Source organism: Pseudomonas fluorescens, from assembly GCF_001623525.1.
Classification (GTDB): Bacteria; Pseudomonadota; Gammaproteobacteria; order Pseudomonadales; family Pseudomonadaceae; genus Aquipseudomonas; species Aquipseudomonas fluorescens_Q.
The window spans coordinates 4,042,501-4,099,304 of record NZ_CP015225.1; the positions used below are offsets into that span (position 1 = coordinate 4,042,501).

Consider the following 56,804-nt stretch of genomic DNA (forward strand, 5'->3'; position numbering starts at 1 on the left):
GTCAAAAAGCCCCGCAAACACAGAGGCCGGCGCCCAAAGGCGCCGGCCTCTTCACTTACCGGTTACAAGCTGGGGAACGCAAACTGCGAAGCCTCATGGCTGGCACGCTGCGGCCAACGCTGGGTAATCGCTTTGCGACGGGTATAGAAACGCACGCCGTCCGGGCCGTAGGCGTGCAGGTCACCGAACAGCGAACGCTTCCAACCGCCAAAGCTGTGATAGGCCACAGGCACAGGCAATGGAACGTTGACGCCCACCATGCCGACTTCGATCTCATCGCAGAACAACCGCGCCGCCTCGCCATCGCGCGTAAAGATGCAGGTGCCGTTGCCATACTCATGATCGTTGATCAACTGCATCGCCTCTTCCAGGCTGTTGACCCGGACGATGCACAGCACCGGCCCAAAGATCTCTTCCTTATAGATGCGCATCTCGGGGGTCACACGATCGAACAGGCAGCCACCGAGGAAGAAGCCCTCCTCATGACCCGTCACACTCAAGCCGCGACCATCGACAATCAGCGAGGCACCCGCCGCCACACCCTCTTCTATATAACCACTGACCTTGTCCCGGTGCTGCCCCGTCACCAACGGCCCCATGTCCAGCCCACAGGATGTACCGGCGCCAATCTTCAGCGCCTTGATCTGCGGCACCAGCTTGGACACCAGCGCATCCGCCACCTGGTCGCCGACACACACCGCCACCGAAATCGCCATGCAGCGTTCACCGCACGAACCGTACGCCGCGCCCATCAGTGCGCTGACGGCATTGTCCAGGTCGGCATCCGGCATCAGCACCGCATGGTTCTTCGCCCCGCCCAGTGCCTGGACGCGTTTGCCACGTCGAGTGCCCTCGGCATAGATGTACTCGGCAATCGGTGTCGAACCGACAAAACTCAATGCCTTCACTTCCGGCGCTTCGATCAGTGCATCCACGGCGGCCTTGTCGCCATGCACAACGCTCAACACACCTTTGGGCAAACCGGCTTCCAACAGCAACTGGGCGATCAGCAATGTCGAACTTGGGTCGCGCTCGGATGGTTTGAGGATGAAGCAGTTACCGCAAACGATCGCCAGCGGATACATCCACAGCGGCACCATCGCCGGAAAGTTGAACGGCGTGATGCCCGCCACCACGCCCAGAGGCTGAAAGTCTGACCAGGCGTCGATGTTCGGTCCTACGTTACGGCTGTATTCGCCCTTCAGGATTTCCGGCGCTGCGCAGGCGAATTCGACGTTCTCGATGCCACGCTTGAGCTCACCGGCCGCGTCTTCCAGTGTCTTGCCGTGTTCTTCACTGATCAACTGGGCGATACGTGACTCGTTTTGCTCCAGCAATTGCTTGAAACGAAACATCACCTGCGCACGCTTGGCCGCAGGTGTATTGCGCCAGGCCGGGAAAGCCGCCTTCGCGGCGTCGATGGCCTGCTGGATGGTCGCGCGATCAGCCAACGGCACTTTATGAATGGCCTGGCCAGTGGACGGGTTGAACACATCGGCGGTGCGAGCGCTGTCGCTCAGCAATTCGCCATTGATCAAATGCGGGATGAGGCTCATGGGGACTCCAGAATTATCCACAGGCGCCCGTGAACGGACGCCTGTTATTGAAAGCTATATGGAAGAACGGATCAGTCGAGCTTGTTCAGCACTTCACCGACCGCGTCGAACAGGCGATCCAGGTCCTGCGGCTTGCTGTTGAACGTCGGCCCGAACTGCAGGGTGTCGCCGCCGAACCGCACATAGAACCCGGCTTTCCACAACGCCATGCCGGCCTCGAATGGACGCACGATGGCATCGCCGTCGCGCCCGGCGATCTGGATCGCGCCGGCCAGGCCATAGTTACGAATGTCGATGACGTTCTTCGCGCCCTTCAAGCCGTGCAACGCATTCTCGAAATGCGGGGCAATTTCGGCCACGCTCTGTACCAGGTTTTCCTTCTGCAGCAGGTCCAGCGCCGCCAGGCCCGCCGCGCAGGCCACCGGGTGAGCCGAGTAGGTGTAGCCGTGGGGAAACTCCACCGCGTACTCAGGCGTCGGCTGGTTCATGAACGTCTGGTAGATCTCGGAGCTGGCAATCACTGCGCCCATGGGGATCGCGCCATTGGTGACTTGCTTGGCGATGCACATCAGGTCCGGGGTCACACCAAAGCTGTCGGCACCGAACATCGAACCGGTGCGGCCGAAACCAGTGATCACTTCGTCGAACACCAGCAGGATGCTGTGCTGGTCGCAGATTTCCCGCAGACGCTTGAGATAACCCTCTGGCGGAACCAGCACGCCAGCCGAGCCGGCCATCGGTTCGACGAACACCGCCGCGATGTTGGAAGCATCGTGCAGCTCGATCAGCTTCAACAGCTCATCGGCCAAGGCGATGCCGCCCTCTTTTGGCATGCCACGGGAATAGGCATTGCTGGCCAGCAAGGTGTGCGGCAAGTGGTCGACGTCCATCATGGCTTGGCCGAACAGTTTGCGGTTGCCGTTGACACCGCCGAGGCTGGTGCCCGCGATGTTCACGCCGTGATAGCCACGAGCACGACCAATCATCTTGGTCTTGGTCGCCTGCCCCTTGAGACGCCAGTAGGCGCGGACCATCTTCACCGCCGTATCGGCGCACTCGGAGCCGGAGTCGGTAAAGAACACATGATTGAGATTGCCCGGGGTCAGGCTGGTGATTTTTTCCGCCAGTTGGAACGACAGCGGATGGCCGTACTGGAACCCCGGCGAGTAATCGAGGGTGCCCAGCTGCTTGGCGACCGCTTCCTGGATTTCCTTGCGGGTGTGCCCGGCGCCGCATGTCCACAGGCCCGACAACGAGTCGTACACCTTGCGCCCCTTGTCATCCACTAGCCAACTGCCTTCGGCAGCGACGATCAGGCGCGGATCGCGCTGGAAATGGCGGTTGGCGGTGTAGGGCATCCAGTGGGCATCCAGCTTGAGCTGGCTGGCCAGGGAACCGGCAGCGTGTTCGGGCATGTTCATCGACAAAACCTCGCAGGTCATAAGCGACAGGGGATCGAAAGCGTTCTTGCAGCTAAGTTGCCACGACGATAAAGTCGGTGAAATCCAACTTTTGTAACCTTCAGTCGGCGGATCACTAAACTATGAGCGCTCGTCGTCCCGATCCACTGGCCCAGGTCAGCGACTTTGATATTCGCCTGCTGCGCATTTTCCGCAGCGTGGTGGAATGTGGTGGTTTCTCCGCAGCGGAGACCGTGCTTGGCATCGGCCGGTCGGCCATCAGCCAGCAGATGAGCGACCTCGAACAACGTCTCGGCCTGCGCCTGTGCCAACGCGGGCGCGCGGGTTTTTCCCTGACCGAGGAAGGTCGTGAGGTGTATCAATCGGCGTTGCAGCTATTGAGCGCACTGGAAAGCTTTCGCACCGAGGTTAACGGCTTGCACCAGCATCTGCGCGGCGAACTGACCATCGGCCTGACCGACAACCTGGTCACCCTGCCCCACATGCGCATCACCCACGCTTTGGCACAGTTGAAGGAACGCGGGCCCGACGTGCAGATCCAGATTCGCATGATCGCCCCCAACGAAGTCGAGCAAGGCGTGCTCGACGGGCGTTTGCATGTCGGCGTAGTTCCCCAGGCCAGTGCCCTGTCCGGGCTGGAATATCAACCGCTGTACAGTGAACGATCGCTGCTGTACTGCGCGGTCGGGCATCCGCTGTTTTATGTCGATGACCAGCAACTTGAGGACGCTCGCCTCAACAGCCAGGACGCCATCGCGCCGACCTTCCGCCTGCCAGCCGAAATACAGGCCCATTACCAGGCGCTCAATTGCACCGCGAGCGCATCGGACCGCGAAGGCATGGCGTTCCTGATCCTCACCGGACGCTACATCGGTTACTTGCCCGATCACTACGCCAGCCTCTGGGTCCAGCAAGGTCGGCTGCGGGCCTTGAAGCCCTCGGCACGTTTCTATGACCTGAGCCTGGCGTCGGTCACCCGCAAGGGGCGTCGGCCTCATCTGGTGCTGGAGAGTTTTCTCGAAAGCCTGGCGGCCACCCGTTAACCCTTTTGCTCTTTGTGGGAGCGAGCTTGCTCGCAATAGCGGTTATTCAGTCAATAAAGATGTGACGGATCCACTGCTATCGCGAGCAAGCTCCCACAGGTGTTTAGTCGGGCTTTTAGTGTGATGGCACTTGTCGGATTGATGCCGGTGCGCTATCAACGCATTTGCTTGCCCACAGACCCTGCTCGGAAACGCTCATGACCTTTGAAGTCCCTGCCCACGGTGGCAAGCCCACCAGTCGCATTCGTCAAAAGAACGAAGAGACGATCCTCAAGGCTGCCGAAGATGAATTCGCCCGTCACGGGTTCAAAGGCACCAGCATGAATGCCATCGCCCTGAAGGCCGGGCTGCCCAAGGCGAACCTGCATTATTACTTCACCAATAAACTCGGCTTGTACGTGGCGGTGCTGAGCAACATCATCGAATTGTGGGACAGTACCTTCAACACCCTCACCGCCGAGGATGATCCGGCCGAAGCCTTGACCCGCTATATCCGCGCCAAGATGGAGTTCTCTCGTCGCCAACCCCAGGCGTCGCGGTTGTTTGCCATGGAAGTGATCAGCGGTGGCGAATGCCTGAGCGAGTATTTCAACCAGGATTATCGCACCTGGTTCAATGGTCGGGCGGCCGTATTCCAAGCCTGGATCGATGCCGGCAAGATGGACCCGATCGACCCGGTTCACCTCATTTTCCTGTTGTGGGGCAGTACCCAGCATTACGCTGACTTCGCCACCCAGATCTGTCGCGTGACCGGTCGCAGCAAGTTGACCAAGCAGGACATGGTCGAGGCTGGCGATAACCTGATCCGCATCATTCTCAAGGGCTGCGGCCTGACACCTGCCCTCTAAGATCGCCATGCCCTTTACCCTTGCCGGCTTTTGCGAATACCGCGAAGAAATTCGCAAAAGCCGCTTCATCACGTTCGCCGCGCCCATCAGCAGCCCCGCCGACGCCCAGGCCTTTATCGACCAGCACAGCGACCTGAATGCCTCGCACAATTGCTGGGCCTGGAAACTCGGCGACCAATACCGCAGCAACGACGATGGCGAGCCGGGAGGCACCGCCGGGCGGCCGATCCTGGCCGCGATCGAAGCACAAGCCTGCGATCAGGTCGCGGTGCTGGTGATCCGCTGGTACGGCGGGATTCAACTGGGCACAGGCGGGCTGGCCCGGGCTTATGGCGGCGGCGCGAACAAATGCCTGCAAAACGCCGAGAAAATCGAATTGATCAGTCGCGTGGCGTTGCGCTGTTCCTGCGGATTCGCCGAACTGGCTCTGGTGAAACTGCGCGTTGCCGAATGCGGCGGGTTGGTCAATGAAGAACGCTTTACGGCCAATGGCGTCGACCTTCAACTGGCCGTGGGTGAAGCGCAGATCGAAACATTGCAGACGCACCTGGCCGACCTGAGCCGTGGCCGGATTCTGCTGGCACGTTGAGATCAAATCTGCGACCTTTCAGGGCGCCCGCAATCGTTCAACTTGCCCACATCCACTGTGGGCCCGACTGTGGATAACCTGAGCAAATCCCTCTGTAACCCTTCTGTCATGCGGGTTTCAGAGAGTTGCTCATTTTTCAGCCAAAGTCCCGTCTAACCGACAAATCCATCCATAAAACAAACGCTTGCGGCGGTTTATCACCTTTAGAAGAAAGCCCCGCAGTGCTTATGCCCGAGTTTCCGGCTTGCACACAATAACTGTGGAGCAACCTGTGGATAACCCGTTCATGGCTCCTGCTACCCCAAGAAGGGCATGGCTCTCAGCCGCTTGCTCAATTTTTAACCACCCATTTCAGGGCAAACCGATGCCTGCGCAAAACTTGCGCGCTCCAAGCCGGTGCAGAATTTTCCTATGGCAGATGCCCAGGCTACCTGCAAAGAGCCTTGGCGGCGCGGGTCGAGGCCATTTCCTGACCTGATGGCCAGGAAATTGCTTTATCCACAGGCATTCCTGTCCATCGGCCCGAGCCTGTCATGTCCAACCCCGACTCCATCGCGCGCCTGCAATTGCGCAACATCAGCAAACGCTACCCCGGTTGCCTGGCCAACGACGCCATCGACCTGAGCATCCAACCCGGGGAGATCCACGCCCTGCTCGGGGAAAACGGTGCGGGTAAAAGCACCCTGATGAAGATTATCTACGGTGTCACCCCTGCCGATTCGGGCGAGGTGATCTGGCAAGGCCAGCGCGTCAACCTGCGCAACCCGGCCCAGGCCCGCAGCCTGGGAATCGGCATGGTGTTCCAGCATTTCTCGCTGTTCGAAACCCTCACCGTTGCGCAAAACATTGCCCTGGCAATGGGCGCGGCAGCCGGTACGCCGGCGCAGCTGGAACCCCGGATCCGCGAGGTTTCCCGGCGCTACGGCATGGCGCTGGAGCCGCAGCGGCTGGTCCACAGCCTGTCGATTGGCGAGCGGCAACGGGTGGAAATCATTCGCTGCCTGATGCAGGACATTCGCCTGTTGATTCTCGACGAACCGACCTCGGTGCTCACGCCCGTTGAAGCCGAAGAGCTGTTCGTGACCCTGCGCCGCCTGGCGAGCGAGGGCTGCAGCATCTTGTTTATCAGCCACAAGCTTGGGGAAGTGCGAGCGTTGTGCCACAGCGCCACGGTGCTGCGCGGCGGACGGGTGTCGGGGCATTGCACCCCGGCGCATTGCACGGACCGGGAGTTGGCGCAACTGATGGTCGGCGAAGCGGCCGGGCTGATCACGGATTATCCCAAGGTCAGCGCCGACAAAGCCTTCCTGCAGATCGACAAGCTGTCCTGGCACAACCCGGACCCGTTCGGCTGCTCGTTGCGGGAGATCGACCTAGAGGTGCGCAGCGGCGAAATCGTCGGCATCGCCGGGGTGGCGGGCAATGGTCAGGACGAATGGCTGGCGTTGCTCAGCGGAGAGACTCCGCTTGCCCGTCAGCAAGGCGAAACGATCCGATTCGACGGGCAACCCGTGGCTCATCTACGCCCCGACGCCCGTCGCCGGCTCGGGCTGGCATTTGTCCCCGCCGAGCGCCTGGGCCATGGCGCCGTGCCGCAATTGAGCCTGGCGGATAACGCCTTGCTCAGCGCTTTCCAACAGGGCCTGGTCAACCACGGACTGATTCGCCGCAGCAAGGTCGAACACCTGGCCGAGGAGATCATCCGTCGCTTTGGCGTGAAGACACGCGACACCAAAACCCCGGCGCGCAGCCTTTCGGGGGGCAACCTGCAGAAATTCATTCTCGGTCGGGAAATCCTGCAACAGCCGAAGCTGCTGGTGGCCGCTCACCCGACCTGGGGCGTGGACGTCGGCGCGGCGGCGACCATCCATCGCGCCCTGATCGCCCTGCGCGATGCGGGCGCGGCGATTCTGGTGATCTCCGAAGACCTCGACGAACTGTTCCAGATCAGCGATCGCCTCGGCGCCTTGTGCGGCGGGCGTCTGTCGGCCTTGAGACCCACCGTCGAAACCCGTCTCAGTGACGTCGGCGGCTGGATGGCCGGCCAGTTCGACGCCCCTCAATCCCCTGCCCCCGCACCGGTTTAAACGGAGTTCTACATGCTGCTCTCTCTCGAACCTCGCGGCCAACAATCGCGCCTGATGCTCTGGTGCTCGCCGCTACTGGCCGCCGTGTTGACCCTGGCCTGTGGCTCGCTGCTGTTTATCGCCCTGGGGCATGACCCGCTGCAAACGCTGTACACCCTGTTGATCGCCCCGATCAGCGATCTGTACGGCGTGTCCGAGTGGCTGGTCAAGACCTTGCCGATCCTGCTGTGCGCCCTCGGCCTGGCAGTGGCCTATCAGGCGCGAATCTGGAACATCGGCGCTGAAGGCCAGCTGTTGCTGGGCGCCTTGGCCGGCAGTGCCTTGGCGGTGAACATCATCGACGTGCAAAGCCGCTGGGCACTGGTGCTGATCCTGCTGACCGGCACCCTGGCCGGTGCGGCCTGGGCCGGGCTCACAGCGTGGCTGCGCACGCGCTTCAATGCCAACGAAATCCTCACCAGCATCATGCTCAATTACATCGCCCTGAACCTGCTGTTGTTTTGCGTTCACGGACCGTTGAAAGACCCAGCGGGTTTCAATTTCCCGGAGTCGGCGATGTTCGGCGAGGCCAGTCGCCTGCCGTTGCTGCTGGAAGATGGTCGGGTCCATGCCGGGCTATATTTCGCCCTGCTGGCGCTGGTGGCGGTGTGGGTGTTGCTGCAGAAAAGCTTCGTCGGCTTTCAAATCAAGGTGCTGGGCCTCGATGCCCGCGCCGCCGGTTTCGCCGGTTTTCGCCAGAAGCCGCTGGTGTGGCTGGCGCTGTTGATCAGCGGGGCGCTGGCCGGGCTGGCCGGCGTCTGCGAAGTGACCGGGCCGATCGGCCAACTGGTGCCGCAGGTGTCGCCGGGCTACGGCTATGCGGCAATTACCGTGGCGTTCCTGGGACGGCTCAATCCCATCGGCATTCTGTTTTCCAGCCTGTTGATGGCGTTGCTGTATATCGGCGGCGAGAGCGCGCAGATGTCGCTGAACCTTCCCCAGGCAATCACCCAACTGTTCCAGGGAATGATGCTGTTTTTCCTGTTGGCCTGCGACGTGCTGATCCTGTACCGGCCACGCCTCAACCTGCGCTGGGCCCGGCGCACCCGAACCACCGCCGTACAGGCAGGAGCGCTGTGATGGATATCGACCTGTTGAGCAATATTTTCTACGCCATGGTGCGCTGCGGTACGCCGTTACTGCTGGTGGCCTTGGGTGAATTGGTCTGCGAAAAAAGCGGCGTCCTCAACCTGGGCCAGGAAGGCATGATGCTGTTCGGTGCGGTGATCGGTTTTATCGTCGCCTTCAACAGCGGCAACCTCTGGCTCGGCGTGCTGCTGGCGATGGCTGCCGGCATGCTGTTGTCGGCGCTGTTCGCGTTGGTGGCGCTGGTATTCAACGCCAATCAGGTCGCCACCGGGTTGGCCCTGACGATTTTCGGCGTGGGCCTGTCGAGCTTTGTCGGGGCGGCCTGGGTCGGCAAGCCGCTGGCGGGGTTCGAGCCGCTGGCGATTCCCTACTTAAGTGACATTCCCTTGATCGGGCGGATGTTGTTTGCCCAGGATCTGCTGGTTTACCTGTCCTTCGCCCTGTTTGCCCTGGTGGCGTGGATGATTGTGAAAAGTCGCGTCGGGTTGATCATCCAGGCCGTCGGGGAAAACCCCGATGCCGCCAGCGCCATGGGCCTGCCGGTGTTAAGGGTGCGGACCCTGGCGGTGCTGTTCGGCGGCGCCATGGCCGGGTTGGCCGGCGCCTATCTGTCGTTGGCCTACACGCCGATGTGGGCCGAGAACATGAGCGCCGGCCGTGGCTGGATCGCCCTGGCGCTGGTGGTGTTCGCCAGTTGGCGGGTGTGGCGCCTGCTGCTGGGCGCCTACCTGTTCGGCCTCGCCAGCATCCTGCACCTGGTGGCCCAGGGCTTGGGGCTGGCGATTCCATCGAGCTTGCTGGCGATGTTGCCGTATGCCGCGACCATTGTGGTGCTGGTGCTGCTGTCCCGGGACGCCGTGCGCACCCGACTGTATGCGCCGGTGTCCTTGGGGCAACCTTGGCAGTCGGGGCATTGAAGTACACCTGTGGCGAGGGAGCTTGCTCCCGCTGGGGCGCGCAGCGTCCCTCTTAGGAAGGCGACTGCTGCGCAGTCGAACGGGAGCAAGCTCCCTCGCCACGGACGGGCAGTGTCTGCACGACGCCCCACACCACCTCGAAAAACAGGAAAACCCACAACACCGCGCTGGCCCCATGAAGCAGCGCATACAGCATCCAGGCGGCAAACAGAAACCGCCCCGTCGCGTCATAACGCCCATACAGCGGCTGCGGATCCCGAATCCGCAGCACCGCCCACACGCAGACAATCGAGCCCAGCAGATTCACCATCAGCACATGCGCCGGCGCAAACGGCGGCAGTTCTCCAGGCAGGTCGAATAGCTGAGCCAAGCTCATCAACACACCATGCAGCGCCGCAAAGCTCCACGGCGTGACCAGCGCGGCCGACACGATCAGGTCGTACCAGGCACTGCCGAGCACCACCCGGCGATATTGCATCGAAGTCCACATACACTTTGCTCCAGATAATTGGGGAGCGAAAAGGCTAAAGCCTGGGGTATGCTCCAAGGTCAAGCCCCTTCCGGAGTCATCCATGCGTATCGGTGAATTAGCCCAAGCCTGCGATGTCAGTCGAGACACCCTGCGCTTCTACGAGCAGCGGGGCCTGATCGCCGCTGCGCGCAGTGCCAATGGCTATCGCGACTACCCCGCCGACGTGGTCCAACTGGTGCTCTATATCAAGACCGCCCAGCGCCTGGGCTTTACCCTGGGCGAGATCGGCGCCAGCGTCGCCGCCCTGTGGAACGCCCCCGACCCGGACTGCGCCGTGACGCAATTGCTGCAAGACAAACTGAACCTGATCGAAACCCGTATGACCGAACTCGACGCGTTGCGTCACGAGCTGAAACAACGGCTCGGGCAACGCTGTCCATTAAATCCATGACCTTTTTCTTTCAAGGATGCCTCTCATGAATTCGGCAAGAAACGCATTGATCATCGGCGCCTCCCGGGGCCTGGGCCTTGGTCTGGTGAAGACCCTGCTCAGCGATGGCTGGAACGTGACCGCTACCGTGCGCAACCCGCAGAACGCAGAGGCTTTGAGGGCGCTGGGCCCGGTGCGGATCGAAAGACTCGACATGGACGACCAGCAAGCGGTCATCGCCCTGAGTCAACAACTCAAGGGCGAAACCTTCGACCTGCTGTTCGTCAACGCCGGCGTCAAGGGTCCGGACAACCAGAGCCCAGGTGGCGCGACGCTGGCCGAAGTCGGCCAGTTGTTCTTCACCAATGCCGTGGCCCCGATCAACCTGGCTCAACGCTTTGTCGGCCAGATCCGCGACGGCAGCGGCGTGCTGGCGTTCATGAGCTCGGTGCTGGGCAGCGTGACCATGCCCGACGCCCCGGAACTGGCGCTGTACAAGGCCAGCAAGGCGGCGCTCAATTCGATGACCAACAGTTTTGTCAGCCAACTGGGCGAGCAGGCATTGACCGTGCTGTCGCTGCACCCGGGCTGGGTCAAGACCGACATGGGCGGTGAAGGCGCGGACATCGATGTCGAGACCAGCACCCGCGGGTTGATCGACCAAGTGAATGCCTTCGTCGGCAAGGGCGGGCATCACTTCGTCAACTACAGGGGCGAAACGATTCCCTGGTAACCCCATCTTTCCTCTGTGGGAGCGAGCTTGCTCGCGATGGCGGCCTTACATCCAAGATTGATGTCGCTGATCTACCGCTATCGCGAGCAAGCTCGCTCCCACAGGGGTCTCGACCTGACACTGGATCTGCGCCCGGCAACCTGAGTAAACTCCGCACCTCGCCCTGTCCAACGGGCGACCCTGGATCAGCAGACAGGGCATCACTGAGCTGGCTAACCTGAACCCACTTTCAGAGGAGCCGGCCACCATGCCTGCGACCCGTACCTGGTTAAAAAATCCCCTCGCCATTTTCACCGCCAACGACCTCGATGCCCGTGGCGGCCTCGTCCTGCAGGACGGTGTGTTCGTCGAACTGCTGAGCGCCGGCCAACAACCCACCCAGCCCTGTGACGACATCTTCGATGCGCGCGAGCATGTGATCCTGCCGGGGTTGATCAACACCCACCATCACTTCTACCAAACCCTGACCCGCGCCTGGGCGCCGGTGGTGAACCAGCCGTTGTTTCCCTGGCTCAAGACCCTCTACCCGGTGTGGGCGCGGCTGACCCCGGAAAAACTTGCCCTGGCCAGCAAAGTGGCCTTGGCCGAGTTGCTGCTGTCAGGCTGCACCACGGCAGCCGACCACCACTACCTGTTCCCCGACGGCCTGGAAAATGCCATCGATGTGCAGGTGCAGAGTGTTCGTGAACTGGGCATGCGCGCGATGCTGACCCGCGGTTCCATGAGCCTGGGCGAGGCCGACGGTGGCTTGCCGCCGCAGCAGACCGTGCAGCAGGGCCAGGTGATTCTCGACGACAGCCAGCGCTTGATCAGCCAGTACCATGAGCGCGGTGACGGCGCCCGGATCCAGATTGCCCTGGCGCCCTGCTCACCGTTTTCGGTCACCCCCGAGATCATGCAGGCCAGCGCCGAGCTGGCGGAGCAACTCGACGTGCGCCTGCACACGCACCTGGCCGAGACCCTCGATGAAGAGGACTTTTGCCTGCAACGCTTCGGCCTGCGCACCGTGGATTACCTGGACAGCGTCGGCTGGCTCGGACCGCGCACCTGGCTGGCCCATGGGATTCATTTCAACCCGGATGAAATCGTCCGCCTCGGCACCGCCGGCACCGGCATCTGTCACTGCCCAAGTTCGAACATGCGCCTGGCCTCGGGCATTTGCCCGACCCTGGACCTGACCGCCGCCGGCGCTCCCGTGGGCCTGGGGGTAGACGGTTCGGCATCCAACGATGCCTCGAACATGATCCTCGAAACCCGCCAGGCGCTGTACATCCAGCGCCTGCGCTATGGCGCGCAAGCGATCACGCCGGAACGCGTACTGGGCTGGGCAACCCGGGGCTCGGCGCAACTGCTCGGGCGCGGCGATATCGGTGAATTGGCGGTGGGCAAACAGGCCGACCTGGCGCTGTTCAAGCTTGATGAGCTGCGCTTTTCCGGCAGCCACGACCCGGTCTCGGCGCTGCTGCTGTGCGGTGCGGATCGGGCGGATCGGGTGATGATCGGCGGGCACTGGCGGGTGATCGATGGAGAGGTCGAAGGGTTGGACTTGAAGGCCCTGATTGCCGATCACAGCCAGGCGGCGCGGGAACTGATCGCCGGAGCCTGATCCAGCCAAAATCCCCGTTGGGAGCTAATACGGTTCATTTAAGAAAAATGATGGACCTGTGGCGAGGGAGCTTGCTCCCGCTCGGCTGCGAAGCAGTCGTAAACCGGTGTGTCCGATGCTCCGCATTTGGCAGGTTTTGGGGCCGCTCCGCGGCCCAGCGGGAGCAAGCTCCCTCGCCACGGGTTTGTCGATTGCCCCAAAGTGAACAGCAAGCCCGCTCCCACAGTTTGGCTTTGTGCAGAGCCTAGAGTCCCAGCAACGACAACATGATGAACGTCGCGAACAACACAAAATGGGTCATGCCTTCAATGGCATTGGTTTCGCCATCGTTGAGGTTGATGGCGCTGACGATCAGGGTGATGAAGATCATCACGGTCTGCACCGGCGTCATGGCCATTTGGAAAGGCTGGCCGGTATAAAGGGCCATGGCCTCCATCACGGGCACGGTGAGAATCACCGTGGACAGCGAAGCGCCCAGCGCGATATTCACCACCGACTGCATGCGATTGGCGAGGGCCGCGCGCAGGGCGGTGAGGATTTCCGGTGCGGCGGAGATGGCGGCCACCAGAATCGCCGTGACCACCGGCGGCGCACCCGAGCCTTCCAACCCCAGGTCGAGGGCCTTGGACATGACTTCGGCCAGGGCGCCGATAATCACCACGCCAACCACCAGCGCACCGATGGAAAGCGCCAGGCTGATGGGTTCCGGTTCGTTTTCCACCGGCTCTTTCTTGCGGCGTTTTTCCGGATAGCTGTAGCTGAAGAAGTAACTGTGAGGCCCGACCTGCATGCGCAGGAACAAAGTGTAGAGCACGATCATCGCGCCAATGGTAAAGGCCGAATACATTTTCCAGCTCTCGCGGGGAATGAACTCCGGCACCACCATCGATACCCCCATGGCGGTGAGAATCATCACGCTGTAGGTGCGCGCCGAATCGTCGTTGTAGGCCTGCTCGCCATGCTTGATCCCGCCCATCAGCGCCGCGAGCCCGAGGATGCCGTTGATGTCGAGCATCACCGCCGAGTAGATCGTGTCCCGCACCAGTGTCGATGACGCTTCGTTGCTCATCATGATCGCCAGGATCACCACCTCCACCAGCACCGCCGACAGCGTCAGGATCATCGTGCCGTAGGGATCACCGACCTTTTCCGCCAGCAGTTCGGCGTGATGGGCCACGCGCATCGAGGCGGCGACGATGAAGCCGATCAGCACCAGGCCGCTGATCAACGCGACCCGTTGCCCGTTGCCCAATAGCCAATGTTCCAGCGGATAGGCGATACACGCGGCGATCAGCGCCAGCAACAGCAGTTTTTCTTGCTTGAGCAAAGTGAGCATCGCAGGCCTGTCAGCGTGGGCGGGTCATGAATTACTGACTATAGGAGGCGGTGAACGTTTCGTTCGGTGTGATGCACCAGGGGGTGGCGAGTGGCGGGCGGCGCGCACCTTTATCGCCCGGACGATCTTACTGTGGCGAGGGAGCTTGCTCCCGCAGGGGCGCGCAGCGGCCCCCGGCTTTTACGGTCGCTGCGCGACCGAGCGGGAGCAAGCGCCCTCGCCACAATTGGACCGTGTCGATTAGTTGTCTTGTTGGTCAGCATTTTGCATTGGTGCCGTACAGCCAACCTCACAACAAAATGGAGTTCGAGTTCATGCACAAACGCCCCTTGAAGAAGTTGCTTTGCGCCGTTGTCGCCGCCGTCGGCCTGGGCGCCGGCCTGAATGCCAGTGCCGCCGACCCGCTGAAGGTCGGCTTCGTCTACATCGGTCCGATCGGCGATCACGGCTGGACCTATCAGCATGAACAAGGGCGCAAGGAGCTGGCGGCGAAATTCGGCGAGCAGATCACCACCAACTACGTGGAAAACGTGCCAGAGGGTGCCGATGCCGAGCGGGTGATCCGCAACATGGCCAAGGACAAATACGACCTGATCTTCACCACCTCCTTCGGCTACATGAACCCGACACTGAAAGTCGCCAAGCAGTTTCCCAAGGTGATCTTCGAACACGCCACCGGCTACAAGCAGGACAAGAACCTGGGCACGTACCTGGCTCGCACCTATGAGGGCCGCTACGTTGGTGGTTTTCTCGCGGCCAAGATGACCAAGACCAAGAAGATCGGCTACGTAGCGTCCTTCCCGATCCCGGAAGTCATCCGCGACATCAACGCCATCCAACTGGCCCTGAACAAGTACAACCCCGGCAGCGAGATCAAAGTGGTGTGGGTCAACTCCTGGTTCGACCCGGGCAAGGAAGCCGACGCCGCCAACGCGCTGATCGACCAGGGCGTGGACGTGGTGTTCCAGCACACCGACAGCCCGGCGCCGATCCAGGCTGCCGAGCGACGCGGCGTCTACGCGGTGGGCTACGCTTCGGACATGGCTCACTTCGGTCCCAAGGCGGTGCTGACCTCCATCGTCAATGACTGGGGCCCGCATTACATCCAGGCAACCCAAAGCGTGCTCGACCACAACTGGAAATCCCAGGACTACTGGGGCGGCCTGAAAGAAGGCACGGTGAAACTGCCGATCAGCGACCTGGTGCCGGCAGCGGTCAAGGGCGAAGCCGAACAGATCATCGCTGACATCGAGAGCGGGACCTTCCATCCGTTCACCGGCCCGATCAAGGACCAGGCCGGCGTCGAGAAAATCCCGGCGGGCGTGAGCGCCACCAACGCGGAACTGGCGTCGATGAATTATTACGTCGAAGGCATGAAGGCTGAGATTCCCAAATAGTCCCCAAAACCAACCCAAAACCTATTGTGGGAGAGAGCTTGCTCGCTCCCACATGGGGCTCCTATTCCAAGCCAGGAAAGCCGCATGAACAGCCTGCCCATCATCGACATCAGCCAGCTCTACGGCGACGAGCCCAGCGCCTGGCAAACCGTCGCCGAGCAGATCGACCACGCCTGCCGCCAATGGGGCTTTTTCTACATCAAGGGTCATCCCATCAGCCCGGCGCGTATCGCCGAGGTGCTGGACAACGCCCAACGCTTCTTCGCCCTGCCCGTCGAAGAAAAACTCAAGATCGACATCACCCAGACCCGCCACCACCGTGGCTACGGCGCCGTCGCCACCGAACAACTGGACCCGACCAAGCCCAGCGATCTGAAGGAAACCTTCGACATGGGCCTGCACTTGCCGGCCGATCATCCCGAAGTCCTCGCGGAAAAACCGCTGCGCGGCCCCAACCGACACCCAAGCCTGAGCGGCTGGGAAAGCTTGATGGAGCAGCATTACCGCGACATGCAGGCCCTTGCCCAAACGCTGCTGCGGGCCATGACCCTGGCCCTGGGTATCGAGCGGGACTTTTTCGACACGCGCTTCAACGACCCGGTCAGCGTGCTGCGCCTGATTCATTACCCACCACGCCAGACCGCCAGCAGCGCCGAGCAACAAGGTGCGGGCGCCCATACCGACTACGGTTGCATCACCCTGCTCTACCAGGATGCCGCCGGCGGCCTGCAAGTGCGCAACGTCAACGGCCAATGGATCGACGCGCCGCCCATCGACGGCACCTTCGTGGTCAACCTCGGCGACATGATGGCGCGCTGGAGCAACGACCGTTACCTGTCGACGCCGCATCGAGTGATCAGCCCGCTGGGGGTGGACCGGTACTCGATGCCGTTCTTTGCCGAGCCGCACCCCGACACGCTGATTCAATGTCTGCCCGGTTGCCAGGATGACGCCCACCCGCCAAAGTACCCAACGACGACCTGCGCCGAATTCCTGCTGTCGCGCTTCGCCGACACCTATGCTTACCGGCGGGAGCCGCAAGCGCTGTAGTGGATCAGCCGGTCAGGTTTTAGCCGACATTGCGACCAGCCCCTGTAGAATGCCCGCCATCGATTCGCTGATGAGAAAAGACCATGTACGACTGGCTGAACGCCCTGCCCAAGGCTGAACTGCACCTGCACCTGGAAGGCTCGCTGGAGCCCGAACTGCTGTTCGCCCTGGCCGAACGCAACAAGATCGCCCTGCCGTGGAGCGACGTCGATACCCTGCGCAAGGCCTATGCCTTCAACAACCTGCAGGAATTCCTCGATCTGTATTACCAGGGCGCCGATGTGCTGCGCACCTCCCAGGATTTCTATGACCTGACCTGGGCCTACCTGTTGCGTTGCAAGGCGCAGAACGTGATCCACACCGAACCGTTCTTCGACCCGCAGACCCACACCGACCGTGGTATCCCGTTCGAAGTGGTGCTCAACGGCATCGCCGCCGCCCTCAAGGACGGTGAGCAGCAACTGGGCATCACCAGCGGCCTGATCCTGAGTTTCCTGCGCCACCTGAGCGAAGAACAAGCCGAGAAGACCCTCGACCAGGCGCTGCCGTTCCGCGAGGCCTTCGTGGCCGTGGGCCTGGACAGCTCGGAAATGGGCCATCCACCGAGCAAGTTCCAGCGCGTATTCGACCGCGCACGCAACGAAGGCTTCCTGACTGTCGCCCACGCCGGCGAAGAAGGTCCGCCCGAGTACATCTGGGAAGCCCTGGACCTGCTGAAGATCCAGCGCATCGACCATGGCGTGCGAGCCATTGAAGACGAGCGACTGATGCAGCGGATCATCGACGAGCAGATTCCGCTGACCGTGTGCCCGCTGTCCAACACCAAGCTGTGCGTGTTCGACGACATGTCGCAGCACAACATCCTCGACATGCTCGAACGCGGTGTGAAGGTGACGGTGAACTCCGATGACCCGGCGTACTTCGGCGGCTACGTCACCGAGAACTTCCACGCGCTGTATACCCATCTGGGCATGACCCAGGACCAGGCCAAGCGCCTGGCGCAGAACAGCCTGGATGCGCGGCTGGTAAAACCTTAGCGTTGTGGAAATGAGCGGCCCCCACCACAGGGAACAAAGAACAACCTGTGGCGAGGGAGCTTGCTCCCGCTCGAGCGCGAAGCGGTCGCAACCGATGGGTTTCGTTCATGTGACGAGAGGACTGCTACGCAGCCCAGCGGGAGCAAGCTCCCTCGCCACGGGAATGCCTATCACCTTATCGCCTCGCTCAACTCCTCCAACGTCTTGCCCCGGGTCTCCATCCCGAACAACCAGACCACCCCCGCCGCCACGGCGAAGCACAACGCGCCCAGGGCGAACACGCCACCCTGGCCGGTGATGGGAAAGACCAGGCCGGTCACCAGCGGGCCGAGCAGCGAACCGATGCGTCCCACCGCCGAAGCAAAGCCTGAGCCCGTGGCCCGGGCCGAGGTGGGGTACAGCTCCGGCGTGTAGGTGTAGAGCACCGCCCACATGCCGAACAGGAAAAACTGCATCAGCAACCCGGTGCCGATCAACAGGCCGACGTTGCCGCCAAACACCGCGCTCTGCCCATACAGAAACGCCATCACCCCACCGCCCAACAGCGTGATGACGCACACCGGTTTGCGCCCCCAGCGCTCCACCAGCCAGGCCGCCATCAAGAAACCGGGAATCCCGCCCAGGGAAATCAGCACCGTGTAATACACCGACTGGGTCACCGCGAACCCCGACTGCTGCAACAACGCGCTGAGCCAGGACGTCAGGCCGTAGAAACCGAGCAAGGCAAAGAACCAGACGCTCCAGATCATCATCGTGCGCTGGCGATACAGCGGTGACCAGATCTGCGCCAGGGCCGAAAAGAAATTGCCTGGCGTGCTCTCAACCCTTGGCAAACGGATCGGCTCCGGCAGGTTCTGATACCCCAGCGAGGTCCGGACCTTGTCTTCGATTCGCTTGAGCACCGCGTCCGCTTCATCGCCCCGACCGGCTTGCTCCAGCCAGCGCGGCGACTCGGGAATGAAGAAACGAATCGCCAGGACAAACACCGCCGGCACCGCCAGCACCAGAAAGATGTCGCGCCAGCCGACCACCGGCAGCAGGAAATACGACAGCACCCCCGCCGCCACGAAACCCAGCGGCCAGAAGCCGTCCATCAAGGCGATGTAGCGGCCCCGACGCTTGGCCGGGATCAGCTCCGAAAGCATCGACTGGGCAATCGGAAATTCCATGCCCATGCCGATGCCCAGCAGGATGCGAAACAGCGTCAAGGTCTCGATGTCCTGGGCCGTGGAGCACAAGTAACTGGCAATGCCCCACAGCACGATGCTCCACTGGAACACCGGCTTGCGCCCGAAACGATCGGCCAGCATGCCCGACAGCGACGCCCCCACCACCATGCCGAAGAAGCTGGAGCTGGCAAGCAAACCGGCCTGGGCGGTACTCAGGCCGAACTCGGCTTTGATCGATCCCAACAGGAACGTCATCATCGCCAGGTCCATGGAGTCAAAGAAAAACGCCAAGGCGATGATGATGAAGATGACCCGGTGGTAACCGCTGATGGGCAACCGTTCCAATCGTTCCGCCGCACTGTAGCCGTGAGTGTCCATGCTGCCTCCCCCAATCCGATAATTCCCCGGACCGAGTGTGCGCGAACCTCGCAGGTGGCTATTGCTGAATACGACCTGCCGACAGCCCTGAGCGACGCATCGAGCGTTCTCTAGATTGCCATCTCCACCGTGTCCTGCCGGGCGAACCGCTGGATTTCCTGCTGGCCGAGCGTCGTCACCTGCAGGGCTCGCGAATCGTTCGGCAAGCTCAGCCAGCCCGACTGCATGAACAGTTGCAGCAGGGCCGCCCCCAGCGCGCCCCCCAGGTGTGGACGACGCTCGCTCCAGTCCGGGCAGGCACAGGCAATGCGGGCGTTGCGATGGGCCAGGGCCTGGATGAACAGGCCACGTTCGGCCAACTGATTGGCGCCTTTGTGGGTGACGATCACCCGCTGCTCGAACTGCTCGATCCACCCGGCATCCAGCAGCTGCTGATACAGGTCAGCCGCCAGGGTGCCCCCCAAGTGATCGTCGCAAAGTCTGGCCCGCATCAACGACGTGGGAGCCGACGGCGCTTTGGTTGGCATGACCCGGCGCTTGAAGATGTCCGGGATCTGGCGCGGCGTACTGACCAGCGTCGCGCTGGCCAGCGCTTCGACGGCAGCGCCGATTTCAGGGGCTGCCAGGCGGAAAAACCGCTTGCGGCCCCGGGCTTCGACTTTCAACAGGCCTCCAGCGGACAGGCGTCCCAGATGCGCGCTGGCCGAGGACGGCGACAACCCGGCGAGCAATGCCAACTCCTCGGCCTGGCGGGCCGTGCCGTCCATCAAGGCCCACATCATTGCGCTGCGCTTGGGGTCAGCCAGCAGCGTGGCGATCTGGCTGATGCAAGGTGCATGTTCCATGTATTCACTCCCTGTTGAATCATTCGTCTACTGCTCTGGCGCAGGCGGCCGATAGTATAAGCGGGGCGGTCGAGCTTTCCTGTCCTCCGGAAACCTTTGGAGGCGATTGTTCCTGAGGGAAAATTCTCTATTTGCCCGCGACTAATGGCCGGCCCCCGTCAAGACTGGAAAACGAGCCGTCAACTCACCGCAGCGGGCCTGGAGCATGTCCCGCAAAAGGTTGATGGGCTTGCTTAATTGCGCCCGGTGGGCACACAGCAGATTGAGGGGCGCGCGTTCGCATTGCAGGTGCGGCAAGAGGATCTTCAAGCGTCCGGCCTGCACGTCTGTGGACACATCCAGCCACGATTTATAGGCAATCCCGGCACCCGCCACCGCCCAGCGTCGCACCACATCGGCGTCGTCACTGAAACGGTCGCCACTGACGGTGAGGCTCACTTCCCGTTTGCCGTCATGAAAACCCCATCGGTCATGGACCCGACTGCCCAGCATGTACAACAGGCAGTTGTGCTGGGCCAGTTGTTCCAACTGATGGGGTGCACCGTGGCGATCCAGATAGTCCGGCGATGCGCACAGCACCCGGCGGTTATCCGCGGCGATGGGCAGGGCGACCAGGCTCGAATCTTCCGGATCGCCATAACGCAAGGCGATGTCCACCGGCTGCTTGAACAGATCGGCTATGCGATCGCCCAGCAACAGCCGCACCGTCAGCCCGGGGTGCTCGCGCTGGAACGCGTCCAGCCAGGGCAGCAGCAGGTTGCGTCCCAGGTCCGACGGTGCGGACAACTGCAACACCCCACTGACCTGGTCCTGGCCACTGGTCAACAACCGCCGGCCCTCGTCAAGGCTGCTCAATGCGGCCCGGGCATATTCGAGAAAGCCCTCGCCTTCGGCCGTCAGGCGCAGGCTACGGGTGGAACGGGCCAACAGCCGCGCGCCGAGGTGCTGCTCGATCCGTTTCAACGCGGCACTGGCCACCGCCGCCGACAGGTCCATGACCCTGGCCGCAGCCGAAAGACTGCCCAGGTCCGCCGCCCGGACAAACAACTGCAAGTCATCGAAGCGAAGCATGACGACTCCATTATCAAAAAAACATTGAAAGAGCCTGTTCTTTTAGCCGGTTTTATCTCGACGATAAATAGCTAAACATGGCCTCCATCGAATTCATCTCACGGAGCCGCTTCATGAAAGCCATCGCCTACTACCACTCGTTGCCTATCACTGACCCACAATCGCTCCAGGACATCGAGCTACCAGAACCGGTCGCCGGTCCCAGGGACCTGCTGGTGGAGGTCAAGGCTATTTCGGTCAACCCGGTGGACACCAAGGTCCGCCAGAACGTCCAGCCCGAAGACGGCGCGGCCAAGGTGCTGGGCTGGGACGTGGCCGGAGTGGTCAAGGCGGTGGGCAACGAGGTCACGCTGTTCAAGGCCGGGGACCAGGTGTTCTATGCCGGCTCCATCGCCCGGGCCGGCGGCAACAGCGAGCTGCACGTGGTGGATGAGCGCATCGTCGGCCACATGCCCAAGACCCTCGGTTTCGCCGAAGCGGCGGCGCTGCCGCTGACGGCCATTACCGCCTGGGAGTTGCTATTCGAGCGCCTGCAAATCCAGGAAGGCCAACGCGACCTGGGCCAGAGCCTGTTGATCGTCGGCGCTGCGGGAGGCGTGGGTTCGATCCTGACGCAACTGGCCAGCCAACTCACCGGGCTGAAGGTGATTGGCACCGCGTCCCGTGCGCAAACCCAGGAATGGGTGCGCAACCTGGGTGCCGACCTGGTGATCGACCACAGCCAGCCATTGAGCGAAGTGTTGAAAGAAGCGGGCCAGCCCCAGGTGACTCACGTCGCCAGCCTGACCCAGACCGACCAGCATCTGGACCAGTTGGTCGAAGCCCTCGCGCCCCAGGGCAAACTGGCGCTGATCGACGATCCCAAGGCGTTGGACGTAACCAAGCTCAAGCGCAAGAGCCTGTCGTTGCATTGGGAATTCATGTACACCCGCTCGCTGTTCGAAACGGCCGACATGCTTGAACAGCACAAACTGCTCAACCGCGTGGCCGCCCTGATCGACGCAGGCACACTGAAGACTACGGTTGGCGAACATTTCGGCACCATCAACGCCGAGAACCTGCGCCGGGCGCATGCCTTGCTGGAAAGCGGCAAGTCCAAGGGCAAGATTGTGCTCGAGGGCTTCTGACGGCAGGTCGAAACACTTCACCTGTGGAGAGGGAGCTTGCTCCCTCTCCACAGGTGTTGCATTAACTTGGGACCGCACCGTCAGTCCGAGAATTGATCCTTGTCACAATTGCGATCGCATTCGGGTCTACACTCGAGGCCTTTGCAACGCAATCTTTTCGTGAGGAGGTCAGCAATGAAGATCCTGATAAAAGAAGTGGCAAAATCCCAGTGGCAAGTGCGCCTTGACCAGCACGTCGTCACCTTCCGTACCGAGGCCGAAGCCCAGGCCTTCGCCAGCACCCTGCAAGCGCGGATCCTCGCGCCCCATCATTTCCCCGAACAACAGCAGCGCGCGGTCGGCTGAGTCAGCCCTCGCGACTGGCCTGGGCCAATGCCCGGGCATTTTGCAGGCGACGAGTCAGCATCGCTGCGCCCACCACCAACAGCCCGCACAGGCTGATGACCAGCGCCATTGGCACGGCGGTGCCGTCATGCAGCGCCGCCACCAACGAGGCTGCCCCGGCGGCGACGGAAAACTGCAGGCATCCCAGCATCGCCGAAGCACTGCCGGCCCGGGCGCCCTGCCCGTTCATGGCGCAGGCCGAGGCATTGGGCAGGATGCAACCCAAGCTGGCGATGCAGATAAACAGCGGAACCAGCAGCGGCCACAACTGCGCAGGTTGCAATGAACTGACGGCCAGCAGGCTCAGCCCGGCGCCCAGGTAGACCCATACCGCGCGGCTCAGCAGGAACGCCGGGCCGCGCTTGGACAGCAACCGGGCGTTGACCTGCGCAACCAGGATGAAGCCCGCCGCGTTGGTGCCGAACAGCCAACCGAAATGTTCGGCCGGTACACCGTAGAGCTTGATAAAGACGAAAGGCGAACCGGCGATGTAGGCAAACATCCCAGCGATAGCGATACCCCCCGTCAGCGCATGGCCGAGGAAGACAGCGTCGGTCAATAACCGGCCATATTGGCGCAACGCCCCCGACAACGGTTGCCGAGGCACATAGTCCGGCAAACTTTCCGGCAGCCACAAGGCCACCGCCGTCGACGCCAATGCACTGAACAGGGTCAGGGCAATGAAAATTGACTGCCAGCCATGCAGGTTCACCAGCAACCCGCCCAGCATCGGCGCGAGAATCGGCGCCAGGCCCATCACCAGCATCAACTGCGAAAACACCTTGGCCGAACCCACCGCATCGCATTTGTCGCTGACCACCGCCCGCGAGATCACCATCCCGGCGCATCCACCCAGGGCCTGGACGAAACGGGCGCCGATCAGCCATTCCAGGCTCGGCGCATAGGCGCAGGCCAGGGAGGCCAGAGTGAACAGGCCGACGCCAGTCAGCAGCGGAATGCGCCGCCCGAACCGGTCCGCCACCGGCCCATAGGCCAGTTGCCCGATGGACAAGCCGAGGAAATAGGCCGCCAGGGTCAACTGGATGTGTTTTTCATCGGTACCGAAGGCCGTGGCCATCGCCGGAAAGGCAGGCAGGTAGAAGTCGATCGCCAAGGGACCGAAAGCGCTCAAGGCGCCAAGAATCAGAATGGTACGGAGGTTCATCGGGCGTCCAGCTCAGGCGTCGTTCGACAGCCCGACAGTCTAGCCGTGCCGGACGCTCTTGAACATTCCGGTAGGTCGCTAACGATTAAAAAACTTCAAGCAGGGCTGGCCTCGTAGCCCTCCTCCTTGATGGCCGCGAGCACGGCATCGGCCGGCAACGAACTCTGGACCTGAACAGTCTTGGCGCCCAGGTCGATTTGCACATCGGCCGCCGGGTCCTTGGACTTGAGCGCCTGGGTGATGGCCTTGACACAGTGACCGCAGGACATGCCCTGGACATTGAAAGTTTGCATGAGATAACTCCTTGGGATTGAGGTTGCCAGCAGTCTCAAGCTTGCCATCATGGCAAGGTCAAGTTCTGACAAAAACTGCCGGGCTGGCAATCGGCATCGCGCTCAGCCAAGCTGCACACATCAAGGATTTAACACCGGAGGTTCAGCCATGCGCTGGTCAGCGTTCAGCCTGTTTTGCATGCTCGGTTTTTCAGCGGTGGCGCCCCAGGCATCGGCCGCCGGCGAAGACTACGGCGTGTTGATCATTTCTCGCGAGCGCCTGGAAGTGGCGACCAGTTGCGAAATCGGCATCTACATCCAGGATCAGCTCTCGGCCAGGCTGTTCCAGGAGCAAAGCACCTCGTTCAACCTGCCGCCGGGCCAGTTCTCCTTGCGCCTGAAGTTGCTGCCAGGCCAGGCACCGGGGTGCAACCCGGGCATGCTCGCGCCAGGGTCGCAAAACATCACCCTCAAGGCCGGTGACATTCTGAAGTTCCGCATCGCCATGAATGAACAAGGCATGTACCTCAAGCAGGCGGGGCTCGGTTACTGACACGCCACTTGAACCTGTGGCTCGCTCCCACAGAGGATTGGCGCTTGACCTTGCCAACATGGCAAGGTTGATCCTGTAGTCATTCACTACAGGGAGCGTGACCGATGTCCGAATCCACCACATTCGATCTACCCATTGCCGGCATGACCTGCGCCAGCTGCGCCGGACGGGTCGAGCGGGCCTTGAGCAAAGTCACCGGTGCCAGTGCCGTCAGCGTCAACCTGGCCACGGAACTGGCGCGTGTCCAGGCCCCCGAAGGTAGCCTGCCGGCCTTGAAGCAGGCCGTCGAACAGGCAGGCTATAGCGTTCCGGTGCACACCCTGGAACTGAATATCGAAGGCATGACCTGCGCTTCCTGTGTCGGCCGGGTCGAACGCGCCTTGGGCAAAGTCGACGGTGTGAACAAGGTCAGCGTCAACCTTGCCAATGAGCGGGCCCACCTCGAACTGCTCGGCCAGGTGGATCCACAAAACCTGATCGATGCGGTCAAGCGCGCCGGCTATGACGCCACTGTCTGGCAGGCCGAACAGCCCGCCGACACGCAGGCCAACCGTCTGAACCGTGAGCGCCTGATATTGGTGCTGGCGATTGCGCTGTCCGTGCCACTGGTACTGCCGATGCTGCTGCAGCCGTTCGGCGTGCATTGGATGCTCCCGGCCTGGGTGCAGTTCGCCCTGGCGACGCCGGTGCAATTCATCTTCGGTGCGCGTTTCTACGTCGCCGCCTTCAAGGCCGTGCGTGCCGGTGCCGGGAACATGGACCTGCTGGTGGCCCTGGGCACCAGCGCCGGCTACGGCTTGAGCCTTTATGAATGGGTGATCGCCCGCCCTGGCGGCATGCCGCACCTGTACTTCGAAGCCTCGGCCGTAGTGATTGCCCTGGTACTGCTCGGCAAATATCTGGAAAGCCGCGCCAAGCGACAAACCGCCAGCGCCATCCGCGCCCTCGAAGCCTTGCGTCCGGAACGGGCGATCCAGGTGATCGATGGCCAGGAGCGGGATGTTGCCATCAGTGCCCTGCGCTTGAATGACCTGGTGCTGGTCAAGCCCGGCGAACGCTTCCCGGTGGACGGCGAAGTACTGGAAGGCCAGAGCCACGCCGACGAAGCGCTGATCAGCGGTGAAAGCCTGCCGGTGCCCAAGCAGCCCGGCGACAAAGTCACCGGCGGCGCCATCAACGGCGAAGGTCGGCTGCTGGTACGCACGCTGGCCCTGGGTACCGAAACCGTCCTGGCGCGCATCATCCGCCTGGTAGAAGACGCCCAGGCGGCCAAGGCCCCGATTCAGAAACTGGTGGATAAAGTCAGCCAGGTCTTCGTGCCGGTGGTGCTGGTGCTGGCCTTGGCCACGCTGATCGGCTGGTGGCTGTACGGTGCGCCGCTGGAAACCGCGCTGATCAACGCCGTCGCCGTGCTAGTGATCGCCTGCCCCTGCGCCCTGGGCCTGGCAACGCCCACGGCGATCATGGCCGGCACCGGCGTGGCCGCGCGCCACGGGATTCTGATCAAGGACGCCGAGGCGCTGGAGCGTGCCCATGAAGTCAACACCGTGGTGTTCGACAAGACCGGCACCCTGACCTCCGGTACACCGCGCATCGCCCACTTGACGGCCCTGGAAGGTGATGAAGACGCGCTGCTGAAAATGGCCGGCGCACTGCAACGCGGCAGTGAGCACCCGCTTGCCAAAGCCGTACTGGATGCCTGCGCCGAGCGCGGCCTGGATGTGCCGGATGTCAGCGACAGCCAGTCCTTGGCTGGACGCGGTATCGCCGGCAGCCTCGACGGACGCCGCCTGGCCCTGGGCAATCGACGCCTGCTGGACGAACTGGGCCTGGACCCCGGCTCGCTGGCCGAGTCGGCACAGTCCTGGGAGACCGAAGGCCGCACGTTGTCCTGGCTGATCGAACAAGGCGCGACGCCTCGGGTGCTGGGCCTGTTCGCCTTCGGTGACACGCTCAAGCCCGGTGCCCTCGCTGCCGTACAGGCCCTCAATGAGCGCCACATCGCCAGTCACTTGCTCACGGGCGATAACCGGGGTAGCGCCCGGGTGGTGGCCGAGGCGCTGGGGATCACCCAGGTCCATGCCGAAGTGCTGCCGGCGGATAAGTCCGCCATCGTCCAGCAGTTGAAAACACACTCGGTAGTGGCGATGGTCGGCGACGGCATCAACGACGCCCCGGCCCTGGCCGCCGCCGATATCGGCATTGCCATGGGCGGCGGCACCGACGTGGCGATGCATGCCGCGGGCATCACCCTCATGCGCGGCGATCCGCGACTGGTGCCGGCGGCGCTGGATATCAGCCGCAAGACCTACGCCAAGATCCGCCAGAACCTGTTCTGGGCGTTCGTCTATAACTTGATCGGCATCCCCCTGGCGGCGTTCGGTTTTCTCAACCCGGTGCTGGCCGGCGCGGCCATGGCGTTGTCGAGCGTCAGCGTGGTCAGCAATGCGTTACTGTTGAAGTTCTGGACACCCAAGCAGTTGGAGGACAAGCGATGAACATCGGCCAAGCGGCCCGCCAGAGTGGCCTGAGCGCGAAGATGATCCGTTACTACGAGTCCATCGGCCTGCTCAAGGCCGCCCATCGCACCGACAGCGGCTACCGGATCTACGGCGCCGATGACCTGCACACCCTGGCGTTCATCAAGCGCTCCCGCGACTTGGGGTTTTCCCTGGAAGAGGTCGGCAAATTGCTGACCCTCTGGCAAGACCGCCAGCGCGCCAGCGCCGACGTCAAGGCCCTGGCCCGGCAACACATCGATGAGCTGAACCAGAAAATCCGCGAACTGGCCGAACTGCGCGACACCCTCCAGGACCTGGTGGAACACTGTCACGGCGACCACCGTCCGGATTGCCCGATCCTCAAGGAACTGGCGTCGGGGTGTTGCCAGGAAAACGCACCCCTCTGACATTCCCAGTGGGAGCGCGGTGGGTCTAGGATTTTGCAGTGCCTACAGAAAACCCGGCCTTGGCCTAATGCTATTCATTCAAGAAAATGAGGGACCTGTGGCGAGGGAGCTTGCTCCCGCTCGGCTGCGAAGCAGTCGTAAACCGGCGGGTGCGGTGTGTCTGATGCTGCGCATTTGGCAGGTTTAGGGGCCGCTTCGCGGCCCAGCGGGAGCAAGCTCCCTCGCCACGGGTTTTGTCGATGGCCTTAAGTGAACAGCATTACGGCCATGGCCGGGTTTCCATTCAGCCGATCATTGCATCCACGGCGGCGGTGGTTCTTCGGTCTTGCCGGGCGGGGCATCATCGGCGGCGCGGACGGCCTGGCGACGTTCCTCGTCCAGGCGCGCGGCCTCGATCTCGCGCATGATCCCGCCGACATCCGCCAGCTCTTCCGGCTCGTCGAACTCGCCGGTTAACACACTGGCCGGATGCAAGGTGCCGGCTTCATACAGCGCCCACATTTCCTTCGCGTACTTGGTGCGCTTGAGCTCCGGAGCGAACCGGCCGAAGTAGGACGCCATGTTGCCCACGTCCCGCTCCAACATGCTGAAAGCATGGTTGTTACCCGCCGCATCCACGGCCTGAGGCAGGTCGATGATCACCGGCCCGGTCGGCGTGAGCAGGACGTTGAACTCCGACAGGTCGCCGTGCACCAGACCGGTACACAGCATCAGCACGATCTGGGAAATCAGATAGGCGTGATATTCACGGGCCTGGTCCGGCTCCAGCACCACGTCGTTCAGACGCGGCGCTGCATCGCCGTACTCGTCGGCCACCAGTTCCATCAGCAGCACGCCTTCCAGGAAGTCGTATGGCTTGGGCACGCGCACCCCCGCGCTTGCCAGGCGGAACAGTGCCGCCACTTCGGCATTCTGCCAGGCGTCCTCGGTTTCCTTGCGCCCGAACTTCGAGCCCTTGGCCATGGCCCGGGCCTGACGGCTGTTGCGGACCTTGCGGCCCTCCTGATATTCGGCCGCCTGACGAAAACTTCGCTTGTTCGCCTCCTTGTAGACCTTCGCGCAACGTAGCTCGTTACCGCAGCGCACCACATAAACAGCTGCTTCTTTACCACTCATGAGTGGGCGCAGCACCTCGTCGACCAGACCGTCCTCGATCAGGGGTTCAATGCGTTTTGGAGTCTTCATCAGCTTTTATTGTGGGTCCTTTATTACCAAACACGCGAATGACAGTCGTTATACGGCAATCCTTCCTCCACGGGGAGGGGTTGCCGACCTATGAACTTGCGATGCACACAATGTGCCTGATTAATCGACCGAGCCGAATCATAGCCGAGACCGGACTTGGCGTTGGCAACTGAATGCGAAGGCATTTGCGACAAGAGCTGACAGCCGTGCCTACCGTCGGTTGTAAGCGATGCGACGACTCAATGCTTGAACAGTTCCCCCGGCGTAAAGCCGAACATCCCCTTGAACGCGGCAATGAACGCGGACGTTGAATCATAGCCACAGGACAACGCAGCGCTGGTGACGCTGTCGCCCTGCTCCAGCGACCCCAGGGACGACAACAGGCGCATGCGCTGGCGCCAGGCGCGAAAGCTCAGGCCGGTCTCGCGCTGAAACAGGCGCATCAGGGTTTTTTCCGACGTACCCAGACGCTCAGCCCAGGCGTGCAAGGTGACGTTCTGCTCAGGCTGTTCGATCAACTCATTACACAGCCCCAGCAGACGGGCATGTCGCGGCAGCGGCAGGGAGAATCCCACTTCCGGCAGGGTCGCCAGTTGGTCCAGCAACACCTGCACCAACCGTTGTTCCTGGGTATCGCCTTGCGGGTAATCGACCGGAAGCTGACAGAACACCTTGATCAACTCACGGGCCAGTGGCGTGACTTCCAGCACCCGACAGCGCTCATCGGCCCAGGGGCAGGCGTGACGATGGACATACAAGCTGCGCATTTCCGCTCGAGTGGAGGTCACCACCTGATGTTCCAGGTCGGCCGGGATCCAGATGCCCCGTTGTGGTGGGGCGAAGAAGCTGCCGGCGGCGGTGTGTACGCCGAGAACGCCGCTGATGGCGTAGGAAAACTGCACCCAGTCATGACGATGGGCTTGCGTCCAGGAACCGGCGCTCAAGCTTTCGACACGGGCGTACAGCGGCCTGGGCAATTGCACCAGGTCGGGGATGTGGCGTTCGAGCTGTCGGTGTCCGTTAGGCGGCATTGATTGGCCTTATGTCGCAAGACGACTGATGGGAACGACGTTAGGCTAAGTCGACTTTTCTTACAACATGCGGTGCCCTATGCATATCTTCAGACACCTCAAACGCATGGTGACCGACTGGTTCCTGTGCGGCATGGTGCTCGCCACGCTGCTGGCGTACTTCTTTCCCACCTTTGGCGCCACGGGCGGTGCCATGCATGCCGAATGGGTGGTCAACATCGGCATCTTCGTGGTGTTCTTCCTGCACGGGGTCAACCTGTCCGGCGAACAGATCCGCCACGGTTTGAAGAACATCCGCCTGCATGTGATGGTGCAGGGTTTCACCTTTGGCGTGTTTCCATTGATCTGGCTGATCAGCCACTGGCTAGTCGGCAGCCATGTGCCTGCGCTGTTGATGCTGGGGTTCTTCTACCTGTGCGCCCTGCCCTCGACGATTTCTTCCTCGGTGGCCCTGACTGGCAGTGCAAAAGGTAACGTGCCGGCGGCGATTCTCAACGCGAGCCTGTCCAGCGTACTGGGGATTTTTCTGACCCCGCTGCTGGTCAGTTTCGTGGTCGGCAGCGGCGCCGGAGGCATCGACCTGGGGTCAACCTTGCTCGACCTGTGCCTGATGTTGCTTCTGCCACTGGTGCTGGGGCAGTTCCTGCGGCGTTGGCTGGCCGGCTTTTTCGGTCGGTACAAACGCTACACCAGCATCATCGACAAGCTGGTGATCCTGCTGCTGGTCTACGCGGCGTTCTGCAACTCGATGGTATCCGGCATCTGGCAACAGCAAGGCCACGGTGTGCTCTTGAGCGCAGTGCTTGGCAGTGCCGTACTGTTGGCGATCATTTTGTGGGCGACCACCCGCACCGCCCGCGCCCTGCACTTCAGCAGCGCCGATGAGGTTGCCGCGGTGTTCTGTGCCAGCAAAAAATCCCTCGCCGCCGGAGTACCCATGGCGGCGTTGATTTTCGGCAACCATCCCGGCCTGGGGCTGATCCTGCTGCCGATCATGATCTATCACCCGCTGCAGTTGATCGTCTGCTCGATCCTCGCCGAACGCTACGCCAGCCATCACCGGGAACTGGCGTCCCGCCAGGACGGCGCCGTCCTCAACGCTCGATAATCGCCGTCACCCCCTGGCCTGCGGCGGCGCAGATGGAGATCAAGCCGCGACCTCGCCCGGCGGCATCAAGCAACTTGGCGAGGTTGGCGACAATGCGCCCGCCCGTGGCGGCAAACGGGTGCCCGGCGGCCAGGGAACTGCCCTTGACGTTCAACCGGCTGCGGTCGATGGACCCGAGTGGCGCATCGAGGCCCAGGCGCGTCTTGCAGTAGTCCGGGTCTTCCCAGGCCTTCAGCGTGCATAACACTTGGGCGGCGAACGCTTCATGGATCTCGTAGTAATCAAAGTCCTGCAAGGTCAAGCCGTTGCGCGCCAGCAACCGCGGCACGGCGTAGACCGGGGCCATCAACAGTCCTTCGGCGCCATTGACGAAATCCACCGCTGCCGTTTCGCCGTCGCGCAGGTACGCCAGGATCGGCAGGCCTCGGGCCTTGGCCCACTCTTCGCTGCCCAGCAGCACCAACGAAGCGCCATCGGTCAGTGGCGTGGAGTTGCCCGCGGTCATTGTGCCCTTGGCGCTTTTTTCGAAGGCCGGCTTGAGGGCAGCGAGTTTTTCCAGGGTCAGGTCCGGGCGCAGGTTGTTGTCCCGGGTCAGGCCAAGAAACGGTGTCATCAAGTCGTTCTGCCAACCTTCGGCATAGGACGCGGCCATTTTCTGATGGCTTTCCAGGGCCAACTGGTCTTGCGCCTCCCGGGGGATCTGCCAGGTCTGGGCCATCAATTCGCAATGCTCCCCCATGTTCAGGCCGGTGCGCGGCTCGTTGATGCGCGGCAGATCGGGGACGAGGTGCTGGGGACGCAGTTGCAGGAAGGTCTTGATCTTGTCGGCGGTGGTCTTAGCGCGATTGGCTTGCAGCAGGATCCTGCGCAGGCCTTCATTGACCGCGATCGGCGCATCCGAGGTGGTGTCGACGCCGCCGGCAATACCGCTGTCGATCTGCCCCAGGGCGATCTTGTTGGCCACCAGCAGCACCGTTTCCAGCCCGGTGCCACAGGCCTGTTGTACGTCATAGGCCGGCGTCATCGGTGACAGCCGCGAGCCGAGCACGCATTCGCGGGTCATGTTCATATCCCGGGAGTGCTTGAGCACCGCACCGGCAGCCACTTCGCCGATGTGCAAGCCATGCAGGTTGTAGCGTTCGATCAGCCCCTCGAGGGCAGCTGTCAACATCGCCTGGTTGCTGGCGGTGGCATAGGCCCCGTTGGAGCGGGCGAACGGAATGCGGTTACCACCGATGATCGCGACGCGGCGTAGTTGTGTCATGAAGAACTCCCCTGTGTAGGTCTAGTGCCCTATGAAGACTCAACCGAACCCTGTGGGAGCAAACTTTGCTCCCACAGGAATTCGGTGCCCTGGAAAAAGCGCTCCCGCTCAAGCTTAGGCTTTATCTCGCCAATCGAACGACTGATTGCCAATCATGGTCCACACTTGGAACCTCATCAGCCGGAGTGTGTTCCATGTCTGACCGTTATATCGACTTCGCCAATTCGCCCATTGGCCGGCGCATGGTCGGGTCCCTCGGCCTGCCATCGCCGGTGCGCCTGGAACGCTGGCAGGCCGGGCGCCTGCGGCCGATCGAAGGCGCATTGCTACTGGGCGGCGGGCCGTTGACCGAACAGATCGGCACGTTTGCCAAGCGCCTGACCGACACCATCTTCATCTACGGCGGCGAGCCGACCCTGGCCACCGAGTGGATCCCCGGCCATGGGCCGAAAATCAAGGCGGTGGTGTACGACGCCAGCCATTTGCTGCAGGTCGACCAGCTCAAGCAGTTGCGGGAATTTTTCCAGCCGCTGATGAAAAACCTCGACCACAGCGCCCATGTCGTCATCCTCGGTCGCGCGCCAGAAAGTCTTGCCGACCCATTCGCCGCCAGTGCCCAGCGGGCGTTGGAGGGTTTCAGCCGTTCCCTGGCCAAAGAGCTGCGCCACGGTGGGACACTGCAACTGCTGTACGTCGGCGACGGCGCCGAAGCCCAGCTGGAAGGCGCACTGCGGTTTTTCCTGTCGCCCAAGAGCGCCTTCATCTCCGGGCAGGTCATTCGCCTCAACGCCTGTGACATCCAGGTCCAGGACTGGACCCGACCACTGACCGGGCTCAAGGCACTGGTCACCGGTGCAGCCCGCGGGATCGGCGCTTCCATCGCCGAAACCCTGGCCCGTGATGGCGCCGACGTGATCCTGCTGGACGTGCCGCAGGCCAAGACCGACCTCGACGCCTTGGCTGCTCGCTTGAGCGGGCGCAGCGTCACACTGGATATCTGCGCCGAAGATGCCGCCGCCCAGTTGATCGAGCACCTGCCCGACGGCGTCGACATCGTGGTGCACAACGCCGGCATCACCCGGGACAAGACCCTCGCCAACATGACCCCGGAATTCTGGGACGCCGTGTTGGCCGTCAACCTCAACGCCCCGCAAGTGCTGACCAAGGCCCTGCTCGACAGCGGCACCCTGCATGATAACGGCCGCGTCGTGCTGCTGGCCTCCATCAGCGGCATTGCCGGCAACCGTGGGCAGACCAACTACGCGGCGAGCAAGGCCGGGCTGATCGGCTTGGCCCAGGCCTGGGCGCCGTTGTTGCAACCACGGGGCATCAGCATCAACGCCGTGGCGCCGGGTTTCATTGAAACGCGCATGACCGCCGAGGTTCCCTTCGCGCTACGCGAAGCCGGGCGGCGCATGAGTTCCCTGGGCCAGGGCGGCTTGCCCCAGGATGTCGCCGAAGCCGTTGCATGGCTGGCGCAACCGGGCACGGGTGCCGTGACCGGCCAGGCCCTGCGGGTATGTGGGCAAAGCCTTCTGGGAGCGTGACCATGACGATCCAATGGCATGAAGTCAGCAGCCCGCCCTCCATGTCCGGGCTTTATTCGAAAGCGGCGACACGGCGCAAGGTCACCGGAACGACCTTGCCCGAGGAGGGCCTGCGCCAGGTGCTTCAGGTCGACCCGCAACGGCTGGCGGCCTATCGCAAAGTCTGCGGTTTCGTCGATAACGGACTGCTGCCGCCGACCTATCCCCACGTCTTGGCGTTTGCCCTGCAAATGCAATTGCTCACCGCGCGGAATTTTCCATTCCCACTGCTGGGGCTGATCCACTTGAGCAACCGCATTCGTGTATTGCGGCCCATGGGCGGGGTTGGCCAAGTGCGTGCCAGCGTCAATGTCGAGAATCTTCAAGCCCACCCCAAGGGCGCGGTATTCGACCTGGTGACCCGCCTCGATGATCAGTTGGGGCCGCTATGGGAGGCCCAGAGCCAGATGCTTTGCAAAGGCGTCCAGCTCGACGGGGCACTTGTGGAGGACTCACCGCAGGCCAGCCGGCCCTTGATTGAAGTCGCGCACTGGACCGCACCGGCAGACATCGGGCGGCAATATGCCAAAGTGTCTGGCGACTACAACCCCATTCACCTGAGCGGCATCAGCGCCCGGTTGTTCGGCTTCCCCACCGCCATCGCCCATGGCCTGTGGAACAAGGCCAGGACCCTCGCGGCGCTGGACGATCACTTGCCCGAGGCCAACATCGAGATCGAAGTGACCTTCAAGAAACCGGTGCGCCTGCCCAGCGAGGTGACGCTGCTGGCGAGTGCGGCGGGGTCCAGTGGGCAACTGCAACTGATGGGGGCTGGGGGTTTGGAGCATATGGTAGGAGAGTGGCGGCCGGTGGCCTGAGCAGGTCAATGGTATTCACCGCCCCCCCAGTGGGAGCGAGCTTGCTCGCGATGGCGGTGGGTCAGCTCGCATCCATCTTGAATGCGCTGCGGTCAGCGCGGCGGGTAGTTGGACAGGATTCGCCCAACCGTCTCGCGCACGGCCGTGTTGCGGTCAGCCGGGTTGGGGGAATTGCTGAGCAGTTGTTCGTCACTGCCACGCCACACCAGCTTGCCGTCCTTACCATCGAGCAGGTCGATCTGCACGGTGGCGACCTTGTAGCTGATGTTGCGGGTTTCGTTGTACATCGGCCCGCCCCAATAGCCATTCCAAGGGCCGCCCCACCCGCCGCCGTAGTTGGTGGTGACCTGCTGCTGGCGGTCCTCGACGATCAAATAGGCCTGGACCAGCACATCGCCATGCCCGCCAGCCGCCGGACGCAAGCCGCGCTGGTCGAGTTGATCGGCAACCGCCTGGCGGATTCGCTGTTCGGTCAGGTCGCTCTTGATGCGAGGGTCATCGGGGCGATATTGCAGCGCCGGGTCTTTCCAGCTCCAACTGCGATACGCCGCGAAATCGCGGCTGGTGTCGAAATCATGGTTGACCTGATTAGAGGCACAAGCGCCCAACAACAGGGTGAAGGCCAGTAGAGCAAGACGGCGAAACATGGTTTTTCTCCGTTGCGTAATCAACTTGGAGGATACGCCGACATGGCTTTTTCCACCGCCGCACGAATGGCATCGGTGCGCTCGCTTTGACTGCCCCGCTGGCCGGTCTCGGCGCTGGCGCTCCATACCGGTTGCCCCGTGCGGGCATCGAACAGATCCACCCGCACCACCACGACCTGCTCCTGATACGTGCGCACCATCGGCACCGGATGGTACATCCCATAACCCGGGCCATAGCGGTCATAACGGTTATAGCCGCCATAGTAACCGGCATCATAGTCATCCCGGACCTGGCGCACGCGGGTTTCCAGACGCAGGTCGGCGCTGACGAACAGGTCGGCGGGCCGGTTGTCATGCAGCGGGCGCAGGCCACGCTGGTCCAGGGCATTGCTCACCGCTTCGGCCACTTGGGCCGAATCCGCCCAGGCGGAACCCGACGGCAAGCGCCCGTCGCGCCAGGCCCAACTGCGATAGCGCCCATAGTCACGGGGCGGCGCGGGGTAAGCGCTGCGGTCGAACACCGTGGCGGCCTCGGCCGGCGCCGGTGGCAGTGGATTGGACGTGGCGACATAGGGGTTGCTGCCCTGGCAGGCCGCCAGTCCCAGGCACAGCATCAACAACCCTGAACGACCTTTCATTTCGCTCTCCGGTCACACTGGACGGCAGATCCAGTGCAGATAACGTCCCAACCCGGCAAACGCCGGATGGCGACGGTGGGCCAGTTCCATTTCCAGCAACTGCGCAAGCTCCACGCGGCCCTGGAACTCCACCGGCATATAGTCATGGAAAACCCGCACGCCACTCTGGTTTTCGACCTGCCACAGGCCTTCAAGTTGCGCCGCCAACTCTCGTGGATCAAGAGGCTGTTGCGGCGTCAGGCTCTGTTTTTCGCCGGCCATGTCATTTTTGCGCAACTTGCGAAAATGCCCCTTGAGCAGGTTGCGATAGACCAACGCGTCGCGGTTGTAGAACGCCAGGGACAGCCAGCCGCCAGGGACCGTGAGTTGATGCAGCACCGGCAGGATCGCGTGAGGTTCGGCCAGCCATTCCAGCACCGCGTGACACAACACCAGGTCGTAAGGTTCGGTGAGCTGGCCGAGCAGGTCCTGCCACGGCGCCTGGATGAACGTGGCGCTCTGGCCCGCCTCGGCAAAGCGCTGGCGGGCGCCTTCGAGCATGGGCTCGGCCGGCTCGGCCAGGGTCACCTGGTGACCGCGTTCGGCCAGCCACAACGACATGTGGCCCAGGCCGGCGCCGATGTCCAGCACGCGCAATGGACGCTGTGGCAAGGCTTCCAGCAGATCGGCCTGAAGCACCGCCAGGCGGATCGCGCCCTTGGCTCCACCGTAGATTTTTTCGGCAAAACGCGTGGCGAGCTGATCGAAATGACGGTCGCTCATTGGCCGAACCGCCGTTCGCTGTCAGCCAGTTTGCTGCGCACCACGGCGTCCATGTCCAGGCCCAGTTCGCTGCAAAGCAGCAACAGGTACAACACGATGTCACCGACCTCCTGCCCGGCGTGGGCCAGTTTGTCCGCCGGCAACTGGCGCGACTGGTCCTCGGTCAGCCATTGGAAAATCTCCACCAGTTCGGCCATTTCCACACTGGCGGCCATGGCGAGGTTTTTCGGGCTGTGGAATTGCCGCCAGTCGTTACGGTCACGAATGGCATGCAGGCGTTCGGTCAGTTCAACAAGGTTCATCGGGTTCTCCTGAATGCGCATAGCTTCAGGGGGATGACCAGGGAAGGCAAGAGTCTCGGTACGAAGCGACAGTTTGCCCCATAATCGAACCAACTCGGCCGCTACAGCTCCTACAATCAGGAGCCAACGGCTCAGCTCAGATCCCCTCCCATCAGGATGCACACATGCAGGCAGAAAGCTTTTTCGAATGGCTCGGCCAGGCGCTCGGTTCGGTGATCCGTTTCATCGTCGACCTGCTCAGCGGTCTCTTCAACACCCTGGCCAATGCCGGCGGCAATTTTGTCGATGGGCTGTCACGCACCCTGGGCATGGACACCTCGATCATCAGCATCATCGCGCTGATCCTCGGGCTGATGCTGCTCTACTCGGCGATCCGCGCGTTCATGCGGGCCTCGATCGTCATGGGCATCATCTGGCTGGTGCTGGGGTTGTGGTTGCTGAGTTGGATCATTCACTAAAGCACCCAGCGATCCCAAGCCGAACACAACCTTGTGGCGAGGGGATTTATCCCCGCTGGGCTGCGCAGCAGCCCCAAAACCAGACACTGCAGTGTGTCAGATTCATTGAATCCAACCTTATAAGGGGCTGCTGCGCAGCCCAGCGGGGATAAATCCCCTCGCCACAATGAATCCAAGTCCCGCAGGGAACGATCCGGCGAGAACCCGCTACAATCGCGCTCCATCAAGGAGCCCGCATGTCCAACCTGACCACCGACTGGCGCGACCGCCTTACCCATCGCCGGGTCTGGGCGCTGGCTGCGCCAATGATTCTCTCGAACATTTCCGTACCGCTGGTGGCCTTGGTGGACAGTACCGTCATCGGCCATTTGCCCCATGCCCATCAGTTGGGCGCGGTAGCGGTCGGGGCGAGTTTGTATACGGTGCTGGCGTGGGCCATGGGTTTCCTGCGCATGGGCACCACCGGGTTCGCCGCCCAGGCTGCCGGGCGCGGTGATGGGGCGGCGTTGCGACAAGTGCTGCTGCAAGGGCTGTTGTTGGCAATGGGGTTGGCGGTACTGCTCGGTGCCGTCGGCGTGCCATTGAGCGACGTGGCGTTGCACTTCATGCAGCCGTCCGCCGAGCTCAACCAGTTGACCCGTGACTTCTTCCACACCCGGCTCTTCGGCTTGCCGGCGGCGCTGGCCAGCTATGCGCTGGTAGGCTGGTTCCTCGGTGCCCAGAATGCCCGAGCCCCGCTGGCGATCCTGTTGGTGACCAACCTGGTCAACATCGCCCTCAACCTGTGGTTCGTGATCGGCCTGGACTGGGGCGTGACCGGTTCGGCCCGGGCGTCGGTCATTGCCGAGTGGACCGGTGCGCTGGTCGGCCTGGCCCTGGCTCGTCACACACTCCGCGCCTGGCCTGGACAGATTGCCTGGGCCGCCCTGGGGTTATGGCAGAGCTGGCGTCCGCTACTGGCGGTGAACCGGGACATTTTCATCCGCAGCCTGGTGCTGCAAGCGGTGTTTTTCCTGATCACCGTGCAAGGCGCACGCCTCGGGGACGCGACCGTGGCGGCCAATGCCCTGCTGCTCAACGGCCTGTTGCTGACAGCCCACGCCCTGGACGGCCTGGCCCATGCCGTCGAAGCGCTGTGCGGCCATGCCATTGGCGCCCGCGACCGCCTGGCGCTGCGTCGCTCGCTGGTGGTGGCGTGCGGCTGGTCGTTGATCGCCAGCCTGGGCTTTGCACTGCTATTCCTGCTCGCCGGCCACCTGTTCATCGACATGCAGACCGACATTCCTGACGTGCGCGCCACCGCTTATCACTACCTGCCCTACCTGGCCGCCTTGCCGCTGATTGCGGTCTGGAGTTACTTGCTCGACGGGCTGTTCATTGGCGCCACCCGTGCCCGGGAAATGCGCAACGGCATGCTGCTGACCCTGCTGCTGGTGTTGCCCATCGCCTGGGCGCTGCAAGGGCTGGGCAACCATGGGCTATGGATAACCTTCCTGCTGTTCATGGCCCTGCGCAGCCTGACCCTCGGCGCTTTCGCCTGGCACTTGCAGCGGCACGATCGCTGGCTCGGCGCATCAGCCCACTAACGCTCAATCCTGGCTGCCCTGCCAGCGCCGGCGCAGATGCTCGAACCGCTCGCGCTGCGAACCACCCTCCAGGCCAGGCACTGGCCGGGCATCGGGGTATTGCAGGCGCAGCCACAACCAGTCATCGAGCACCGCCCGCTCGGTAAACCCCAGCGTCAGGCCCTGCTGCAAATCCCCCCAGAGCCGCTGGTAATTACATCCGGTGGAGCGGCACCATTGCCAGGCGTGACGCTCCAGCAGGCATCGTTGCAACTGGTCCTGCTGCCGGTCGCTGAGCCCGTGCTCTTTCTCCAGCGCCGCCACCGGCAGCCCAGGGTTGGACAGTTGTTGCCAACCCTGGCTGCCGATCGCCCGGTCGGCCCAGGTGCCGCCAAACCAGCGCAACAAACTGATCGGGCCCAGCCAGCAACTGAGTTCTTGAGGGTCGCAACCGTCGAAGAAATAGCTGGCGATGTACGGGTTGTAATAGCTCAACAAAGCTTTGTGGTGCAGACCCAGGGTCACCGTCAGCATGCGCCGCAGATGCGCCAGCAATTGCGTAGCGGGCGATGGGCTGACCAACAACAGCCCCGGCCAGGAACCTGGGTCCAGGTGACAAAGACTGGCCAGCGCAGGCGAATGGCGCAGATCCACCAACAGCGGACCGTGCTCTCGCAGCCCATGCAGCTCGGTGTTTTCAAACAAGGCAAAGCACCGGGCCTTGGCGAACTGCGCGCGCACCAGCCGCGCAGCGCCAGGCGCACTCGGTACGTCGAGCAGCAGCCATTGCGGCGGTGATCCAGACAGGGGCGCGGCGTTCATCGAGCGACACTCGCGCCACGCCGTATGAGCATACGGCAGGTGCACAGTGGCTGGGAGCAGGGGCTGAAAGGCCCGCCTTCGGGCAACAAGCACAACAAGACCAGCGGCTCGGCCTCCCGGATTGCAGACAACAGAAACGGATCGGCAACCGATGGCCCACGCGTTTCGCCTGTGGATGACTCATCCACACTCTCTACTGAGGCAGGCGCATCCAGAAATGCACTGATCATTGGCCGATCCGGATCGCCTTCGATAAAGCTCACCAGCACCTCGGTGCCGTCACTCAAGGCGCCCGCCACGCCCGGGACCAGTTCGGGCGCCAAAGGCAGCCAGCAATGACTGGGGCTCGCGCCTTCGCCCTGGTAGAGCCAGTCAAACTGCACCGCCACGCGCCCCGCTCCCAGCTCCGACGGCTCGTCCACCGCCACGACCCAGCCACGTTGCCGGCTCACCATGCGCGGTTTTACCGGGACCTCCTCCGGCACAAACAGCACGCCCCGGGGAATGGCCCTGAAATGATTGCCGTACACCCCCGCCTGTGCGCGGTGCTCGACCTTCGTCAGCAGCCAGCGCCGGTTCCAGTCGGCAAATGGATGGCCCGTCAGCTTCAGCACCTGACCACCGTGCAGGTTCATCAAGTCGCTGCGCCCCTGGGCGACCTGCTCCCCCGACACATCGGTTTGCACACTGAAGGACCGCACCGCGGCAATCGGGTCGTCGTCCGCGTAGACCGCCTTACCGGCAGGGGGAAAACTGTGTGGATTATCAGCGAACACCAGGCAATGCCCGTCCCGGGTGTGTTCGAAATGAAAGTGGATACCCGCCTGGGCGCATACGCGCTGCAGGAACTGCAGGTCCGACTCTCGATACTGGGTACAGAAATCCTGCAGTGGATAATCGCCACTCAAATCCAGGCACAGGCTGCGGCCAATGATGTCATGGGCCTTGAGCACCTGGCGAATGATCTGCGGCACCGAACGGGCGCTGAAAACCCGCTGGCTGAATCGCTGCGCCAGACAGGCCAGCTTCGGCCCGATACGCACCCGGCAGCCGGCGCCATGACTGTGTTGGACCAACTCATGAAGCTGCCCATGAACACCTCGGCCCGGGGCCCCGAAACTCAACCAGACGCTGCGGTACAACAGGCCCGCCAGGTCCAGGTTCGCGTCGCGCAACGACAGCTGCGCTTCATAGACGAAGGGTTCGCTGATCGCTTCGCTACCCGTGAAGGCCACGACGTCAACAGGCTCGGGCAGACCGGCTATCTCCAGACGAAAGGCTGGCTCGCTGGCTGGATCGGACATCGGCGTTTCTCTACAGGAGGGGCGGTCGGGGATTCTCGCCGAGAGCCATGGCCGAGTAGAGGGGCCAAGTACAAGTTAGGAAAGGGACTACACGAAATAAGGACATCGCCGGTTAAATGCACCGACGTACAGAAATAACGACGGCACAAATAAAAACGCCCTCCGGGACTGTCCGAAAAAACCCGCAGCATGCGGTGTATTTTTCTGACAGCCCTGGAGGGCGGTGTTAATCGGTGGAACAGACGCGCCCCTGTGGCGAGGGAGCTTGCTCCCGCTTGAGTGCGAAGCGCTCACAAAAGGGGGCTGCTACGCAGCCCAGCGGGAGCAAGCTCCCTCGCCACAGGTCCGCCGGCACGGAACCGGCATCAGTCGATCAAGACGACAGATAGGACGAACGCGTCAGCCCCAGGCGCAAGGCATCGAGGAACTGGGTACGTTCGGCGGCGCTGATACGGGCGCTGGCGCACTTGTCGCGGTAGTGAGTCATCAACTCCTCGGGCGACAGGTGCACGTAGCGCAGCATGTCCTCGATGGTGTCGTGGGTTTCGATACCGGCGTGATACACGCTGCCATCGGCGTTCTGGTAGATGTTCACCGAGTCGGTGTCACCGAACAGGTTGTGCATGTCACCAAGGATTTCCTGGTAGGCGCCCACCAGGAAGATGCCCAGCAGATAGTCTTCATCCGGCTTGAGAGCGTGAACCGGCAGGCTGGTCTCGATGCTCTGCTCGTCGACGTACTGCTTGATCTTGCCGTCCGAGTCGCAGGTCAGGTCTTGCAGCACGGCGCGGCGCAGCGGCTCTTCGTCCAGGCGATGCAGCGGCAGGATCGGCAACACCTGGCCGATGGCCCAGGTGTCCGGCAGGCTCTGGAACACCGAGAAGTTGCAGATGTATTTGTCGGCCAACTTGTCGTTGAGCTCATCCAGTACCTGGCGGTGCGAGCGCTGGCGCGCCTTCAACGAGTTGTGCAGGCGACGGCACACCGCGAAATAGCATTGCTCGGCCAAGGCTTTTTCGGCCAGGGTCAGCTTGCCGTCGGCATATTGGGTCGCCACGTCGCTCATGTAGTGGGTGGCGCGCCAGTAAGTCTCGGTGACCATCTCGATATCAGTCGGGCCCAGCAGGTCAACCAACCATTGCACGGTTTCCGGCAGTTCCTGCTTGTTGTCGATCACCGGCACGTCGTCGTTGTGTTTCTCGACGTCGGTCACCTGCACCACCAGCATGGCGTGGTGAGCGGTCAGCGAGCGGCCGCTTTCGGAGAAGATGTTCGGATGCGGCAGGCTCTGGGCATCGCAGAACTCCTTGAGCATGCCGACCACGACACCGGCGTAATCGTCCATGTCGTAGTTGATCGAGCTGGCATTGCGCGAGTGCGTGCCGTCGTAGTCCACGCCCAGGCCACCGCCGACGTCGATGTGATCCACCGGCAGGCCGAGGTTGCGCAGCTCACCGTAGTAACGGATCGCTTCCTTGAAGCCATGCTGGTAGTCCGCCAGGTTGGCGATCTGCGAACCCATGTGGAAGTGCAGCAGGCGAATGCCCTGGTCCAGGCCGGCAGCACGGAAACGCTCGACCACCGACAGCAGTTGCGCGGCCGACAAGCCGAACTTGGACTTCTCGCCACCGGTATCGGCCCACTTGCTCGACGCCAGGGACGACAGGCGCACGCGCAAGCCGACCTGCGGCTTGACCTTGAGCGTCGCGGCCTCTTCGATCACCAGGCCGACTTCAGACTCTTTCTCGATGACGATGAAGACGTTGTGACCGAGCTTCTGGCCCATCAGCGCCAGACGGATGAATTCGCGGTCCTTGTAGCCGTTGCAGACGATGGTCCCGCCCTTCGGCGCCAGGGCCAGGACCGCCAGCAGCTCCGGCTTGGAACCGGCTTCCAGGCCGATGGAGACGTTCTGGGTGGCGATGATGTTCTCGATCACCGCTTCCTGCTGGTTGACCTTGATCGGATAGAGCGCGGTGTACTTGCTCTGGTATTCCAGGCGCGCGATGTTGCTGTCGAAGGCGCCGGTGAGCTGGCGCACACGGTCTTGCAGGATGTCGGGGAAGCGCACCAGCAAGGGCAGCGACAGGCCGCTCTGGCGCAACTGATCGACTTGCTCGAACAGGTCGATGGGCGAGCTGTCGGGACCGTTCGGACGGACTTCGACGCGACCGGCTTCATTGATCGCGAAATACCCGGCCCCCCAATGGCGAATCCCGTAAACACTGCGGCTGTCCGCAACTGTCCATTGGCTGCCATCGTCTTTGCGTGTGCGTCGTACGGACATCGAAGTCCCCTATAAAGAAGTCAAAATGCACCATCCGGTCGGAGGCTGGGGCAGTCTAGAGAGTGAAAATGACGAATTGCCTGTTAGCAAGGTAGACCCTGCTCCCAGCGATGAGTTTAGAAACCCGTTCAGAACAGGCTCTGTGAAAACCATGCGGGCGACCTCGAACGTTGGATTCGGGTCAAGCCGAGGGTGGTTTTCACAGAGGCTGCTAGCCGCCGGATTTCTTTGCCTTGAAGCCGTGCTTGACCAGTTCCGCCAGCAGCAGCTCGACGTGATCGCCCTGGATCTCGATGATGCCGTCTTTCAACGCACCACCGGTGCCACAGCGTTTCTTCAACGTGGTGGCCAGCTCCTTGAGCGCGTCTTCGGCCAACGGCACGCCAGTGATCGTGGTCACCGTCTTGCCGCCGCGACCTTTGCTTTCACGGCGCACGCGCGCTATGCCGTCACCGGCAGGGATGGCGGTCTGTTTGCAGATGCAGGCATCCACCGGTTGACGGCAATCAGGGCAATGACGACCGGCGTCGGTAGAAAATACCAGGCCGCCCAGGGCGGCGAAGGATGCGGCTTTTTTGGCCACCGGCAATCCTCTCGGGAGGACAAAGACTGGTCGAGGGGGAATGTGCCTCGACCGCGAAACCCCACTCAGGCAGGGGCAGCGCTACTGGACCGCAGACACGGTTCAGCTTGAAAAGTCGCGCAGTGTAACGGCAAAAAGCCGACTTGCTAAGGGCCAATCAGCGCCAATTTATAGCTTCTTTGCGACGCTGCCGCCATGGACCCGCAAATAGCGTTCAAGCGCCGCCAGAGAGTCCGGGCAGTAAGGCTTGCGCTGGATTTCATCAAGCACCTGTTCGAGGGGCAGGAAACGCGCTTCGAGGACTTCTTCAGGCTGCAGCACCAGCGGGCCGTCCCACACCGCCGAGAACGCCGAGCACCACAGGCGACTGCCAGGGTCTTCGAAATAAAAATGGTCGTGTGCGGTCAGTTCCACGCCGCTCACGCCCAGCTCTTCCGCCAGTTCACGGGCAGCCGATTCGGCGTAGGTCTCGTCGGCCTGCACCATGCCGCCCGCCGCCACGTCCCAGAAACCAGGGTAGATGGCCTTGCTCAGGGTGCGCCGATGAACACACAGCTCACCGGACGAATTGAACAGCATGATGTAGGTGCCGCGTCCGATCAGGCCACGCTCGCGCAGCTCTGAACGCACCAGGCTGCCGAGCAGGTTGTCCTGCTCATCGACCCAGGCAATCAGCTCGGCATCCGAGGCCACTCGATGGGCGACCTCCCGGGGGCTTTCGCTCATGAATCAACCCTGGTTCAGCAGTTGCCGCAAGTCGATGACCGCTGCGTTGGCCCGGGAAATGTAGTTGGCCATGACCAGCGAGTGGTTCGCCAATACACCGAAGCCGCTGCCGTTGAGGATCATCGGGCTCCAGACCGGTTCCTGGGACGCTTCCAGTTCACGGATGATCTGCCGCACGCTGACCGTGGCGTTCTTTTTCGCCAGGACATCGGCGAAGTCCACTTCGATGGCGCGCAGCAGATGCGACAACGCCCATGCCTGGCCACGAGCCTCATAGAACACGTTATCGATTTGCAGCCACGGGGTCTCGACCACCTCTTCATCCACCTGCGGCACCTGGCCCGGGGCCGGGACTTCGGTTTTCAGCGAGGTGTTGAGCTTGACCCGGCCAACACTGGCCGACAGACGCTGGGACAACGAACCCAGGCGAGTGCCGACATCCCCGAGCCAGTTGTTCAGGTTGTCGGCGCGGGCGTAGAACAGCGCGCTTTTCTGGCTTGGGTCGGACAGACGCGCCTGATAGCGGCTCAGGGAATTGATGCCTTCCTGGTATTCAGATTCGCTGGAGGGCAGTACCCAACTGCGGTTGTCGAAATTGAAGCGCGGTTCGGCCTTGGCCAGGTCGGCGTCCTCGGCGGACTGGGACTGGGAACGGGCGAAGTCCTTGCGCAGGGCACGGCTCAGGTCGCGGACCTGCACCAGCACGCCGTATTCCCAGCTCGGCATGTTGTCCATCCACAGGCCAGGTGGGAAGCGGTCGTTGGAGATGTAGCCACCCGGCTTGCTCAGCAGGGTCCCGGCCACCGTCTTGAGCGTCTCGACCGTGGTGTAGCCCACCACCATCTGCCGGCCATCTTTCTCGGCCGCGGCCTGGGCGTTCTGCTGCACCGGGAACAGCGCGGGCTCCTGGCTCCAATACCAGCCGACGGCAATGGTCACCAGCAGGTAAAGGCCGATCAGCGTCGCCAGTGCGCGGCTGAAAAAAAGCCCACCCAGGTAGCTGCGGGTGTCCGATTTCGGCTCGGCGGCACGTTCAGGCGCGCTGCCCGCGCGGTTTTTCCAGTCCAGCATGGTGATATCCCTTCAATCACTTGAGTTCTCGGTTCGACCACAACCCTACGCCATCGTGCCTGATTTGAAACGCGATAATGCGGCGCCCATCATGCCGGGCGCGACAGGGCAATCGAACAGCACTATAAAGGAAGCGTTGCCATCGGCCTACGAGACTGGTCAGTCACAAACTGAATTTCGCGACTGGACAGAATATTGACGTATGACACTCATGCAGAGGAAAAGAGGTGCTAGCATAGAGCCACCAGTCGATCTCAGCATGCACCCTAACTAGTAGTCAGGATATGACCGAGCCAGAAGACCCCAGCCGTGAGCGCCTCAAGCACCACTTTGCCCAGCGGGTAATTCATCAGGCTCGTCAGATCCTGGAGATTTGGCAGCGCCTGCAACGCAGTGAGTGGTCAAGCACCGACCTGTCGGAGCTCAGCGAAGCCAACCTGCGCCTGCTGCGTTTTGCCGAGCGCTTCGAACAGCCCGAGCACTCCCAGTTGGCCCAAGGCATCAGCCAGTCGCTGCAAGCGGTGGACGCCAATCGTGGGCGCCTGAGCAGCCACCTGATCACCGAAATCAACCGCTTGATGCAGCGCTTGTCGCGTACCGGCCTGCGCCATGGCGACCAACTCGAACAAACCTTCCTGCCGCCGCTGCGCAAACCCATCTACGTGTTGCTGCAAGACCATGACCGCGCCGAGCGCCTGGCCAAGCAGTTGGAGTTCTTCGGCCTCGGCGCCCAGGCGCTGGACAGCGTCGCGGGGTTCCGCGCCTCCATGGTCGAACGCCTGCCGGCGGCGATTGTCATGGATGTGGATTTCAGCGGACCCGGCGCGGGCCTGAAACTGGCCGCCGAAGCCCAGCAAGGCCTGGAGCAACCGCTGCCGCTGTTGTTCTTCAGTTTGTTGGAAACCGACACGCCGACACGCCTGGCCGCGGTGCGCGCTGGTGGCCAAGAGTTTCTCACCGGCACCCTCGAGGCCTCGAGCCTGCTGGAAAAGATCGAAGTGCTGACCTGCGTTGCCCAGTACGATCCGTACAAAGTGCTGATCATCGATGACTCCCGTGCCCAGGCCATGCATACCGAACGCTTGCTCAATAGCGCCGGCATTATCACCCGCACGCTGATCGAGCCGATCCAGGCCATGGCCGAACTCGCGGACTTCCAGCCCGACCTGATCATCCTCGACATGTACATGCCGGCCTGCACCGGCACGGAACTGGCCAAGGTGATACGTCACAACGACCGCTACGTCAGCGTGCCGATCATCTACCTGTCCGCCGAAGACGACCTGGACAAGCAACTCGATGCCATGAGCGAAGGTGGCGACGACTTCCTGACCAAACCGATCAAGCCCCGGCACCTGATCACCACGGTGCGCAACCGTGCCGCCCGGGCGCGCAACCTCAAGGCGCGGATGGTGCGCGACAGCCTCACCGGCCTGTACAACCACACCCATATCCTGCAACTGCTCGAGGATTGCAGCTTTCGCGCTCGTCGCGAAGGCAAGCCCCTGAGCTTTGCCATGCTCGATATCGACCATTTCAAACGGGTCAATGACAGCCACGGCCACCCCATGGGCGACCGGGTGATCAAAAGCCTGGCGCTGTTTCTCAAGCAACGCCTGCGCAAGACCGACTTCATCGGCCGTTACGGCGGCGAAGAGTTCGCCATCGTCATGCCCGACACCGACATCGACGCCGCCTGCAAAGTGCTGGATGAAATTCGCCAGCGCTTTGCCGAAATCCACTACCCGGCCCAGCCCCATGATTTGTGGTGCACCTTCAGCGCCGGCGTGGTGGAGATGAGCGATGACTCCGACAGCCTGATGATGGCCAGCCAGGCGGACGAAGCGCTGTATCGCGCCAAGCATGCCGGGCGCAACCGGATACAGAGCGCCCGCCAATCAAAGCAAAGTGCCACCTTTTCATCGGAATCGACCGACTCGGTCATAAACCTGTAACGCAAACGCAATAACTTCAGGCACTTACGATTCTGCCCCTGGTAGACCTTTAATGCGCCTGAAGCTGCTGACCAATCTCAATACCCTTCTTTTAGTTACCGTGTGCCTCGGCCTTGGGGCCACGCTGTGGTGGTCGCAGATTGCCCTGGAGCGCCCCTATCTGCTGATGGAGCGCTACCTGGGCCTGTCGCGACAATTCCAGGGCGAAGTGGCGCGCAACATCGAGGACTATCTGGCCAGCGGCGATGCCCTGCGCTTGAGCACCGCCACCCAGGCGCTGGAAACCCTGCAAAAAGACCTGGATCAATTTCCCCCGGAACTGGCCAAGACCCTGCGCCCGAGCCTGGCGAACCTCGACAGCTTCAGCAAGACCGATCTGCTGGCCGCCGGCAAACTGGCCGGTGATCCACAGGCCTTGCTGCTACAGGCCGAACGAGAGTTGAGCGCCAGCCTCGATCAACTGGCCCAATACGCCAATGGCGCCCCGGCCTACTTGCCCGCGCTGTTTGCCGCGTCGCAGCACCTGGGCCGCCTATCCCTCACGCGGGACAAACTGGTCAGCAGTGGCCGCAGCGAATTGGCCGCCGACGTCGAGCGGGAACTGGCGAGCATCCGTGTGGAGGCCGAACGCCTCGACAACCTGCCACTGCTGGGCGTCACCGCCAGCAGCGAATCAGGCAGCGATGATTTCGCCGCGCTGATGGGTTTGCAAATCCAGGAAAAAACCGCCGCCGAAGATGCGGGCATCGCCCTCAAGCGCGAGCTAAACAGCCTGCTCGGTCGTTACCCGGCAGAATTGGCCCGCACCCGTGAACTGATCCAGAAACGCACCGAACTGAGCAGCGCCACGCACCTGAAAATCGCCGATGTGCAACAGGCGATCGATACGATGGAGCCTGCGGTTCGCGCCCAGCATGGGCAGATCCAGGGAGAGGTGCGTTTGATCCAGGGCGTGATGATTGGCCTGATCCTGCTGATCGCCCTGCTCATCGACACCTTGCAGCGGCGCCTGGCGCGGACCTTGACGCACCTGGCGCCGGCCCTGTCGACCTGGGCCGAAGGCGACTTCAGCCGTGACATCCGCGTGGGCGCCAGCAACCGCGAACTGCAAGACATCGAAGCGTCGCTCAATCGCCTGCGGGCTTATCTGGTGGATCTGGTGGGCACCATTCGGGTGAACGCCGAACAGGTCGCCGGCAGCAGCCGTGCCCTGGCCGAGTTGAGTGGCGAGCTGCACGGCGGCGCCGAGGATCAGGCCAGCGACACGGCGCTGATCCGCGACTCCCTCAGCGAACTGGAAGCGACGATCCAGCAGGTGGCCGGCGATGCCAGCCAGGCCGCAGACGCCAGCCGCAGCGCCGGGCATGCCGTGGAACAAGGGCAAAAGGTCATTGGCCTGAGCCTCACCGGCCTGCATGCGCTGGTGGGCGAAGTGCAAGGCAACGCGCAGATGATCGAACAACTGGCCGAGGAGTCGGCCACCATCGGTGGCGTGCTGACGGTGATTCGCTCGATTGCCGACCAGACCAACCTGCTGGCCCTCAACGCCGCCATCGAAGCGGCCCGCGCCGGGGAAATGGGCCGGGGTTTCGCGGTGGTGGCCGAGGAAGTCCGCTCCCTGGCCCAACGCACGACCGGTGCCACCGCCGAAATCCAGACACTGATCGCCCGTCTGCAACAGGCCGCACGCCAATCGGTGGACGGCATGCGCGCCCAGGTCGAACACGCCGAAGCCACCGCCAACCAAGCGCAAGCGGCCGACGGCGCACTGGACCAAATCGTCGGCGCCATACAGACCATTGCCGACACCGCCGTGCGCATCGCCGATGTCACCGCCCAACAAAGCGGCGCCGTCAGCGAAATCCGCGACCACAGCGAGCGTATTCACCAATTGGGCGGGGATAACCTGCTGCGCATCGGCCAGGGCCGGGAACAGGGTGACAACCTGCTGGTGCTGGGCGGACGTTTGCACACCGCCGTGCAGGCGTTTCGGGTGTAACGGCTGGAGCGTGGCTTGGCGGCAAAAGCGGCGGGGCAGTTTGCATTGTTGCGTGACACGCAGTCCTCACGTGCAGGCTTTCCGAGCGCAGATGACCGGATCAAGAGACACGGTCACAAATTTCGCGCAAACATCGGTCATCGTGCTGGCTATTGCAGAGAACTGGACAGTCACAAAGGCTTTGCGGCATAGTCGCCAGGTTCTGATACCTGCTCACAGATAACAAGGAACAGCAGATGGCGACCCTATTGGTCCTGCACGGACCCAACCTGAACCTGCTGGGCACCCGTGAACCGGGCGTCTATGGCGCCGTGACACTGGCCCAGATCAACCAGGACCTGGAACAGCGGGCCCGCGCCGCCGGCCATCATTTGCTCTATCTGCAAAGCAACGCCGAATATGAATTGATCGACCGTATCCATGCCGCGCGTGGCGAAGGCGTGGACTTCATTTTGATCAATCCAGCAGCTTTTACACACACAAGCGTCGCATTACGTGACGCGCTGCTGGCGGTGAGCATCCCATTCATCGAAGTGCATTTGTCTAACGTGCACAAACGCGAACCTTTCCGCCATCACTCTTACTTCTCCGATGTAGCGGTGGGAGTGATCTGCGGCCTTGGCGCCAGCGGTTACCGACTGGCCCTGGAGGCCGCTCTAGAGCAGCTTGAAAGACAGGCGACAGCTTGAAAACAAGCGTTAAACGCCCCTGACCGACCCTTGGGAGTTGATGATTCATGGATATCCGTAAAGTTAAGAAATTGATCGAATTGCTGGAAGAGTCCGGCATCGACGAGCTTGAGATCAAGGAAGGCGAAGAGTCCGTACGCATCAGCCGCCACAGCAAGACCCCGGCCCAGCAGTTCTATGCACCGGCACCGATGCATGCTCCAGCCGCCGCGCCTGCTCCAGCAGCAGCGCCGGTTGCCGCAGCCGCGCCCGCCGCACCGGCTGCGCCAGCGCTCAACGGCACTGTTGCCCGTTCGCCAATGGTGGGCACGTTCTATCGCAAGTCTTCGCCATCCTCGCCGTCCTTCGTTGAAGTCGGCCAGACCGTGAAGAAAGGCGACACCCTGTGCATCGTCGAAGCCATGAAGATGATGAACCACATCGAAGCTGAAACCAGCGGTGTGATCGAGTCCATCCTCGTCGAAGACGGCCAGCCGGTTGAGTACGACCAACCGCTGTTCACCATCGTTTGAACCGCGGAGAGCCTTTGATGACTGCGAAGTTGGAAAAAGTTCTGATCGCTAACCGCGGTGAGATCGCCCTGCGGATTCTGCGTGCCTGCAAAGAGATGGGCATCAAGACCGTCGCCGTTTACTCCAAGGCCGACAAAGAACTGATGCACCTGGGCCTGGCAGACGAATCCGTCTGCATCGGTCCGGCGTCGGCTGCGCACTCCTACCTGCACATCCCGGCGATCATCGCCGCTGCCGAAGTGACCGGCGCCACCGCCATTCACCCGGGCTACGGTTTCCTGGCGGAAAACGCCGACTTCGCCGAACAGGTCGAAAACTCCGGTTTTGCCTTCATTGGCCCGAAAGCCGACACCATCCGCCTGATGGGCGACAAGGTCTCGGCCAAACACGCCATGATCGCTGCGGGCGTGCCAACCGTTCCGGGTTCCGACGGCCCGCTGCCTGAAGACGAAGAAACCGCTTTGCGCATCGGTCGCGACGTTGGTTATCCGGTGATCATCAAGGCCGCTGGCGGCGGCGGTGGTCGCGGCATGCGCGTGGTACACAAGGAAGAAGACCTGATTTCCTCGGCGAAACTGACCCGCTCCGAAGCGGGCGCGGCGTTCGGCAACCCGATGGTCTACCTGGAAAAATTCCTGACCAACCCACGCCACGTCGAAGTCCAGGTGCTGTCCGACGGGCAGGGCCATGCGATCCATTTGGGCGACCGCGATTGCTCGCTGCAACGTCGTCACCAGAAAGTCCTCGAAGAAGCGCCGGCACCGGGCATCGACGAGCAGGCTCGCAAGGAAGTCCTGGCGCGTTGCGTCAAGGCCTGCATTGACATCGGCTATCGCGGCGCCGGTACCTTCGAGTTCCTGTACGAGAACGGTCGTTTCTACTTCATCGAAATGAACACCCGTGTTCAGGTGGAGCACCCGGTTTCGGAAATGGTCACGGGTATCGACATCGTCAAGGAGATGCTCAGCATCGCCGCCGGCAACAAGCTGTCGTTTACCCAGGATGACGTGGTCATCCGCGGTCACGCACTGGAATGCCGGATCAACGCCGAAGACCCGAAAACCTTCATGCCAAGCCCAGGCACGGTCAAACATTTCCATGCCCCGGGCGGCAATGGCGTTCGCGTCGATTCGCACCTGTACAGCGGTTATGCCGTTCCGCCGAACTACGATTCGTTGATCGGCAAGCTGATCACCTACGGGGCGACCCGTGACGAAGCCATGGCGCGCATGCGCAATGCGCTGGACGAAATCGTGGTCGACGGGATCAAGACCAACATCCCGCTGCACCGCGACCTCGTACGTGACGAAGGCTTCTGCAAAGGCGGCGTCAACATCCATTACCTGGAACACAAGCTGGGCAACCAGCACTGATATTCCAAGTGATGTAAAAAGACCCCGGTCCATTGGCCGGGGTCTTTTTTTGCCTGTTCTTCAGGATGACAATCCAGTGGATCAGCTCAGCGCCACCGTAGGGAACGCGTGGGCTTCGATCTGCGCCGCAGTCGCTGGCCTACCCTGCGGGGTGAGGACGGTACCGTAAGCATTGGCTACCAGCATTTCGCTTTTCAAGCGCGTCATGAAGCCGCGTGCGCGCACCGACACTGGGTCAGAGCCTTGTTTCGCCCTCGCCAGCACCGGTATGTAGTAGCGTTCGACCTGACTGCGCGATGTCTTGAACACCGAGGTAACACCACTGCGTATATCCAGTGCGACACCAAAAATATTCCCGAAGCAGGAAGAATACGACCAATGGTCCCAGGTGGGCCGCATGCCCTGGCGTCTCATCACAGACCTGACAGGCCCGCCGATATCGGAGCCTGTCAGCCAGTCCCCCCCCACCAGGGTGACGCGAATATCCTTGGCTGGTCCACCCAGGCGCCGCGTCACGTCCCGGAGACTGCGCTCGATAAGCGCACGGATATTGTGATCGAAATGAATGACCGCCCCCACCTTGGTCGTCGGGTTGTACAACGAAGCGATTACGCATGCTTGTGCGTTCATCGAGAACAGATAATTGTCCGCCGCAGCCTCGCTGAACCTCGCCACCACGGCCTCGCCCTGCAACGCCCCCCTTGATACATCTGGGAAAACATGACCGGGAAACGCCTCCCGCAGGTCACTCACTCGCCCAAGGACACGTACTTGATCATTTCCCCCTCTCAAGCCCACCTCGTTGTGTACCCACTTGCCCTTCCCCACCCTGCGGATAGGCAGCTTGTACAAGGCACCGGGGCGACTGGCATCCACCAGGCACAAACCGCCAAAGTGAGGATCCTCCTTCACCTGGTAGTACTTGCCTTTACTGCGGATGTAATAAGTAGTGTGTGGCTGCGATGCGCTGGACGGGCTGCGATAGGTGCCCTGGAAGATACTTTCCCCGGTTACCAGCTCCAGATTCTCAGGCGCTTTGCCAACTGCCTGTTTCGGCTTGAAACGTATGGGCTGGATGACTGGCCCAGTCTCTTTGGCAATCAGCGGCGTCACGCGTCTCAAGCGCTGCTCGGACAGTGACACAGGCTTCACGACAAGCTTCAGGCTCCTGGCTGCCCGCCCCAGCAGCGGAGCAAGGGTCCCGCCCCCCAAGGCTGCGAACAATAGGCCCCAGGAGGCCATCAGCCAGTGGCCCAACGCACGATCCGTGTCGCCCTGCCCATGCGCCTCGGCAGCCTGTTTGACGCTGACGGCAATGAAGGCGACATCCAGCAGCAAGGCGAAGGGCGGATAAACCAGGCACACGGGGGCCGATGCAAACAGCAGCCCCTTGATGACCTGCCGCCTGATCACCTCGGCGCGACTTTTGGTGACGTCTTCCACATCGCTGATGGCGCGCTCGATGTAGGCATCGAACTCCGCCTGGATATCGTTCACTCGATTGAACTCGCGCAATGTGTCGACGCCAATGCTCGTCGCCGCCAGCGCCACCAACGAACGCCGGACCGCCGCACGGGCGCCGAGGGCAACCCGCTCCAGCACATAGTCATGCAAGCGCGTGGCGACCGCCCCGGAAAAGTCCTGGTACCGGCGAAACGTGACACCGTCCGGAGCGTCCGGCGTGTACAGCCAATAGGCGCCCTTCGGGTCGAAGTAGGCAAAGACATAGGCGCCCATCACGATATGGCCGCCGATGGAAAACCTGATCACCCCTTCGCGCTGCACGACGCTCCCCGAATACACCGGACCGGACACCGACACCGACTCACCCAGAAGGGTGACTTGCCGGGTGAGCCACCAGAACTCACTGGCACCCAACTGGGATTTGCCCGTTGCGACACGCAGGTCACGGTCCATCCGGGTCAACAGCAGGTTGCGGTAGGTATTGCGCCGCTGGGCGTATTCCGGGGCACGGGCATCGAGAAACCTGCCGCGGACCTGTCGCGCATATTGCTCGCCCAGGTATGCCCGCCGGATATAGGACGCAAGCTCCGCACTGCGGACCTGCCCCAGGTCCTGCCCCACCGACGAGCGCACACCTTTTCTGGGATTGTCGATACCCGAGTTGTCGTCATACCCGTGGATGGCAAGCTCCAGCAGGCTGGCGACCTTGGTCTTGCCATCCGCCAAGCCTGGGTTGTAGTCGATGAGCACCGTCGCAGGATCGACCGGCGCCTGCACGCCCTTGCTGCGCATGTAAGGCGCAATCGCCTGCGTGACGATACGCTTGGCGAAATCCACGAAGACTTCGTAACCCACCAACTGCTGATTGAACACCTGCTGATGGACCATAAGCTCCTGGCTCAAGGTGCTGATGTTTCGCCGCGCATCGAGCGGCAGGGCGGCGTACCAGCGAGGCGCTTCGTCCAGCTCCACTTGCGTCAGGTTGTTGTCCAGGCCCACTGCAACAATGTCTTCAAGGCATGCCCTGAAACCGGCCACCGCACCTCTGGGATCCTGGCTTGAATCCCATGTCGCCGGTTTGTCTGCCACGCGGGCAAAGTACTCCCGGGCCACACTTCGGTCCGCTGGAGAAATCCGTTGCAGCAGGTACTCGCGGCCGGCTTCGCTGCGAGTCCAGGCACCTATCTCCACACTCACGGCCCAAAGCGAAGGCAACTCGATCCACTCCTGGCCATCCGGCTTGTCGGGGGCGTACAGCAGCAGGTCGCCTTGCAGGTCCTGGCGGTAGAACAGGAGAAAATCGGCACACTTCAACGCGTTTGGAAGCACCAGGCAACTGACACGTAGAACGCCGACGGACGGTGCCGAAGCCTCGCCCTCCCATAGCGCCTTGACGGCCTCATGGTTGGCCACCGTCAAGTGACCCGCACAGCGGGCAATGAACGCACTTTGCTGCAAGCGTGCCGTGAACCAATCGAGCATGGCGTCTTTCAGATCCCCTCGGCCATACCGCTCGACCAATGCCTGCCGGTACCCGGCCGGGGCATCGAGCTCTGCCAGCATTTGGCTGATGAACGCCGGGGAAAGCGGCTGGTTACGCAGCATCGCGCCGTTTTCCACCAGAAACACCGACACGGCGTCCTGCCTGACTGGACCGGCCGCCAGCAGTTCGCTCAGGCTGCGGGTTTGCACCGGCTGCCCCATGACACTTCGCCATTGCAACTGCACTCGAATGCTGTCCGGCTCGACCTCCATGTCCCGTTCACGTCGGACATAGTCCTTGGCCAGGTGCCGGGCAAAAGCCTGCAGCGAAGCCAGGCCATCGAGCAGCCCATCCAGCAACGCCTGGGCCTGGGTAGTCTGGTCCTGGAAAGCCTTCAGCTTTTTACGATCAACTTCGCCTAGCCCTCGCAACCAATCAGGCAACTGCAAACGCGCGATGGCCTCGAGGTCTTGACGCTCCTGCGTCGTCGCCAATGCAGTCAACTGACTCATCTGCCTCCAGCGGTGCTGGAGCGCTTCGATTTTCTCCCTGAGCTCATCGCCCCCCTGGTCCTCCAGCGGACCAGGCTGGAACAACAGTTCGACTGCAGCCATGTGCTCATCGAGCTTGTGCCCGAGCAGCGCTTCAAGCGAGGCGTCGCGCTCCGCCATTCGCCAATGACGTCGTAAATAGTCTTTGTAGTGATAAATAAAACCCGAGGCGACACTCTCCACCGCCTGGACGATAACCGCCTGGCGCTCAGTCGGGAAACCCAGGTCAGCCCCGTCCGGCCAGCGATAGGGCGCATCCTGCTCTTCATCGCTAACCAGTGGTTTCTGGTCGATCATGCGCTGCAACACCGTGTCGAGCAGGGTGTCAATGAAGTGAGGATCGATGTTGCCTTGGTGATAATGGGTGCGCAGCTCGACCAGCAGGTACTCCTCCAGTACCTCCAGCAAGCTCATCTGGGTTTGCAGTCGCGCGTCGATAGCCACCTGCCAACGCGTCAATCTCTCCAGGGTCATTTGTACAGTCGCCGCCTGCGGGGAAGAGACCGACCCCGTGCGCGCCATGTTGCTTTGCCGTTCGGCAGTGATGTCCATACACATTCCTCCCTGCTGTGTGGACCGGCACCTTATCCGCCCGGCGATAAGCCCATGGCATACATATATATATCGAAACACCCACCCGGATGGCGCGAGACTCGCTTATCCACTTTGGCGGCGACCTGGCGTACACTGCGCGCCTTTGCAGCCCTGCGCTGCCCCCTGTAGATTTTTTCCAAAGGTGCCCGCCATGCCTTGGCTGCAAGTACGTCTGGCCATCAGCCCGGAACAAGCCGAAACCTACGAAGACGCGTTTCTTGAAGTAGGCGCCGTATCGGTAACCTTCATGGACGCCGAAGACCAGCCGATCTTCGAGCCGGAGCTCAACACCACCCCGCTGTGGTCCCACACCCACCTGCTGGCCCTGTTCGAAGGCGGCACCGAGGCGGCCAGCGTGCTGGCCCACCTCGAGCTGCTGACCGGCAGCCCGCTGCCCGAGCATCACAGCGAAGTGATCGAGGACCAGGACTGGGAACGCAGCTGGATGGACAATTTCCAGCCGATGCGTTTCGGCCAGCGCCTGTGGATTGTCCCGAGCTGGCAC

Annotated in this window: 51 protein-coding genes (1 of these 51 running past the window's edge); 28 read left to right on the forward strand and 23 right to left on the reverse strand. The window is 62.2% G+C overall.

Annotated features, from left to right (window positions below):
- Window positions 1-62: 62 nt before the first annotated feature.
- A complete protein-coding gene (locus tag TK06_RS17375; protein ID WP_063323076.1) occupies window positions 63-1,556 on the reverse strand; it encodes a CoA-acylating methylmalonate-semialdehyde dehydrogenase in 1,494 nt (497 codons plus the stop codon).
- Between the two features lie 71 nt (window positions 1,557-1,627).
- A complete protein-coding gene (locus TK06_RS17380) occupies window positions 1,628-2,977 on the reverse strand; it encodes an aspartate aminotransferase family protein (protein ID WP_063325174.1) in 1,350 nt (449 codons plus the stop codon).
- A 122-nt stretch (window positions 2,978-3,099) separates the two neighbouring features.
- Between TK06_RS17380 and TK06_RS17385 the strand changes: the two genes are divergently transcribed.
- From TK06_RS17385 to TK06_RS17410, 6 genes are all read left to right on the forward strand, one after another.
- Window positions 3,100-4,020, forward strand: coding sequence for a LysR family transcriptional regulator (locus TK06_RS17385; RefSeq protein ID WP_003197516.1), 921 nt, complete (start codon window positions 3,100-3,102; stop codon window positions 4,018-4,020).
- Window positions 4,021-4,217: 197 nt separating this feature from the next.
- Window positions 4,218-4,868: a TetR/AcrR family transcriptional regulator gene (locus TK06_RS17390; RefSeq protein ID WP_063323077.1), complete on the forward strand. Its 651-nt coding sequence runs from the start codon at window positions 4,218-4,220 to the stop codon at window positions 4,866-4,868.
- Window positions 4,869-4,875: 7 nt separating this feature from the next.
- Entirely contained in the window at window positions 4,876-5,457 is a 582-nt protein-coding gene (locus TK06_RS17395; protein WP_063323078.1) for an IMPACT family protein, read from the forward strand.
- A gap of 533 nt (window positions 5,458-5,990) precedes the next feature.
- Window positions 5,991-7,544 carry an ABC transporter ATP-binding protein gene (locus TK06_RS17400; RefSeq protein WP_063323079.1) on the forward strand — a complete coding sequence of 518 codons (1,554 nt, stop codon included), beginning with the start codon at window positions 5,991-5,993 and terminating at the stop codon, window positions 7,542-7,544.
- Window positions 7,545-7,556: 12 nt separating this feature from the next.
- A complete protein-coding gene (locus TK06_RS17405) occupies window positions 7,557-8,663 on the forward strand; it encodes an ABC transporter permease (protein WP_063323080.1) in 1,107 nt (368 codons plus the stop codon).
- Window positions 8,663-9,589: an ABC transporter permease gene (locus TK06_RS17410; RefSeq protein WP_063323081.1), complete on the forward strand. Its 927-nt coding sequence runs from the start codon at window positions 8,663-8,665 to the stop codon at window positions 9,587-9,589. Before TK06_RS17405 ends, TK06_RS17410 begins: the two co-directional genes overlap by 1 nt.
- Before the next feature lie 52 nt (window positions 9,590-9,641).
- On the opposite strand, the gene TK06_RS17415 is transcribed toward TK06_RS17410, so the two are convergent.
- Window positions 9,642-10,079, reverse strand: coding sequence for a hypothetical protein (locus tag TK06_RS17415; protein WP_063323082.1), 438 nt, complete (start codon window positions 10,077-10,079; stop codon window positions 9,642-9,644).
- A gap of 82 nt (window positions 10,080-10,161) precedes the next feature.
- Here TK06_RS17415 and TK06_RS17420 point away from each other — a divergent pair, with 82 nt between their 5' ends.
- From TK06_RS17420 to TK06_RS17430, 3 genes are all read left to right on the forward strand, one after another.
- Window positions 10,162-10,512, forward strand: a complete 351-nt coding sequence (locus tag TK06_RS17420) for a MerR family transcriptional regulator (protein WP_063323083.1) — start codon at window positions 10,162-10,164, stop codon at window positions 10,510-10,512.
- 25 nt (window positions 10,513-10,537) lie between these two features.
- Complete coding sequence (locus TK06_RS17425; RefSeq protein WP_063323084.1) at window positions 10,538-11,224, forward strand: SDR family oxidoreductase; 687 nt, start codon at window positions 10,538-10,540, stop codon at window positions 11,222-11,224.
- Window positions 11,225-11,471: 247 nt separating this feature from the next.
- Entirely contained in the window at window positions 11,472-12,830 is a 1,359-nt protein-coding gene (locus TK06_RS17430) for an 8-oxoguanine deaminase (RefSeq protein WP_063323085.1), read from the forward strand.
- Window positions 12,831-13,074: 244 nt separating this feature from the next.
- Here TK06_RS17430 and TK06_RS17435 read toward each other — a convergent pair whose 3' ends face one another.
- Complete coding sequence (locus tag TK06_RS17435) at window positions 13,075-14,166, reverse strand: calcium:proton antiporter (RefSeq protein ID WP_063323086.1); 1,092 nt, start codon at window positions 14,164-14,166, stop codon at window positions 13,075-13,077.
- 314 nt (window positions 14,167-14,480) lie between these two features.
- Between TK06_RS17435 and TK06_RS17440 the strand changes: the two genes are divergently transcribed.
- The 3 genes from TK06_RS17440 (at window position 14,481) to TK06_RS17450 (ending at window position 17,650) form a co-directional block, all read left to right on the forward strand.
- Window positions 14,481-15,563, forward strand: coding sequence for a BMP family ABC transporter substrate-binding protein (locus tag TK06_RS17440; protein ID WP_063323087.1), 1,083 nt, complete (start codon window positions 14,481-14,483; stop codon window positions 15,561-15,563).
- A gap of 84 nt (window positions 15,564-15,647) precedes the next feature.
- Complete coding sequence (locus tag TK06_RS17445; RefSeq protein ID WP_063323088.1) at window positions 15,648-16,613, forward strand: 2-oxoglutarate and iron-dependent oxygenase domain-containing protein; 966 nt, start codon at window positions 15,648-15,650, stop codon at window positions 16,611-16,613.
- A gap of 83 nt (window positions 16,614-16,696) precedes the next feature.
- Window positions 16,697-17,650 (forward strand): adenosine deaminase, encoded by a 954-nt coding sequence (locus TK06_RS17450; RefSeq protein WP_003197486.1) that lies wholly within the window; start codon window positions 16,697-16,699, stop codon window positions 17,648-17,650.
- A gap of 170 nt (window positions 17,651-17,820) precedes the next feature.
- Here TK06_RS17450 and TK06_RS17455 read toward each other — a convergent pair whose 3' ends face one another.
- The 3 genes from TK06_RS17455 to TK06_RS17465 form a co-directional block, all read right to left on the reverse strand.
- Window positions 17,821-19,197, reverse strand: a complete 1,377-nt coding sequence (locus tag TK06_RS17455) for an MFS transporter (RefSeq protein ID WP_063323089.1) — start codon at window positions 19,195-19,197, stop codon at window positions 17,821-17,823.
- Between the two features lie 110 nt (window positions 19,198-19,307).
- Window positions 19,308-20,042, reverse strand: coding sequence for an ArsR/SmtB family transcription factor (locus TK06_RS17460; protein ID WP_063323090.1), 735 nt, complete (start codon window positions 20,040-20,042; stop codon window positions 19,308-19,310).
- Between the two features lie 141 nt (window positions 20,043-20,183).
- Window positions 20,184-21,113 (reverse strand): LysR family transcriptional regulator, encoded by a 930-nt coding sequence (locus TK06_RS17465; protein WP_063323091.1) that lies wholly within the window; start codon window positions 21,111-21,113, stop codon window positions 20,184-20,186.
- Window positions 21,114-21,226: 113 nt separating this feature from the next.
- On the opposite strand from TK06_RS17465, the gene TK06_RS17470 reads away from it, so the two are divergent.
- Window positions 21,227-22,240, forward strand: coding sequence for a zinc-binding alcohol dehydrogenase family protein (locus tag TK06_RS17470; protein WP_063323092.1), 1,014 nt, complete (start codon window positions 21,227-21,229; stop codon window positions 22,238-22,240).
- Between the two features lie 174 nt (window positions 22,241-22,414).
- Window positions 22,415-22,585: a hypothetical protein gene (locus TK06_RS32765; protein ID WP_170845930.1), complete on the forward strand. Its 171-nt coding sequence runs from the start codon at window positions 22,415-22,417 to the stop codon at window positions 22,583-22,585.
- Window position 22,586: 1 nt separating this feature from the next.
- Here the strand turns inward: TK06_RS32765 and TK06_RS17475 are convergent, their stop codons facing one another.
- Complete coding sequence (locus TK06_RS17475; protein ID WP_063323093.1) at window positions 22,587-23,789, reverse strand: multidrug effflux MFS transporter; 1,203 nt, start codon at window positions 23,787-23,789, stop codon at window positions 22,587-22,589.
- Between the two features lie 95 nt (window positions 23,790-23,884).
- On the reverse strand, window positions 23,885-24,082 hold the full coding sequence (locus TK06_RS17480; RefSeq protein WP_063323094.1) for a heavy-metal-associated domain-containing protein: 198 nt from the start codon (window positions 24,080-24,082) through the stop codon (window positions 23,885-23,887).
- Between the two features lie 148 nt (window positions 24,083-24,230).
- Here TK06_RS17480 and TK06_RS17485 point away from each other — a divergent pair, with 148 nt between their 5' ends.
- From TK06_RS17485 to cueR, 3 genes are all read left to right on the forward strand, one after another.
- A complete protein-coding gene (locus TK06_RS17485) occupies window positions 24,231-24,614 on the forward strand; it encodes a hypothetical protein (RefSeq protein ID WP_063323095.1) in 384 nt (127 codons plus the stop codon).
- Between the two features lie 104 nt (window positions 24,615-24,718).
- Window positions 24,719-27,112 carry a heavy metal translocating P-type ATPase gene (locus TK06_RS17490; protein ID WP_063323096.1) on the forward strand — a complete coding sequence of 798 codons (2,394 nt, stop codon included), beginning with the start codon at window positions 24,719-24,721 and terminating at the stop codon, window positions 27,110-27,112.
- On the forward strand, window positions 27,109-27,522 hold the full coding sequence (gene cueR / locus TK06_RS17495; RefSeq protein ID WP_063323097.1) for a Cu(I)-responsive transcriptional regulator: 414 nt from the start codon (window positions 27,109-27,111) through the stop codon (window positions 27,520-27,522). Before TK06_RS17490 ends, cueR begins: the two co-directional genes overlap by 4 nt.
- Before the next feature lie 291 nt (window positions 27,523-27,813).
- On the opposite strand, the gene TK06_RS17500 is transcribed toward cueR, so the two are convergent.
- Together TK06_RS17500 and TK06_RS17505 are read right to left on the reverse strand one after the other, a co-directional pair.
- Window positions 27,814-28,707: a PA4780 family RIO1-like protein kinase gene (locus TK06_RS17500; protein WP_014336406.1), complete on the reverse strand. Its 894-nt coding sequence runs from the start codon at window positions 28,705-28,707 to the stop codon at window positions 27,814-27,816.
- Between the two features lie 239 nt (window positions 28,708-28,946).
- Window positions 28,947-29,738, reverse strand: coding sequence for an AraC family transcriptional regulator (locus TK06_RS17505; RefSeq protein WP_063323098.1), 792 nt, complete (start codon window positions 29,736-29,738; stop codon window positions 28,947-28,949).
- 79 nt (window positions 29,739-29,817) lie between these two features.
- On the opposite strand from TK06_RS17505, the gene TK06_RS17510 reads away from it, so the two are divergent.
- A complete protein-coding gene (locus TK06_RS17510; RefSeq protein ID WP_063323099.1) occupies window positions 29,818-30,846 on the forward strand; it encodes a bile acid:sodium symporter family protein in 1,029 nt (342 codons plus the stop codon).
- Here TK06_RS17510 and TK06_RS17515 read toward each other — a convergent pair.
- Window positions 30,833-32,110, reverse strand: coding sequence for an acetyl-CoA C-acetyltransferase (locus TK06_RS17515; RefSeq protein ID WP_063323100.1), 1,278 nt, complete (start codon window positions 32,108-32,110; stop codon window positions 30,833-30,835). The two genes, TK06_RS17510 and TK06_RS17515, sit on opposite strands and share 14 nt — an antisense overlap.
- 194 nt (window positions 32,111-32,304) lie before the next feature.
- Between TK06_RS17515 and TK06_RS17520 the strand changes: the two genes are divergently transcribed.
- The gene (locus tag TK06_RS17520; protein WP_063323101.1) at window positions 32,305-33,657 is read left to right on the forward strand and encodes a 3-oxoacyl-ACP reductase; all 1,353 of its coding nucleotides are present in this window, start codon (window positions 32,305-32,307) and stop codon (window positions 33,655-33,657) included.
- A gap of 2 nt (window positions 33,658-33,659) precedes the next feature.
- A complete protein-coding gene (locus tag TK06_RS17525; protein ID WP_063323102.1) occupies window positions 33,660-34,514 on the forward strand; it encodes a MaoC family dehydratase in 855 nt (284 codons plus the stop codon).
- Window positions 34,515-34,606: 92 nt separating this feature from the next.
- Here TK06_RS17525 and TK06_RS17530 read toward each other — a convergent pair whose 3' ends face one another.
- The 4 genes from TK06_RS17530 to TK06_RS17545 are packed head-to-tail and all read right to left on the reverse strand — an operon-like array spanning window position 34,607 to window position 36,863.
- A complete protein-coding gene (locus TK06_RS17530; protein ID WP_063323103.1) occupies window positions 34,607-35,161 on the reverse strand; it encodes a DUF4136 domain-containing protein in 555 nt (184 codons plus the stop codon).
- A gap of 20 nt (window positions 35,162-35,181) precedes the next feature.
- Window positions 35,182-35,799: a DUF4136 domain-containing protein gene (locus tag TK06_RS17535; RefSeq protein ID WP_063323104.1), complete on the reverse strand. Its 618-nt coding sequence runs from the start codon at window positions 35,797-35,799 to the stop codon at window positions 35,182-35,184.
- Between the two features lie 12 nt (window positions 35,800-35,811).
- Complete coding sequence (locus TK06_RS17540; RefSeq protein ID WP_063323105.1) at window positions 35,812-36,561, reverse strand: methyltransferase; 750 nt, start codon at window positions 36,559-36,561, stop codon at window positions 35,812-35,814.
- Window positions 36,558-36,863 (reverse strand): MazG-like family protein, encoded by a 306-nt coding sequence (locus TK06_RS17545; RefSeq protein WP_003186192.1) that lies wholly within the window; start codon window positions 36,861-36,863, stop codon window positions 36,558-36,560. Before TK06_RS17545 ends, TK06_RS17540 begins: the two co-directional genes overlap by 4 nt.
- Window positions 36,864-37,027: 164 nt before the next feature.
- Between TK06_RS17545 and TK06_RS17550 the strand changes: the two genes are divergently transcribed.
- Together TK06_RS17550 and TK06_RS17555 are read left to right on the forward strand one after the other, a co-directional pair.
- On the forward strand, window positions 37,028-37,321 hold the full coding sequence (locus TK06_RS17550; protein ID WP_018607618.1) for a hypothetical protein: 294 nt from the start codon (window positions 37,028-37,030) through the stop codon (window positions 37,319-37,321).
- A gap of 236 nt (window positions 37,322-37,557) precedes the next feature.
- Window positions 37,558-38,907 carry an MATE family efflux transporter gene (locus TK06_RS17555; protein ID WP_063323106.1) on the forward strand — a complete coding sequence of 450 codons (1,350 nt, stop codon included), beginning with the start codon at window positions 37,558-37,560 and terminating at the stop codon, window positions 38,905-38,907.
- Window positions 38,908-38,910: 3 nt separating this feature from the next.
- Here TK06_RS17555 and TK06_RS17560 read toward each other — a convergent pair whose 3' ends face one another.
- The 6 genes from TK06_RS17560 to TK06_RS17585 all read right to left on the reverse strand — a co-directional run bounded on the left by TK06_RS17560 (window position 38,911) and on the right by TK06_RS17585 (window position 45,679).
- Entirely contained in the window at window positions 38,911-39,708 is a 798-nt protein-coding gene (locus tag TK06_RS17560) for a DUF4123 domain-containing protein (RefSeq protein ID WP_063323107.1), read from the reverse strand.
- Window positions 39,705-41,012, reverse strand: coding sequence for a type VI secretion system Vgr family protein (locus TK06_RS17565; RefSeq protein WP_063323108.1), 1,308 nt, complete (start codon window positions 41,010-41,012; stop codon window positions 39,705-39,707). Before TK06_RS17565 ends, TK06_RS17560 begins: the two co-directional genes overlap by 4 nt.
- Window positions 41,013-41,385: 373 nt before the next feature.
- Window positions 41,386-43,299, reverse strand: a complete 1,914-nt coding sequence (gene speA / locus TK06_RS17570; RefSeq protein ID WP_014336393.1) for an arginine decarboxylase — start codon at window positions 43,297-43,299, stop codon at window positions 41,386-41,388.
- 211 nt (window positions 43,300-43,510) lie between these two features.
- Entirely contained in the window at window positions 43,511-43,882 is a 372-nt protein-coding gene (locus TK06_RS17575; protein ID WP_003197435.1) for a translation initiation factor Sui1, read from the reverse strand.
- Window positions 43,883-44,050: 168 nt separating this feature from the next.
- Window positions 44,051-44,608 carry an NUDIX hydrolase gene (locus TK06_RS17580; RefSeq protein WP_063323109.1) on the reverse strand — a complete coding sequence of 186 codons (558 nt, stop codon included), beginning with the start codon at window positions 44,606-44,608 and terminating at the stop codon, window positions 44,051-44,053.
- A gap of 3 nt (window positions 44,609-44,611) precedes the next feature.
- Window positions 44,612-45,679, reverse strand: a complete 1,068-nt coding sequence (locus TK06_RS17585) for a DUF2333 family protein (protein ID WP_003197431.1) — start codon at window positions 45,677-45,679, stop codon at window positions 44,612-44,614.
- 284 nt (window positions 45,680-45,963) lie between these two features.
- Between TK06_RS17585 and TK06_RS17590 the strand changes: the two genes are divergently transcribed.
- From TK06_RS17590 to accC, 5 genes are all read left to right on the forward strand, one after another.
- Window positions 45,964-47,634 carry a GGDEF domain-containing response regulator gene (locus TK06_RS17590; protein WP_063323110.1) on the forward strand — a complete coding sequence of 557 codons (1,671 nt, stop codon included), beginning with the start codon at window positions 45,964-45,966 and terminating at the stop codon, window positions 47,632-47,634.
- 52 nt (window positions 47,635-47,686) lie between these two features.
- Window positions 47,687-49,633 (forward strand): methyl-accepting chemotaxis protein, encoded by a 1,947-nt coding sequence (locus TK06_RS17595; protein ID WP_063323111.1) that lies wholly within the window; start codon window positions 47,687-47,689, stop codon window positions 49,631-49,633.
- Between the two features lie 236 nt (window positions 49,634-49,869).
- Window positions 49,870-50,322 (forward strand): type II 3-dehydroquinate dehydratase, encoded by a 453-nt coding sequence (aroQ, locus tag TK06_RS17600; protein WP_063323112.1) that lies wholly within the window; start codon window positions 49,870-49,872, stop codon window positions 50,320-50,322.
- Between the two features lie 47 nt (window positions 50,323-50,369).
- Complete coding sequence (gene accB, locus TK06_RS17605) at window positions 50,370-50,834, forward strand: acetyl-CoA carboxylase biotin carboxyl carrier protein (RefSeq protein ID WP_003197423.1); 465 nt, start codon at window positions 50,370-50,372, stop codon at window positions 50,832-50,834.
- Window positions 50,835-50,851: 17 nt separating this feature from the next.
- A complete protein-coding gene (gene accC, locus TK06_RS17610; RefSeq protein WP_063323113.1) occupies window positions 50,852-52,207 on the forward strand; it encodes an acetyl-CoA carboxylase biotin carboxylase subunit in 1,356 nt (451 codons plus the stop codon).
- A gap of 81 nt (window positions 52,208-52,288) precedes the next feature.
- Here the strand turns inward: accC and TK06_RS17615 are convergent, their stop codons facing one another.
- Window positions 52,289-56,257, reverse strand: a complete 3,969-nt coding sequence (locus TK06_RS17615) for a DUF6543 domain-containing protein (protein ID WP_063323114.1) — start codon at window positions 56,255-56,257, stop codon at window positions 52,289-52,291.
- Window positions 56,258-56,450: 193 nt separating this feature from the next.
- Here TK06_RS17615 and prmA point away from each other — a divergent pair, with 193 nt between their 5' ends.
- On the forward strand, window positions 56,451-56,804 hold the 5' end (the start) of the coding sequence (prmA, locus tag TK06_RS17620; protein ID WP_063323115.1) for a 50S ribosomal protein L11 methyltransferase. 525 nt of this gene lie beyond the right edge of the window; 354 of the gene's 879 nt are visible here — the first part of the coding sequence; the start codon lies at window positions 56,451-56,453; its stop codon lies off the right edge, out of view.

What these genes read in the sequence shown, in the direction of transcription:
- TK06_RS17375 (WP_063323076.1), bottom strand. Translation starts at nt 1,556, where the DNA reads ATGAGCCTCATCCCGCATTTGATCAATGGCGAATTGCTGAGCGACAGC.
- TK06_RS17380 (WP_063325174.1), bottom strand. Translation starts at nt 2,977, where the DNA reads ATGAACATGCCCGAACACGCTGCCGGTTCCCTGGCCAGCCAGCTCAAG.
- TK06_RS17385 (WP_003197516.1), top strand. Translation starts at nt 3,100, where the DNA reads ATGAGCGCTCGTCGTCCCGATCCACTGGCCCAGGTCAGCGACTTTGAT.
- TK06_RS17390 (WP_063323077.1), top strand. Translation starts at nt 4,218, where the DNA reads ATGACCTTTGAAGTCCCTGCCCACGGTGGCAAGCCCACCAGTCGCATT.
- TK06_RS17395 (WP_063323078.1), top strand. Translation starts at nt 4,876, where the DNA reads ATGCCCTTTACCCTTGCCGGCTTTTGCGAATACCGCGAAGAAATTCGC.
- TK06_RS17400 (WP_063323079.1), top strand. Translation starts at nt 5,991, where the DNA reads ATGTCCAACCCCGACTCCATCGCGCGCCTGCAATTGCGCAACATCAGC.
- TK06_RS17405 (WP_063323080.1), top strand. Translation starts at nt 7,557, where the DNA reads ATGCTGCTCTCTCTCGAACCTCGCGGCCAACAATCGCGCCTGATGCTC.
- TK06_RS17410 (WP_063323081.1), top strand. Translation starts at nt 8,663, where the DNA reads ATGGATATCGACCTGTTGAGCAATATTTTCTACGCCATGGTGCGCTGC.
- TK06_RS17415 (WP_063323082.1), bottom strand. Translation starts at nt 10,079, where the DNA reads ATGTGGACTTCGATGCAATATCGCCGGGTGGTGCTCGGCAGTGCCTGG.
- TK06_RS17420 (WP_063323083.1), top strand. Translation starts at nt 10,162, where the DNA reads ATGCGTATCGGTGAATTAGCCCAAGCCTGCGATGTCAGTCGAGACACC.
- TK06_RS17425 (WP_063323084.1), top strand. Translation starts at nt 10,538, where the DNA reads ATGAATTCGGCAAGAAACGCATTGATCATCGGCGCCTCCCGGGGCCTG.
- TK06_RS17430 (WP_063323085.1), top strand. Translation starts at nt 11,472, where the DNA reads ATGCCTGCGACCCGTACCTGGTTAAAAAATCCCCTCGCCATTTTCACC.
- TK06_RS17435 (WP_063323086.1), bottom strand. Translation starts at nt 14,166, where the DNA reads ATGCTCACTTTGCTCAAGCAAGAAAAACTGCTGTTGCTGGCGCTGATC.
- TK06_RS17440 (WP_063323087.1), top strand. Translation starts at nt 14,481, where the DNA reads ATGCACAAACGCCCCTTGAAGAAGTTGCTTTGCGCCGTTGTCGCCGCC.
- TK06_RS17445 (WP_063323088.1), top strand. Translation starts at nt 15,648, where the DNA reads ATGAACAGCCTGCCCATCATCGACATCAGCCAGCTCTACGGCGACGAG.
- TK06_RS17450 (WP_003197486.1), top strand. Translation starts at nt 16,697, where the DNA reads ATGTACGACTGGCTGAACGCCCTGCCCAAGGCTGAACTGCACCTGCAC.
- TK06_RS17455 (WP_063323089.1), bottom strand. Translation starts at nt 19,197, where the DNA reads ATGGACACTCACGGCTACAGTGCGGCGGAACGATTGGAACGGTTGCCC.
- TK06_RS17460 (WP_063323090.1), bottom strand. Translation starts at nt 20,042, where the DNA reads ATGGAACATGCACCTTGCATCAGCCAGATCGCCACGCTGCTGGCTGAC.
- TK06_RS17465 (WP_063323091.1), bottom strand. Translation starts at nt 21,113, where the DNA reads ATGCTTCGCTTCGATGACTTGCAGTTGTTTGTCCGGGCGGCGGACCTG.
- TK06_RS17470 (WP_063323092.1), top strand. Translation starts at nt 21,227, where the DNA reads ATGAAAGCCATCGCCTACTACCACTCGTTGCCTATCACTGACCCACAA.
- TK06_RS32765 (WP_170845930.1), top strand. Translation starts at nt 22,415, where the DNA reads ATGAAGATCCTGATAAAAGAAGTGGCAAAATCCCAGTGGCAAGTGCGC.
- TK06_RS17475 (WP_063323093.1), bottom strand. Translation starts at nt 23,789, where the DNA reads ATGAACCTCCGTACCATTCTGATTCTTGGCGCCTTGAGCGCTTTCGGT.
- TK06_RS17480 (WP_063323094.1), bottom strand. Translation starts at nt 24,082, where the DNA reads ATGCAAACTTTCAATGTCCAGGGCATGTCCTGCGGTCACTGTGTCAAG.
- TK06_RS17485 (WP_063323095.1), top strand. Translation starts at nt 24,231, where the DNA reads ATGCGCTGGTCAGCGTTCAGCCTGTTTTGCATGCTCGGTTTTTCAGCG.
- TK06_RS17490 (WP_063323096.1), top strand. Translation starts at nt 24,719, where the DNA reads ATGTCCGAATCCACCACATTCGATCTACCCATTGCCGGCATGACCTGC.
- cueR (WP_063323097.1), top strand. Translation starts at nt 27,109, where the DNA reads ATGAACATCGGCCAAGCGGCCCGCCAGAGTGGCCTGAGCGCGAAGATG.
- TK06_RS17500 (WP_014336406.1), bottom strand. Translation starts at nt 28,707, where the DNA reads ATGAAGACTCCAAAACGCATTGAACCCCTGATCGAGGACGGTCTGGTC.
- TK06_RS17505 (WP_063323098.1), bottom strand. Translation starts at nt 29,738, where the DNA reads ATGCCGCCTAACGGACACCGACAGCTCGAACGCCACATCCCCGACCTG.
- TK06_RS17510 (WP_063323099.1), top strand. Translation starts at nt 29,818, where the DNA reads ATGCATATCTTCAGACACCTCAAACGCATGGTGACCGACTGGTTCCTG.
- TK06_RS17515 (WP_063323100.1), bottom strand. Translation starts at nt 32,110, where the DNA reads ATGACACAACTACGCCGCGTCGCGATCATCGGTGGTAACCGCATTCCG.
- TK06_RS17520 (WP_063323101.1), top strand. Translation starts at nt 32,305, where the DNA reads ATGTCTGACCGTTATATCGACTTCGCCAATTCGCCCATTGGCCGGCGC.
- TK06_RS17525 (WP_063323102.1), top strand. Translation starts at nt 33,660, where the DNA reads ATGACGATCCAATGGCATGAAGTCAGCAGCCCGCCCTCCATGTCCGGG.
- TK06_RS17530 (WP_063323103.1), bottom strand. Translation starts at nt 35,161, where the DNA reads ATGTTTCGCCGTCTTGCTCTACTGGCCTTCACCCTGTTGTTGGGCGCT.
- TK06_RS17535 (WP_063323104.1), bottom strand. Translation starts at nt 35,799, where the DNA reads ATGAAAGGTCGTTCAGGGTTGTTGATGCTGTGCCTGGGACTGGCGGCC.
- TK06_RS17540 (WP_063323105.1), bottom strand. Translation starts at nt 36,561, where the DNA reads ATGAGCGACCGTCATTTCGATCAGCTCGCCACGCGTTTTGCCGAAAAA.
- TK06_RS17545 (WP_003186192.1), bottom strand. Translation starts at nt 36,863, where the DNA reads ATGAACCTTGTTGAACTGACCGAACGCCTGCATGCCATTCGTGACCGT.
- TK06_RS17550 (WP_018607618.1), top strand. Translation starts at nt 37,028, where the DNA reads ATGCAGGCAGAAAGCTTTTTCGAATGGCTCGGCCAGGCGCTCGGTTCG.
- TK06_RS17555 (WP_063323106.1), top strand. Translation starts at nt 37,558, where the DNA reads ATGTCCAACCTGACCACCGACTGGCGCGACCGCCTTACCCATCGCCGG.
- TK06_RS17560 (WP_063323107.1), bottom strand. Translation starts at nt 39,708, where the DNA reads ATGAACGCCGCGCCCCTGTCTGGATCACCGCCGCAATGGCTGCTGCTC.
- TK06_RS17565 (WP_063323108.1), bottom strand. Translation starts at nt 41,012, where the DNA reads ATGTCCGATCCAGCCAGCGAGCCAGCCTTTCGTCTGGAGATAGCCGGT.
- speA (WP_014336393.1), bottom strand. Translation starts at nt 43,299, where the DNA reads ATGTCCGTACGACGCACACGCAAAGACGATGGCAGCCAATGGACAGTT.
- TK06_RS17580 (WP_063323109.1), bottom strand. Translation starts at nt 44,608, where the DNA reads ATGAGCGAAAGCCCCCGGGAGGTCGCCCATCGAGTGGCCTCGGATGCC.
- TK06_RS17585 (WP_003197431.1), bottom strand. Translation starts at nt 45,679, where the DNA reads ATGCTGGACTGGAAAAACCGCGCGGGCAGCGCGCCTGAACGTGCCGCC.
- TK06_RS17590 (WP_063323110.1), top strand. Translation starts at nt 45,964, where the DNA reads ATGACCGAGCCAGAAGACCCCAGCCGTGAGCGCCTCAAGCACCACTTT.
- TK06_RS17595 (WP_063323111.1), top strand. Translation starts at nt 47,687, where the DNA reads ATGCGCCTGAAGCTGCTGACCAATCTCAATACCCTTCTTTTAGTTACC.
- aroQ (WP_063323112.1), top strand. Translation starts at nt 49,870, where the DNA reads ATGGCGACCCTATTGGTCCTGCACGGACCCAACCTGAACCTGCTGGGC.
- accB (WP_003197423.1), top strand. Translation starts at nt 50,370, where the DNA reads ATGGATATCCGTAAAGTTAAGAAATTGATCGAATTGCTGGAAGAGTCC.
- accC (WP_063323113.1), top strand. Translation starts at nt 50,852, where the DNA reads ATGACTGCGAAGTTGGAAAAAGTTCTGATCGCTAACCGCGGTGAGATC.
- TK06_RS17615 (WP_063323114.1), bottom strand. Translation starts at nt 56,257, where the DNA reads ATGGACATCACTGCCGAACGGCAAAGCAACATGGCGCGCACGGGGTCG.